Here is a 55,981-nt window from a genome sequence, read left to right on the forward strand (position 1 = left end):
CGTCTGCTATCAGAAGGCGTTCATGGTCAGCAGTTCGTATTCCGCGACCAGTTCGTCGTCCTGATTGGTCAGGGTCACGTGCCAGCGTACCTCGCCGTATTCTTCGTTGCGGGGAGTCTTCTTCTTGACGGTCAGGCGCACCTTGATGCTGTCGCCGGCTGACACCGGTTTCATGAAGCGCAGACCATCAAGGCCGGTGTTGGCCAGCACCGGGCCTTCGTCTGGCTGCACAAAGAGACCCGCGGCAAAGGACAGGAGCAGATAGCCATGCGCGACGCGGCCCGGGAAGAAGGGATTCCGCTTCGCTGCGGCGTCATCCATATGGGCATAGAAGGTATCGCCGGTGAAATGAGCGAAATGTTCGATATCATTAATTGTAACGGTGCGCGGGGCTGTATGGAGGGTCTCTCCAATTGATAATTCACTATACTTCCGGGTGAAGGGATGCGCCGGAGCCGCGATTTCAGTGCCGCCCGGCACCCATTTGTCACCGATGGCGGAGAGGATATCGGGGCTGCCCTGGATGGCGGTGCGCTGCATGTAATGTTTGACGCCGCGCACGCCGCCCAGCTCCTCGCCGCCGCCAGCGCGACCCGGACCGCCGTGCACCATATGGGGCAGCGGAGAGCCGTGGCCGGTGGATTCCTTCATCGAGTCGCGGTTGTTGAAATAGAGGCGCCCGTGGAAGGCGCCGGAGCCAAGCGCGACAGCGCGCGCGACTGCCGGATCATGGGTGATGACCGAGGCAACAAGCGAGCCCTGGCCGCGATTGGCCAGCGCGATGGCGTGGTCCAGATCACGATAGCCCATGACGGTCGAGACCGGGCCGAAGGCTTCGGTATCATGCACATGCACAGCCGTGTCGGGGTCTTCGCAGTGGAACAGCATCGGCGGCACAAAGGCGCCCTGTTCGGCGTCGGCGCCTTCGACGGCAAAATTTTCGGGGTCGCCAAAGACGCGTTTGGCTTCGGTGCCGATCAGGGCTGCTTTTTCCAACACGTCGCGTTTCTGGCTGCCAGACACCAGCGCGCCCATCCGGGTGGTTTCCAGGCGCGGATCGCCGATCACCACTTTCGCGAGGCGTGCGGACAGGGCCTCGATCACCGCCTGAACCTGCGCTTCGGGGGCGATGATGCGGCGCACGGCGGTACATTTCTGACCTGCCTTGGCGGTCATCTCGCGACTGACTTCCTTGATGAACAGGTCAAATTCCGGCGTGCCAGGCGCTGCGTCAGGCCCCAGGATCGAGGCGTTGAGGCTGTCCTGTTCGGCCACGAACCGCACTGAGTTCTCAACAATGGCCGGGGTGTTGCGCAGTTTCAGCGCGGTGTTGGCGGAGCCGGTGAAGCTGACCACGTCCTGGCAATCCAGACGGTCCAGCATGTCGCCGATACCGCCCGAGACAAGCTGCAGCGCGCCCTCGGGCAAGATGCCGCTATCGAGCATGATCTTTACCGCCAGTTCAGTGACATAGCAGGTCGCGGTCGCTGGTTTCACGATGGCAGGAACACCCGCCAGCAGGGTGGGCGCCAGTTTCTCCAGCATGCCCCAGACCGGGAAGTTGAAGGCGTTGATATGCACCGCAACCCCTTGCAGTGGGGTGCAGATATGCTGGCCGAGGAAGCTGCCTGTGCGGGAAAGCTGTTCGACATCGCCGTCCAGATAGACATGGCCATCGGGCATTTCGCGGCGCCCCTTGGAGGCAAAGACGAACATGGTGCCGATGCCGCCGTCGATGTCGATCATGTGATCCGATTGCGTGGCGCCAGTGTGGAAGGACAGATCGTAGAGCGCGTCCTTATGCTTGCCGAGTTCGGTGGCCAGCGCCTTCAGCATGCGTGCGCGGTCGTGGAAGGTCAGTTTGCGCAAGGCAGGGCCACCCACCTTGCGGGCATGATCCAGCATTGCCTGCACATCAAGGTCATCATTGCCGGCACTGGCGATAGTGGCGCCGGTCACCGCACTGGCGATATTGCGGGCGCCTGCGCCGGGTTTCACCCAGTCTCCGGCGGCGTAGCTGGAAATCTCAAGAAGGCTCATTGCTGTCTCCCTAGGTTGCCCGCGCCAGCTTTGTTCGCCCCGGAAACGGGGCAGGATCAGATGCCGCATGGCGGGCAGGATTGATTTGCGATATATATTGACCGTCCGGTCGGTTTATGCAAGAAAATTGTCCAGACGCCGCCCGAGCTGGTGATTTCGGAAAGAAAACAGCCTTCTGGCGGATCAAGTGATATTGGGGGTGAGGGGAATGACAGATTCGATTCTGGTCGCGGATCACGGGCAGTGGGTGGAAATTACCCTGAATCGCCCGGACCGGCTGAACAGCTTCAACGATGAGATGCACAATGCCTTGCGCGCCGCGCTGGAGGCTGCCCGCGATGGTGGCGCCCGGGCGGTTCTGCTGACCGGTGCTGGCCGGGGCTTTTGCGCCGGGCAGGATCTGGGCGATCGCGATCCGCGCAAGATGGACGGCCCGCCGGATCTTGGGAATACCGTGCGGACCTTCTATGCGCCGCTGGTACGGTTGATCCGCTCGCTGAACTTCCCGGTGATCTGCGCCGTCAATGGCGTTGCTGCCGGGGCTGGGGCAAATATCGCACTCGCCTGTGATGTGGTTCTGGCGGCCGAAAGCGCCAAGTTCATCCAATCCTTCTCCAAAGTCGGTCTGATCCCCGATACTGGCGGCAGCTGGCATCTGCCGCGCCTGCTGGGCGAAGCCCGCGCCAAGGGGCTGGCCTTCACCGCCGAGCCGCTGCCCGCCAAAAAGGCCGAGGACTGGGGGCTGATCTGGAAGGCGTTGCCGGATGAAGAGCTTATGACCGAAGCCCGCGCCATGGCCGAGAAATTCGGAAATGGTCCGACGCTGGGTCTGGGGCTGACCAAACAATGTATTCAAGCTGCCGCCGTCGACACGCTGACTGACCATCTGGAGATGGAAGCGGACGCCATGAAAACCTGCGGTGAAAGCGCAGACTATGCCGAAGGCGTTGCCTCTTTCCTGGAAAAGCGCAGCCCGGAGTTCAAAGGCAAATGACCATGACCCCGAAAGAACGCGCGGAAAAATCCAGCGCCGCCATGTGGTCCAGCGACAATGCGTCGAAATGGGCCGGAATGGAGATCGCCGAGGTCGACGCCGGGCGCGCGGTACTGCAGCTGACGGTCGAAGCGCACCATTGCAACGGCCACGGTATCTGCCATGGCGGCGTGACCTTTATGCTGGCCGACAGCGCCTTTGCCTTTGCCTGCAACAGCCGCAATCAGGCCACCGTGGCGCAAAGCAACAGCATTACCTATACCGCGCCGGGACGCCTTGGCGACCGGCTGACCGCCGATGCGCGAGAGGTCTCCTTGACCGGGCGCAGCGGCATCTACGACGTGACCGTCAAAAATCAGGATGATCTGGTGATCGCAGAGTTCCGGGGCCTGTCCCGTGCGATCAAAGGCCATCTTTTCGAAGAATAGGTGAGGAGGACGCCATGAAAGACCTGACCCCCAACAAGGCTGAGCTCGACCCGATCGAAATCGCCTCCATCGACGAAATCCGCAGCCTGCAGCTGGAGCGCCTGAAATGGTCGCTGCGCCATGCCTATGACAACGTGCCGATGTACAAGCAGCGGTTCGATGAGGCGGGCGTGCATCCTGACGATCTGCAGCAGCTTTCGGATCTTTCGAAGTTCCCCTTCACCTACAAGAATGACCTGCGCGACAACTACCCGTTCGGTCTCTTTGCCGTGCCGCGCGAGGAAATCATCCGCCTGCACGCGTCCTCGGGCACCACGGGCAAGCCGACCGTCGTGGGCTATACCAAGGGTGACATCGACAACTGGGCCGATCTGGTCGCGCGGAGCTTGCGCGCCGCCGGTCTGCGCAAGGGCAACATGGTGCATAACGCCTATGGCTATGGGCTCTTCACCGGCGGTCTGGGCGCGCATTACGGGATCGAACGCCTTGGCGCCACGGTGGTGCCGATGTCCGGCGGCCAGACCGAGAAACAGGTGGGCCTGATCACCGATTTCCAGCCTGATGGGATCATGGTGACGCCTTCCTACATGCTGAATATCCTTGAGCAGTTCCACAAGGTGGGACTGGATCCGCGCGACAGCTCGCTGCAGGTGGGTGTCTTTGGCGCCGAGCCCTGGACAGATGCCATGCGCAAGGAGGTCGAAGACGCCTTTGACATGCACGCGGTGGATATCTACGGCCTGTCGGAAATCATGGGGCCGGGTGTGGCCAGCGAATGCGTGGAAACCAAGGACGGCCCGGTGATCTGGGAGGATCACTTCCTGCCCGAAATCATTGACCCCGTCACCGGTGAAGTGCTGCCCGACGGCGAAATGGGCGAGCTGGTCTTTACCACGCTGACCAAGGAAGGTCTGCCGATGGTGCGCTATCGCACCCGCGATCTGACCCGCCTGCTGCCGGGCACCGCCCGCACCATGCGGCGGATGGAAAAGATCACTGGCCGCAGCGACGACATGATCATCCTGCGCGGCGTCAACGTCTTCCCCAGCCAGATCGAAGAGCAGTTGATGGCCACCGGTGGTCTGGCGCCGCATTACCAGATCGAGCTTTATAAATCCGGCCGCATGGATGCGATGCGGGTCTTTGTCGAAGCCAACCCGGATGCCACCGACGAAATGTCGAAAACCGCTGCAGCGCGGATGCTGACCAAACGGATCAAGGATATGGTCGGGGTCTCGACCGAGATCATTGTTGGCGAGCCGGGCGAGGTGGAGCGCAGCCAGGGCAAGGCCAAGCGCGTCGTCGACAACCGCGACAAAGGATAACCAGAGCAGTGGCCCGCACGATCGCAAAAGACCATGACCTGAAACGGGCGCAGATCCTCAAATCTGCGGCCAAGGTCTTCGCTGACGCCGGTTATGACCGCGCGTCGATGACCCAGCTGGCGCGGGAGTGCGGGATCTCCAAGGCCAATATCTATCACTACTATGACAGCAAGGATGCCGTTCTCTTCGGCCTCCTTGAAACCTATCTGAGCGATTTGCGGGATCGGGTCTGCGAGCTGGACCTGTCGGGCCTTGAGGCAGAGGCCCGCTTGCGCCGCATCGTGGCGGAGATACTGCTCGCCTATCAGGGGGCCGATGACGAGCATCAGGTGCAGATCAGCGCCATGTCAGCCCTCCCCGAAGAACAGCAGACATTGCTGCGTGGCTATCAGCGCGAGCTGGTGACCTTCATGAGCGACGCGATCAGCGCCGTCGCGCCCGAGGTTTTTGCCGGGGATGCGGCGAAGCTGCGCGCAGCGACCATGTCGGTCTTTGGCATGCTGAACTGGTATTACATGTGGAATTCCGGTGCCGGATCCGACGCCCGCGAGGGCTATGCCGATATTGTCACCACCCTGACGCTGAACGGGGTAAAGGGCCTCTGAGAGAAGGGGACTGACATTAGGGCTTTTCCTAGAAAGCGAAAAAGCCGCCCGAAAGGGCGGCCTTTGGTGATTCGGGAAGCAAAAGCACCGTCATCATTTTTAATGTGGTTTGCGCAGAGGGTTACTCTGCCAACAACCTTAGAGCAGTTCCAGCGAACCTGCGGACTGCTTGCCGTCACGGCCGGTTTCCAGTTCATAGGAAACTTTTTGGTTGTCGTTCAAACCGTTGAGGCCCGAGCGTTCAACCGCCGAGATGTGCACGAACACATCTTTTCCGCCAGCTTCGGGCTCGATAAAGCCGTAGCCTTTAGTTGCGTTGAACCATTTTACGGTGCCATTGGCCATCCGATATCTCCAGTATAGACTTCCTCCGCAACGTGCGAAGGTATTCAAACGCCTATCACAGGCTGACCGGTCCGACCATGCCAATAATGTCATAGGTCTTGCGCAGGATTGGCGCTGTGATTTCGCGGGCACGTTCAGAGCCGCGCGACAGGATGCGGTCGATTTCGTCCTGCTCACCCATCAGCCGGGCCATTTCGGTCGAGATCGGCGCCATCTTGGACACGGCCAGATCTGCCAGCATCGGCTTGAACTCCGAGAACTGCCGCCCGCCAACATCGGCCAGCACTTGGTCCACGGTCTGCTCGGCCAGGGCCGCGTAGATGTTCACCAGATTGCGCGCTTCGGGGCGCTCTTCCAGGCCCTTGGCTTCCGACGGCAGGGCCTCCGGGTCGGTCTTGGCCTTGCGGATCTTCTTGGCGATTGTGTCGGCATCGTCAGTCAGGTTGATGCGGCTTGCATCTGAAGGATCCGATTTCGACATCTTCTTGGACCCATCGCGCAGGCTCATCACCCGCGTGGCGGCACCCTCGATCACCGGCTCGGTCAGCGGGAAGAAATCAACACCATAGTCGTGGTTGAACTTGGCCGCGATGTCGCGCGTGAGTTCAAGGTGCTGTTTCTGGTCCTCGCCCACCGGCACATGCGTGGCGTGGTAGATCAGGATGTCCGCCGCCATCAGCGACGGATAGGCCAGAAGACCCAGCGAGGCGTTCTGCTGGTTCTTGCCCGCCTTGTCTTTCCACTGGGTCATCCGCTGCATCCAGCCCATGCGGGCGACACAGTTGAAAACCCAGGCCAGTTGCGCATGTTCAGGCACCTGGCTCTGGTTGATGAGAATGGATTTCTCCGGATCAAGCCCGGCGGCAATGAACCCGGCGCAAAGTTCGCGGGTGGCTTTCTTCAGATCGTTGGGATCTTGCCAGACGGTGATCGCGTGCAGGTCGACCATGCAATAGATGGTCTCCATGTCCTTGTCCTGCCAGTCGACAAACCGTTTGAGAGCGCCAAGGTAGTTGCCAAGGTGCAGGTTGCCCGAGGGCTGGATGCCGGAAAAGACACGCGGCGTGAAAGTGGTCTCGGTCATCGAGAAACTCCCGTCTGGAAATAGGGCCTGCGGTGGCTTAACCATGGGCGCAACGGTCGTCAACAGCCCGTCCAGGTGGCGGGTCCACAAGGGCGCGTCAAAAGGCCGGGACAGGCAAGAAGGGCAGGAAAGATATGAGCAGCAGTGAAAACCCATCACCCGTGAACCCGCTGCCGCCCGTGGTGGTGGCGCTGGTGCTGGTGATCATGGGGATCGAGGCGGCGTTTTCGCTTGGCGCGCGCGGCATCGTCGGCGGCCCGTCCGCCGTGGGCTGGCGGCTGGAGGCTTTCCAGTCTTACGCGTTTTCGGCCGAGATCTTCTGGTGGATGTGGGAGACCGGACAATGGCCCGCGCAGCATCTGCTGCGGTTTGTCTCCTTTGCCTTTGTGCACGGCAGTTTCACCCATGCGCTGTTTGTCTGCGTCTTCGTGCTGGCCATGGGCAAGATGGTCGGAGAGGTCTTCGGCGATATTGCCATGATCCTGATCTTTATCCTTTCTGCCATCGGTGGCGCCCTGGGCTATGCGATCTTCTCCGGCAGTCCGGTGCCCCTGATTGGCGGATTTCCGGCGGTTTACGGGTTGATCGGGGCCTTTACCTATATCCTGTGGCGCCAATTGTCGCTGGTGGGCGCGCAGCAGAGCCGGGCGTTTTCGCTGATCGCCTTTCTGATGGGGATCCAGCTGCTGTTTGCGCTGCTGTTTGGCGGCCAACCCGACTGGATCGCGGATCTGACGGGTTTTGCCACCGGGTTCTTCCTGTCGTTTTTCCTGGCGCCAGGCGGCTGGGCGCGGTTCCGCAACAAGATCCGTCACGACTGAACGCGGGCAGGGGGCTCCCGCCCGGATTGCGGCAGGACACCATGCCTGATCCCGTTGGGCCGGGCGCCGTGCCAGGGCGCGGCGCGGTCAGCCCCGGTTGCGGCGGAGTGCCTTTTTGAATTCTGCGAGCCGGAAGGCGCCAACGGCCTGTCCGACGCCAAAGTAGATCACCGCCCCGGTCAGGATCAGTCCCAGAAGGGCCAGATAGCGCCAGCTTGGCAGGTAGAAGAGCCAGGCCAGCTGCAGTGTGCCGATATGAAGCACCGCGCCCATCAGCAGCGAGACCGCAAGAATGCGCCAGCCGCGTCGGAAGAAACGCGCATCAAAGCGGGCGACATCCCCCATGCGGCGCCCGGCCCCCATCCACAGCAGAGCGACCATCGCCCAGCCCGCCGTCGATGCGGCGATGGCGGGAGAGACCCAGCCCACAAGTGGCTTCAACCCGATGGCCAGCACCGCGTTGAGGATCATCGCCACCAGCGCGTAGTAGAACGGCGTGCGGGTGTCCTGCCGTGCAAAATAGAGCGGTTGCAGGACCTTCTGCAGCACGAAGGCAGGCAGCCCGGCGCCGTAGATCGCCACAGCCAGGGCAATGGCCGCCACGTCCTCGGGGCCTGTTGCGCCGCGTTCGTAGAGCACCGAAACCAGCGGCACCGGCACCGCGATGAAAGCGGCAGCCGAGGGCAGTGTCAGCAGCAGTGAGAACTCCCCGGCGCGCGAAAGCCCCTCGCGCGCGCCTGTATCATCACCTGCCCGCAGGCGCCGGGTCAGATCCGGCAGCAGTACGATGCCAACAGCAATCCCGACCACGCCAAGCGGCAGTTGATACAGACGGTCGGCAATGAACAGCCAGCTGACCGCGTTCTCAATATCCGAGGCGACCAGCTGCCCCACCACCAGATTGACCTGGGTGACGCCCATGGCCAGCGCGGCCGGAACCGCCACCCGCACGAGGCGGCGCATGGCGGGGGTGACGCGCGGCAGGCCGGGGCGCAGGCGGATGCCCGCACGCTCGGTCGCGCGCCAGACCAGCGCCAGTTGCGCAACGCCAGCAACCGGGATGGTCCAGACCAGCCAGGTGATGACCTCATGGCCAAGCGCGGCCCCAGTGATCATCGCGCTGCAGGCAAAGATGTTCAGCAGCACAGGCGCCGCCGCAGCAGCAGCAAACCGCCCCGTAGCGTTCAAGACACCGGAAAACAGCGCCGCCAGCGACATGAACAGGATGTAGGGAAAGACGATATGACCATATCCGACAGCCAGATCAAAACGCGCATCCCCGACAAAACCTTCGGCCGTTGCCCAGACAAGGGCGGGCATGAAGACCATGCCAAGGCCGGTCAGGGCCAGTACCGCAGCGGCGAGTAGGTTGAACGCCTGTTGGGCGAAGCCTTCTGCGTCTTCATTGGCCTCCAGCCGGTCGGCGAACTGGGGTACAAAGGCCGCGTTGAAGGCACCTTCGGCAAAGAAGCGGCGGAACAGGTTGGGCAGGCGGAAGGCAGCGACAAAGGCATCAAGCACCGGGCCGGGGCCGATATAGGCGGCGATCAGGATTTCACGCACAAATCCCAGGATCCGGCTGGCCAGTGTCCAGAAACCAACCGTGACAAAGCCGGACAGCAGTTTGATCGGCTTCATGAACCGGCTCGCTTGGCCCCGGCGGAAATGGCCTCGCGCAGCTTGCGCTCAAGGGTCTTCTGCTTGGATTCCGAGTGGTATTTCAGACCGAACATGTCTTTGACATAGAAGGAATCGACCACCTGTTCGCCGTAGGTCGCGATCACTGCATTGGCGATATAGACATTGGCATCTGCAAGGGTGCGCGCCAGATCATACAGCAGGCCAGCCCGGTCACGGGTATCCACCTCGATGATGGTGTAGATCTCTGACCCTTCGTTATCAAAGGTGATGTGGGTCGGCACGTTGAAGGCCTTTTCACGCTTCTTGATCTTGTCGCGCGACACCAGCGCCTCGCGGGCGATGACCTCACCCTTCAGGGTTTTCAGGATCATCTGGGTCAGGCGGGGCAGGCGCGAGGCCTCATAGGGGTGGCCTTCGGCGTCCTGAATCCAGAAGGCATCGGTCACATAGCCGTCCTTGGTCGTATAAGAGCGTGCATCGACGACATTGGCCCCGACCAGTGCCAGGGCGCCCACCATACGGGCAAAGATGCCGGGATGGTCAGCCATGGCAAAACAGGCGCGGGTGGCATCGCGGTCTTCATCGGGATGCATGCGGATGATGACTTCACCCGGATCACCGATCTCTTCCAGCTCGCGCAGCATTTCGGCAAAATCCACATGCGCGGTCACATGCAGGCCTTGCCAATAGGGCGGATAATGGCGCGAGGTTTCGCGTTTGAGATCGGATTTGGTCCAGTCTGGCAGCGCCGCGCGCAGGCGCTTCTTGGCGGCTGTGCCCCGGTGCTCGCGGTTCAGTGCCTCCATGCCGTCTTCCAGCGCGCGGCGGGTCTGGTTGTAAAGCGAGCGCAGCAGGGCGGCTTTCCAGTTGTTCCAGGTGTGCGGTCCGACGCCGCGGATATCGCAGACGGTCAGCAACAGAAGCAGATCCAGCCGTTTCACCGATTGCACCGCCTTGGCAAATCCGCGCACGGTGCGCGGATCGGCAATATCGCGTTTCTGCGCCATGTCCGACATCAGAAGGTGATAGCGCACCAGCCATTCGACGGTCTCGCTGTCGGATTTGTTGAGCCCCAGCCGCGGCGCCACCTTGCGGGCGATCTGGGCGCCAAGGATCGAATGGTCCTGTTCGCGCCCCTTGCCGATGTCGTGCAGCAGCATGGCCACCATCAGAACCTTGCGGTTGACCCCTTTGCGCAGAACTTCGGAGGAAACCGGCAGTTCGTCTTCCAGCTCGCCACGTTCAATGGATGCAAAGTTCGAGATCACCTGAATGGTGTGCTCGTCCACCGTGTAGGAATGATACATGTTGAACTGCATCATCGCCACGATCGGTTCGAATTCCGGCAGGAAGGCAGAGAGGACGCCAAGCTCGTTCATGCGGCGCAGCGCGCGTTCGGGATTGCCGTGTTTCAGCAGCAGATCCAGAAAGATGCGGCAGGCTTCCTTGTTGGCGCGCATTTCATCATCGATCAGGTCCAGATTGGCCGTGACCAGACGCATCGCATCAGGGTGGATCAGCATGCCTGTGCGCAGACCTTCTTCGAAGATCCTGAGCAGGTTCAGCTTGTCCGCCAGAAACTCTTCGGGATCGACGATATCCAGCCGGTTGTGCACCACCTTGTAGCCGGGTTTGATTTTTGGGCGGCGGCGGAAAATCCGTTCCAGCAGCGGTTCGCCCTTTTGCTGGCTTGCCTCAAGCTTAGTCAGGAAAATGCGGGTGATATCCCCGACCTGGGTGGCCTTGCGGAAATAGTCCTGCATGAAGACTTCGACGCCGCGCCGCCCGGCGCGGTCCTGATAGCCCATGCGCTCGGCGACCTCGACCTGCAAATCGAATGTCAGCTGCTCGGTTGCGCGCCCGGTTGCCAGATGCATGTGCGAGCGCACCGCCCATAGAAAATTTTCTGCCTCGGCGAAGAATTCGAACTCTTCCCGGCTGAACAGGCCCAGCGGCACCAGTTCGGCGACGTCCTGCACCTGATAAAGATACTTGGAGATCCAGAACAGCGATTGCAGGTCGCGCAACCCGCCTTTGCCTTCCTTTACATTGGGTTCGACCATGTAACGCTCACCCTGTTTCAGGTGGCGTTCATCCCGTTCGGCCAGCTTGGCCTCGACGAATTCGCGGGCATCCTTGGAAAAGAGATCGCTGCGCAGCCGGTTGTCCAGCTCTTGGGCAAGGTCGGCGTCACCGGATAGGAAGCGGTGTTCCAGCATGGCGGTGCGGATGGTGTAATCCTCGGCGCCAAGGCGGATGCAATCCTTGATCGTGCGGCTGGAGTGGCCGACCTTCAGCCGCAGGTCCCACAGCATATAAAGCATCGATTCAATGACGCTCTCGGCCCAGGCGGTGATCTTGTAGGGGGTCAGAAACAGCAGGTCTACGTCCGAAAACGGTGCCATTTCGGCCCGGCCGTATCCGCCCACGGCCATTACGGCGATACGTTCGCCCTGGGTCGGGTTGGCCAGCGGATGCAGGAACTGGGTGGCGGCCCGAAAGGCGGTGGTGACCAGCCCGTCGGTCAGGTGGCTGTAGGACTGGGTCAGCGCACGGGCGGCAAAGGGCGCCGCAGTAAAGGCTTCGGCAATCGCCGCGCGGCCTTCCTTGTTGGCCTCACGCAGCAGACGGACCACCTCTGCGCGCAGCGCTGCCGCCTCCATGTCCTTGGCTGCGGCAGCAATCTGCTGGTGTATCGCCGCAGCGTCAAAAATCTTGTCTGCGGCGCAGATCAGCGGGCCTTTGACCGGGGCGAGGGGCGGGGTGCCTTGATGGGCCGGATCAGAATCCTGTGCCGGAGAAGCTGCTGGGAGCTGGGTCAATGACGACCACCTTCTGTTCTTGGATTGTTGCGACCGCAAGGCCGCGTTCATTGGTTCCATCGGCGCGCAGGCGGAAGATTCCGCCAGTACCCTGGAAGCCTGCGCCCTGGGTTAGGGCGGCGCCGGTTAGGGCGTCGGATTTCCCGGCACTGACCAGAGCCCCGATCGCGGCGATACCGTCATAGGCAAGCCCGCCGATGGAATGCGGAGCGCCCCCGTAGGCAGAGCTGTAGCGGGTAATGAACTGCTGCGATTTGCTCGGGTCGGGCAGGGCAAACCAGCCGCCCTGCACACCGGGCAGGGACAGGGTTGGCGAGGGGATGTCCCAGCGAGTCAGACCGATGTACTGGGTGCTTTCCTTATCCAGGCCCGCTTCGGGCAGAAGCTGGGTCAGCAGCGGCAGGGCGCCTGCGGTGGTCGCGGTCATGAAGACGGCGTTGGCATTGTTGGCACGCGCGGTGTCGCGGATCGGGCCGACGGCGTCGATCACGCCTTTCTGGGACAGCTCATATCCGACCGACCCAGCGATGGTTGCACCAGTGCGCCCGGCTGCGGCCTGAATGGCGGCGCTTCCTGCACGGCCCGCAGCGTCATTGCCGCTGACGATCACGATATTGCCGCGCCCCTGGCGTACAGCGTATTCGGTCAGGCGCTGGGCGGTATTGGCAAAGGTCGCCCCCAGGATAAAGACATTGCCGCCGGCGATTGCGGTGTTGTTGGAAAAGGCCAGCACGTTGACGTTGCGCTTGGCCGCGGCGACGCCTGCAGCATTTGCGGCCTCGGCATAGACCGGGCCAAGGATGATGCGTGCGCCGTCGTTGATGGCCTGGGTGGCCGCATTCGCCGCTGTCGCCGGATCGCCTGCTGTGTCATAGACCTTAAGGTCCACCTGCACGCCCTTCAAATCGCCGATCGCCAGCCGCGCTGCGTTTTCTAGGCTTTGTGCCAGAACGCTGTCGCCGGATTTGGCCGATCCGCGCGGCACCAACAGCGCCACGGGAACCGGTTTCGAGGTGTTGATGCTCGGGCCGCTTCCGATGCTGGTCGGGTTGCAGGCGCTCAGAGCAAAGGCGGAAATTGCGGTAATCGCGGCGAATGCCGCCTTGCGGGCCTGTTTGAAAACGGCGAACATGATGGACCTGAAACTCCCCTTTTCCGGCGCTGGGCGCCGTGTTGGTGGCCGTATTGGTTTAAGGGGATCATAAACGACCAAAAAGGCGGGTCCAGCGTGAATCATCAGATCGTCAAATTGTTGCCGGGGCTGCACTTTGTGGCCACGCCCATCGGCACCGCGCGCGACATCACCCTCAGGGCGCTGGATGTGCTGGCGTCGGCTGATGTGATCGCCGCCGAGGACACCCGGTCGCTGCGCAAGCTGATGGAAATTCATGGTGTGCCGCTGAACGGACGCCAGATCATCGCCTACCATGATCACAGCGGCGCAGGCGCCCGGGCAAGGCTGATGCAGGCGATGGAGGCGGGGCAGTCGGTTGCCTATGCGTCTGAGGCAGGCATGCCGCTGATCGCCGATCCGGGCTATGATCTGAGCCGCGCGGCAGCTGAAGCCGGGCATAAGGTTACCGTAGCGCCGGGTGCCTCGGCGGCGCTGGCAGCGCTGACACTGGCGGGCTTGCCGACCGATGCGTTCTTTTTCGCCGGATTCCTGCCCAACGCCAGCGGCGCCCGACGCAAGCGGCTGGAAGAGCTGCGAAACGTGCCCGGAACCCTGATTTTCTACGAATCGCCCAAACGCATCGCTGCCTCGGTGGCGGATATGGCGGCAGTTCTCGGGGACCGGCCTGCCGCCCTTTGCCGCGAGTTGACCAAGAAATTCGAAGAGATCCGGCGCGGCAGCCTGAGTGATCTGGCTGCGGGACTAGAGGAGAAACCGGTGAAAGGCGAGATTGTCATGCTGGTGGATCGCGCCCATGGCGAAGAGGTAAGCGAAGCCAGCCTTGAGGAAGACCTGCGCGCGGCGCTGAAGGACAATTCAGTAAAGGATGCCGCATCTATCGTGGCGGAAACCCACGAATTGCCGCGCCGCAAGGTCTACCAGCTTGCCCTGCAACTGGCCAAGGACGCAGGCTGAGCGGATGGAGGGGCGACACCATCAAGGTCAGCGCGCCCATCTGGCTGGAAAGGCTGCCGAAGACGCAGCCGCGCGCGCCTATGAGGCAAGGGGCTACCGCGTGGAAGCCCGGCGCTGGCGCGGCCCCGGGGGTGAGATCGACCTGATCCTGCGCAAGGGGGACATGCTGGTCTTTGCCGAGGTCAAGCACAGCGTCACATTCGCATCCGCCGCCGCCCGCATCACGCCCACACAGATGCAGCGGATCCAAGCCAGCGCCGCGCATTTTCTGGAAGGAGAACCTCGGGGGCAGCTAACCGAGGCGCGGCTTGATGCCGTGTTTGTGAACGGCAAAGGGCAGGTCGAGATCCTCGAAAACGCCTTTGGTCAGGGCTGACAGCGTTCTGCTCTATTGAACCTTTGTGCCCGCTGGGCCATCTATTTGCCGAAACAAGAGGGATGCACTTCATGAAAATCGCCTTCCAGATGGACCCGGTCATGGGCGTCGACATCGATGCCGACAGCAGCTTCCGCCTTGCTGAAGAGGCGCAGGCGCGCGGGCACGAACTGTTTTACTACAGCCCCGATCACCTCGCCTATCAGGAAGGGCGCATCACCGCCCGCGGCTATGACATGACCGTGCAGCGCGTCGCCGGGACCCCGGCGGTGCTGGGCGAAGAGCGCGAGGTGGATCTTGCGGATTTCGACGTGGTCTGGCTGCGGCAGGACCCGCCGTTCGACATGCATTACATCACCTCGACGCATCTGCTAGACCGCCTCAAGGGGCAGACGCTGGTGGTGAATGATCCCTTCTGGGTGCGCAACTACCCTGAAAAGCTGCTGGTGCTGGATTTCCCTGATCTGACACCGCCCACCGCGATTGCCCGTGATCTGGACACCATCAAGGCCTTCAAGGCCAAGCATGGCGACATCATCCTGAAGCCGCTTTATGGCAATGGCGGCGCCGGGGTGTTCCGTCTGGATGCCAACGATCGCAACCTGACCTCGCTGCACGAACTGTTCACCGGTTTCAGCCGCGAGCCGCTGATCGTGCAGAAATTCCTGCCCGATGTCAGCAATGGCGACAAACGCGTCATTCTGGTGGACGGCGAACCCGTCGGCGCCATCAACCGCGTGCCCGCCGCCGGTGAGACACGGTCTAACATGCATGTGGGCGGACGCCCGGAAAAGATCGGCCTGACCGAGCGCGACCGTGAGATCTGCGCCGCCATTGGCCCGCTTCTGAAGGAAAAGGGCCAGATTTTTGTCGGCATCGACGTGATCGGTGATTACCTGACAGAGATCAACGTGACCTCGCCCACCGGCATTCAGGAACTGGAACGCTTTGATGGCGTGAATATCGCCGAAAAGGTCTGGCAGGCGATCGAATCCAAACTGTAAGACGCATCCGGCTGGCCGGACTTCAGCCCGCCAGCCGGAACCCCAGCGCCTCAGCCACATGGGGACGCAGGATTTCCGGCTCCCCTTCCAGATCGGCAATCGTGCGCGCCACCCGCAGCACCCGGTGATAGCCGCGCGCGGTCAGGGCGAAACGATCGGCGGCGCGTTGCATCATCTCGCGGCTTTCCGTATCCAATACGGCAATGTCTTCCAGCAGCGCCCCTTCGGCATCGGCGTTCTGCTGCGCACCGGGATGGTCTGAGAACCGCCGCTCCTGCCGCGCGCGCGCGGTTTCCACCCTTTGTAGGATTTCGGCGGACCCTTCGGCGGCAGCGGGTAGGGTAAGATCGTCATAAGACACTGGCGGCACGTCGATGCGCAGATCGAAGCGGTCCATCAGCGGGCCGGAAATGCGCCCCATGTAATCCTCGGCGCAGAGCGGCGCACGAGAGCACGCGCGGGCCGGATCCGCCAGATGGCCGCATTTGCATGGGTTGGCCGCAGCCACCAGCATGAAGCGGCTCGGGTATTTCACATGGGCATTGGCGCGGGCGACCATGACCTCGCCGGTTTCAAGGGGCTGGCGCAGGGTTTCCAGCACCGGGCGGGCAAATTCGGGCAGCTCGTCCAGAAACAACACGCCATTGTGCGCGAGGCTGATCTCGCCTGGCTGTGCCCGCCGCCCGCCGCCGACGATGGCGGCCATGGATGCGGTGTGATGCGGTTCGCGAAAGGGGCGGCTGCGGTTGATGCCACCATCCTCGATCAAGCCGCACAGGGACTGGATCATCGAGGTCTCCAGCGCCTCAGCCGCCGTCAGGGGCGGCAGGATCGTCGGCAGCCGCGCTGCCAGCATGGATTTGCCGGACCCGGGTGGGCCGACCATCAGGATGTGATGGCGACCGGCGGCGGCGATCTCCAATGCGCGTTTGGCCCGTTCCTGCCCCTTCACGTCGCGCAGATCGCGTGTGCCGATGTCGTCATGGACTTCCCCCGCGATGGCCTGCGCCAGAGGCATCTTGCCGGTGAAATGGCGCACCACGTCGATCAGGCTGGCGGCGCCGATTACGCGAGCCGCATCGACCCAGGCGGCCTCTGCCCCCGATGCCTTAGGGCAGAGCAGCAACCGGTCCTCGCTGGCCGCGGTCATCGCAGCGGGCAGGGCGCCCACCACCGGGATCAACGTCCCGTCGAGCGACAATTCCCCCAGCGCGATGGTCTCGCTTGCGGCCTCGCTTGGGATTACCTCGATCGCAGCGAGAAGCGCCAGCGCGATGGGCAGGTCGAAATGGCTGCCTTCCTTGGGCAGATCCGCGGGTGACAGGTTCACCGTGATCCGTTTTGACGGCAGCGCAATCGACATGGCGGCAAAGGCCGAGCGCACCCTCTCGCGCGCTTCGCTCACCGCCTTGTCCGGCAGGCCGACGATGGAAAAGGCCGGAAGGCCCGGTGCCACGGCGCATTGCACCTCGACCGGGCGGGCCTCCACCCCTTGAAAGGCGACAGTGTAGGCCCGTGAAATCATGCTGCGCTATCCCTCTGAAGATACCAGAGAAAATCATAGCGAACGGTGGACCGGAGTCGCCCTTAAAGCACGTTATGCGTGTATTTTTGTCGTTGGCTTTGCGGGCCGACGACGCGGCACGTCAGTCAAGGCTCCAGGGGCGGCGCTCCAGATCCATCGCATAAGGCTCGGGATCGTAAGTCACTTCATGCGCCTGTTCCTGCCAGCGCAGCACCGCCGGATCGGACAAGAGCGCGCGGCAATAGGCGCGGGTTTCAGGCGACACCGGCAGGTTATATCCGATGATGCGGGCCGCAACCGGCGTGTAGAACACATCGGCGAGGCAGTAGTCGCCAAAAAGCCAGCCCTCCGCAGCGCCAGACACCTTGCGGGCATGCGCAAACAGGGTCTCGATCCGGGCAAGATCCTTTTGCACCGCTTCGGAGGGGGGAAAGCCCTGCCAGATATGGCTCAGCTGCATCGGGCAATCACCGCGCAGGGCGGAAAACCCGCAGGCCATTTCGGCCACCACCCAGCGCGCAGTCGCCCGCGCCGCCGGATCACTGGGCCACAGGCCTGCCTCCGAATGTCGTTCGGCCAGGGTTTCCGCCATGGCCAGGCTTTCGCCGATCACCGTACCTTCGGGCGTGCGCAGGGTGGGAACCAGCCGGGCGGGTGCCAGATCTGCCAGATCCGCCGCCATGGTTCCGGAATAAAGCCCCACCATATGCACCACATGGGGGAGCGAGAATTTTTCAAGCATGAGCCAGCCGCGCAAGGACCAGCTGGAATACATGCGGTCACCGATAAAAAGATCATATGTCATGGAAAGCAGGCTAGCGCAGCTTCACGGGTTGCCAAATCGCTGTTTTGTGCGCGGTGCCATCACGGAAGGTGATTGATCTTTCCGGCGCGCCAGCCATCGGTTCCGTCTCCCGGAACGTGGTGGATTTCGGTCACCGACAGGTTGTCGATCCGGTGCGAAAACGCCTCTTCTGCGGTCAGCCGTTCGGCGCGCTGGATCTGGGTCAGGATCTGGCCGAAATGGCCGACCACGATCAGATTGCGGCCTCGGTGGGCTTCGATCAGATCGTCGATGACCCGGTCCACGCGGGCGCAGACCTCATTCCAGCTTTCTCCGCCGGGGGGGCGGACATCGCCGGGGGTTTCCCAATAAGCGCGGATGCGTTCGGGATCTTCGGCGTCGATGTCTTTCCAGGTGCGCAGCTCCCATTCCCCGAAATGGATTTCTCTGAGGTCGGGCAGGTGGGGCAGGCGCGCACGGTCGCCTTGGATGGCGCTGGCGGTATCTGCTGCGCGGGACAGGTCCGACGACACCACCAGGGCATCTTCGGGTAGGGCAGCGGACAGGCGGCGCAGTGCGGCGCTGTCGGACAGGTCCGCCGGAAGATCCGACCAGCCGACCATGGATTTGGCGTGGGTCGGGCCGTGGCGGACAAGGAAGAGGCGGGTCATGGAAGGCTTCCTTTCAGCACCAGCGGCAGGCCTGCGGTGACCTGCACCACAGTCCGCGCGCGGGCGGCGATTGCGATGTTGAGCCGCCCCTGCGCCTCGCGGAACCTCCGGGCCAGGGCGTTCTCAGGCACGATGCCAAGTCCGGTTTCGTTCGACACGATCACGATTTCTGCGCGGCAGGCATCAATCGCCTGCAACAGGGTCTCGGTTTCGGCCTCCAGATCATGGTCCGCCAGCAGGTGATTGCTCAGCCACATGGTGGCGCAATCGATCAGGCAGATCTGTCCCTCCACAAGGTCGCCAAGCGCCTTGGCGGCATCGAATGGTTCTTCATGTGTGGTCCAGTCCGCGCCGCGCTGGGCCAGGTGTTTTGCAACTTTTTCGCGCATTTCATCATCAAATATCTGTGAAGTTGCCCAGTAAGCTTTTGGCTTGCCTGAGGAAAAGCATAGACTTTCAGCAAAGGCAGACTTTCCCGATGCGGCCCCGCCAAGAATGAATGTGACAGCTGCGGACACGTCTTCTACCCTGAGTTCGGTGATGGTTGCAGAAGTTTGGGTATCTGCTGATCCGGCCTGAAACAAGCCCGAACCTGCCATGTCCGATGACGCCCCGCAGATGCGGACCGGGATCTGCAGCAGGGACACGACCAAGGGCGGACAGATTCCAAGGTGGGGAGCAAAGCGGCGCCCCCGATGGCCTTAAACGGTCTGATGCACCGGGGTAAGGCGCTGAAAACCGGGCCTGATCGGAGAAAAAATACAGCCAAAGTGATCCGATCCCGGCGCCACTGCGTAACATTAGTAATCAGTTTGGAGGGGAGTATCATGGCACTTGACACGACCAGTGAAAACCCGCTGCCAAAGCAGGCCATGAAGGCCGAGCTTCTGGACGCTGAAACGGAGCTGCGCCTGGCTTATGCCTGGCGCGACGACCGTGACGAAGAAGCACTGCACCGGCTGATCCACGCCTATATGCGGCTGGCGATCTCGATGGCCGCGAAATTCAAACGCTACGGCGCGCCGATGAATGATCTCATCCAAGAGGCCGGTGTCGGGCTGATGAAGGCGGCAGACAAATTCGACCCCGACCGGGGGGTGCGGTTTTCCACCTACGCGGTCTGGTGGATCAAGGCGTCGATCCAGGACTACGTGATGCGCAATTGGTCGATGGTGCGCACCGGCTCCACCTCCTCGCAAAAATCCCTGTTTTTCAATATGCGCAGGGTGCAGGCCCAGCTGGAGCGCGAGGCGCGCGCGGCAGGCGTCAAACTCGACAAGCATCAGCTGAACCAGCAGATCGCCACGGAAATCGGCGTGCCATTGCGCGATGTGGAGATGATGGACGGGCGGCTGTCCGGCTCTGACTTCTCGCTCAACGCCGTGCAATCTTCCGAGGACGAGGGCCGCGAATGGATCGAGGCGCTGGAGGATGACAGCGCGCAGGCCGCTGAACTGGTGGAAGAGCGGCACGACCGGCGCCAGCTGCGGGCCTGGCTGGTCGAGGCGCTGCAGGCGCTGAACGAGCGGGAGCGGTTCATCATCACCGAACGCAAACTGCGGGAAGAGGCGCGCACGCTGGAAAGCCTTGGTAACGAGCTGAACCTGTCCAAGGAACGCGTGCGCCAACTGGAGGCCGCGGCGTTTCAGAAGATGCGGAAAACGCTTGAAGGGTGCTCCCGGGAGGTGCACAACTTCCTCTCATGACAAAGTCGATTCTTTTTATCAGAAAAGCGGGTGCCGTCTGTGCGGCAGCCGCTTTCGTTATGTATGGGGCAAACTCCGCCGCCGTGGCCGAGCCTGCAGTGCTTCCCTCGGCCAAGGCTGCGGCCGAAGTCCTGCAGGAAGCCGATGTGGCTATTCTGGGTGAGGTGCATGACAACGCGGCCCACCACCAGAAGCAGGCCGAAATCCTGCGGCATCTGGCGCCGCGCGCCGTGGTTTGGGAAATGATCACGGAGGCGCAGGCAGAGAGGCTGAGCGAGCCAATGATGAGCGATGCGGAAGCGACTGCCGACGCGCTCGATTGGGAGGCCTCGGGCTGGCCGGAGTTTGCGCTCTACGCGCCGGTCTTTGCCGCTGCTGCGCCCGCGCGGCAGTACGGCGCGCTGGTACCGCGCTCGGTCGCGCGTCAGGCGCTGGATCAGGGGATCGCGGCCTATTTTGGCGCCCGGGCCGCAGGTTTCGGGCTGGATCAGCCCCTGCCGGAGGCGGAGCAGACGGAACGCGAGGCGGATCAGATGGCCAATCACTGCAATGCGATGCCTGCTGAAATGCTGCCGGTGCTGGTCGATTTCCAGCGGCTGCGTGATGCGGCACTTGCTGCAGCGGTGGATCAGGCGCTGGAAGAGACTGGCGGGCCGGTGGCGGTGATCACCGGCAATGGTCATGCACGGCTGGATCGGGGACTTGCGGTCTACCTGTCAAAGGCGCGGCCCGAGGTGCGGATCCAGAGCCTTGGCCAAAGCGAGGGCGGCGCGATATCCGGGGATTTCGATCTGCTGCTGGATAGCGCGGCGGCAGAGCGCCCGGACCCCTGTCTTGCCTTCGGCAAGGGTTGAGGGGAAAACCGTTTCACACTTTGGCCTGGGCCAAGTAAAGTCGGCGCTGACGCAGAACTCCAAGGTGGCGCAGGGGCGGATAATATGCTGGCAGGCAAACATATTCTACTGATCATCGGTGGCGGCATCGCGGCCTATAAGGCGCTGGAACTGATCCGCCGCCTGCAGGATCAGGGCGCCAGCGTGGCGCCGGTCCTGACCAAGGCCGGGGAAGAATTCGTGACCCCGCTGTCGGTCTCGGCCCTGGCCGGTGCGCCGGTGCACCGGGATCTGTTTGACCTCACAGCCGAGGCGGAGATGGGGCATATCCAACTGTCGCGCAGCGCCGATCTGGTTGTGGTGGCGCCTGCCACCGCGGATCTGGTGGCGAAGATGGCGCAGGGGCTGGCCAATGATCTGGCCTCGACCCTGCTCTTGGCCACCGACACGCCGGTTCTGGTGGCGCCCGCCATGAACGTGCGCATGTGGGAACACGCCGCCACGCAACGCAATATCGCCACGCTGAAAGCAGACGGCATCCGATTTGTCGGCCCCAACGCGGGCGGCATGGCCTGCGGCGAATTCGGCCCGGGCCGGATGGCCGAGCCGGATGAAATCGTCGCTGCCGTTGCCGCCGAGTTTCGTGATGGACCTCTCAGCGGCAAACGCATCGTCGTGACCTCCGGCCCGACACATGAGCCCATTGATCCGGTGCGCTATATCGCCAATAGCTCCTCCGGGGCGCAGGGCACAGCGGTGGCCCGTGCTCTGCGCGACCTGGGAGCGGAAGTGGTGTTCGTCACGGGCCCGGCAACGGTCCGGCCCCCGGAGGGGGTAGAGGTCGTTCCCGTCGAAAGCGCGCTGGAAATGCAGGCGGCAGTAGAGGCAGCCTTGCCCGCCGATGCGGCCGTATTCGCTGCTGCGGTGGCGGATTGGCGGGTTGCCAGCGCCTCGGACCGGAAACTGAAGAAATCCAAGGACGGTCTGCCGACGCTGGAATTCGCTGAAAACCCCGACATCCTGAAAACGGTCTCGCATATGACTGCAAACAGACCGGGACTGGTGGTGGGGTTCGCTGCAGAAACCAACGACGTGGTGGACAACGCCACCGCCAAACGGCTGCGCAAGGGGTGCGACTGGATCGTGGCCAATGACGTCTCACCCGCCACCGGTATCATGGGTGGCAGCGAAAACGCGGTGATCCTGATCACGGACACCGGCGCCGAGGAATGGCCGCGCATGGCGAAGCAGGAGGTTGCCGGGAAACTGGCCAACCGCATCGCTGCTGCCCTCGATAGCTAAGCCCGTCCCATCCAGCCACTGACACAGCACATCAAACCGCAGGTTCCGATATGGTGACAATCCGTATACGCCGTGATGCAGAGGCGGATCACGATCTGCCGCTGCCCTCGTATGAAACGCCGGGCGCCGCAGGCGCGGATCTGCGGGCCGACCTGACAGGGCGCGGCAGCATCCTGCTAACGCCGGGAGAGCGAGCGCTGGTGCCAACCGGGCTGCGGGTGGAAATCCCGGCGGGATATGAGATCCAGATTCGGCCTCGCTCCGGCCTGGCGCTGAAACACGGGATCACCCTGCCGAACACGCCGGGCACCATCGACAGCGATTATCGCGGACCGCTGGGCGTCATCGTGCTGAACGCGGGGCAGGAACCGTTCGAGATCCGCCACGGGGAGCGGATTGCGCAGATGGTGATCGCGCCGGTTTTGCAGGCGGTCTTCGTCGAGGTGCAGGAGCTGAGCGAGACAGAGCGCGGCAGCGGTGGTTTTGGCTCCACGGGGAGAGGCTAATGATACTGGTTCTGGGCCTTGCAGGGCTGATCTGGTGGGGCGGGCGCCTGATGGGCCTGCCGCGTGCGATGCGGGGAAGCCTGCTGGCGCTGCTGTTTGCAGCCGTCGTGATCCTGCAACTGACCCTGCCGAATGGCCATGGTTTGCGGGCCGCCACCGGTGGCTCTGCCTCCTCCTGGCTGATCCTTGGCGGGATCGTGCTGCTGATCGGTGTCTACAGCTGGGGCGTGTCCCGTCTGCGGGCCCGGGCGGAGGCTAATGAAGAAGCCGAAGATGGCGGGCAAGCACCCACGGCCGAGGCGAAAACGGCGGCCAAACCGGGCCGGTTTTCCGAGACAGAGCTGAACCGCTATGCGCGGCATATCGTGCTGCGGGAGCTGGGCGGTCCAGGGCAGAAGAAGCTGAAGAACGCCAAGGTGCTGGTGATCGGGGCCGGGGGGCTTGGCGCACCGGCGCTGCAATATCTGGCGGCGGCGGGCGTTGGCACCATCGGTGTCATCGACGACGATGTGGTTGAAAACGCCAACCTGCAGCGGCAGATTATTCACCGCGATCAGGATATCGGTTTGCCCAAGGTATTCTCGGCGCAAAAGGCGATGGAGGCGCAGAACCCCTTTGTCACCGTGCGCCCCTATCACCGCCGTCTGACGGATGAGATCGCCGCCGACCTGTTTGCGGAATATGACATCATTCTGGATGGCACCGATAATTTCGAAAGCCGCTATCTGTCGAACCGCACCGCCGTGGCGCTGGGCAAGCCGCTGATTTCCGGCGCCCTGTCGCAATGGGAGGGGCAGCTGTCCGTCTTTCATCCCAAGGCAGGCGGCCCCTGCTACCAGTGTATCTTCCCTGAGGCCCCGGCAGCGGGGCTGGCGCCCAGCTGTTCCGAAGCCGGCGTCATCGGTCCCTTGCCCGGGGTCGTCGGCGCGATGATGGCGGTGGAGGCGATCAAGCAGATCACCGGAGCGGGCGAAGTGCTGCGCGGCGCCATGCTGATCTACGATGCCCTTTACAGCGAAACCCGCCGCATCGGGTTGAAACAGCGGGTCGACTGCCCGATCTGCGGCGCGGGGGGCGATGGGAACGGGTCTGACGACAGCGGTGGCACAGCTGCCTCTGGCAACGAATAAGCGTCAAACGCCACGCATAGAGCGAAGTCCCCACGTGTCCGAAGCGCTATATATTTCCCTGTTGTGCGGTGCCCTGATGGGCGGTGAGCCGGAACAGGTGCATCAATTCGACTATCCCGAAGGCCGGGCCTCGATCCGGGTCGATTGCGAGAACAGCAATCGGGTGGTGGAGTTTGGCCTCGACAAGCGCAGCAGCCTTGACAGTCTGCAACAGGCGTTGTTCGCGGCCGAAATCACCGGCAAGGAGGCCGTCGTGGTGCTGATCGACACCGATGGGGTCATGGGCCGGTTCGAGTGGCGCATTGCCCGAGCCGCGAATATTGCAGGCGTTCCGATCCGCATCATTGCCGCCGATCTGGTCGAGGATTTGAGGCCGGGCGGCTAGTATTTGCGGAAAATCCGCGTGCGTCTCTGGACGCTGCCGGGGCGCGGGCATAGCTTCTGGGCAAAGGAGGCCTTGCCTATGACCAACCCCTTGTTGTCCCACTGGGATACCCCGTTTGAAATCGCGCCATTCGACCAGATTTCCGACGAAGATTTCGCCCCCGCGCTGGATCAGGCCCTTGCGGCCCATAACGCCCAGATCGACGCTATCGCGTCAAATCGCGATGCGCCGACCTTTGACAATGTGATTGGTGCGCTGGAAACACCTTGCCAGGCGCTGGAGCAGGTCCTGTCGGTGTTCTACACGGTGGCAGGCGCCGACAGTAATCCCAAGCGGCAGGAGTTGCAGCGTGCATTCTCACCGAAACTGGCGGCGCATTCTTCGGCCATTACTGCGAACAAGGCGCTTTATGCGCGGATCAAGGCGGTCTGGGATCAGCGCGATGAACTGGACCTGACCGAGGAACAGCAGCGCGTGTTGATGCTGACCCACCGCAGTTTCGTGCGCGGTGGTGCAGCACTGGAAGGGGCGGAGGATGCCCGGATGCAGGAGATCAAGGGACGGCTTGCCACCCTTGGCACCGAATTCACTCAGAACCTGCTGGCGGATGAGAGCAACTGGTTCATGGAGCTCTCTGAAGAGGATCTGGAAGGCCTGCCCGACTTCGCCATCGCGGCTGCCCGGGCTGCGGGCAAGGAAAAGGGCGTGGACGGGCCTGTCGTAACGACCTCGCGCTCCATCATCACGCCGTTCCTGCAATTCTCTCCGCGCCGGGATCTGCGGGAAAAGGCGTTCCAGGCCTGGGCGGCGCGCGGAGCCAATGGCGGCAAGACGGACAACCGGGAGATTGCGGCAGAGATCCTTGCCCTGCGCGAGGAACGAGCCAAGCTCTTGGGGTATGAGAATTTCGCGGCTTACAAGCTGGAAACTGAAATGGCCAAGACGCCCGAAGCCGTGCGGGGCCTGCTAATGGATGTCTGGGGCCCGGCCAAGGCGCGGGCGGATGCGGATGCGGTCATCCTGACCGATATAATGCAGGCCGATGGTATCAACGGTGATCTGGAGCCTTGGGACTGGCGCTATTACTCGGAAAAGCGCCGCAAGATCGAACATGACCTCGATGAGGCCGAGCTGAAGCCCTATCTGCAGCTCGACAAGATGATCGAGGCGGCCTTCTCCTGTGCGAACCGCCTGTTCGGGCTGGAGTTCGCGCCGCTTGATATCCCGCTTTACCACCCCGATTGCCGCGCCTGGGAGGTCACGCGCAACGGTGAGCATATGGCGGTCTTCATCGGCGACTATTTTGCCCGTGGATCGAAACGCTCGGGTGCCTGGTGTTCGGCCATGCGCGGTCAGGCGAAGTTTCCGGAAAAACAGGCGCCTGTCGTGATCAACGTCTGCAACTTTGCCAAGGGCGATCCGGCGCTGTTGTCCTATGATGATGCGCGCACACTGTTCCACGAATTCGGCCACGCGCTGCATCAAATGCTGTCGGATGTCACCTATGAAAGCATCTCGGGCACCTCGGTGGCGCGCGATTTCGTGGAGCTTCCTTCGCAGCTCTATGAACACTGGCTGGAAATGCCCGAGGTGCTGAGCGAGTTTGCTACCCATGCCGAGACTGGCGAGCCGATGCCCAAGGAAATGCTGGACAAGGTTCTGGGCGCTGCGACCTATGACATGGGCTTTCAGACGGTGGAATACGTTGCCTCGGCGCTTGTCGATCTGGCCTTCCACGATGGCGCCGCCCCGGCAGATCCGATGGCGCGTCAGGCCGAGGTTCTGGCCGAAATCGGCATGCCCCATGCCATCACCATGCGCCACGCGACGCCGCATTTCGCGCATGTCTTCTCCGGCGATGGCTACAGTTCCGGTTACTACAGCTACATGTGGTCCGAGGTGATGGACGCTGATGCCTTTGCCGCCTTTGAAGAGGCAGGCGGGGCCTTTGATCCCGAACGCGCCAAGGCGCTGGAGGAGCATATCCTGTCCACTGGCGGTTCCAAGGATCCGGCAGAGCTGTATACCGCCTTCCGCGGGCGTCTGCCCGGGGTGGATGCGCTGCTCAAGGGGCGGGGGCTGGCCGCAGAATAGGCTGCGGCAAAAAAACTGGCGCCGGGAAGATTGCTCTTCCCGGCGCCATTCGTTTCGGGGTTAGAAAATGGTCCCGTCAGTAACCAAGAGACCGGTCTACCAGATGCAGGAACGGCTCACCCGCCTCGCCGCGGCGGATGTTTTCCGCGATCACCTGCGATGCCGTGCTAGCCCGGGTTTCCGCCGCGATATGGGGCGTGACGGTGACATTGGGATGCGCCCAATAGGGATCGTCTGCGGGCAGGGGTTCCACCCGGAACACATCCAGCGTGGCATGGCCCACCTGACCGCTGTCCAGCGCTTCCAGCAGGGCGGCGTCGTCGATCAGCGGACCGCGGCCCGGATTGATGATCCGCGCGCCCTTGGGCAGCATCGCCAGAGTATCGGCGTTCAGGATGTTGTTGGTCGCGGGTGTATCCGGCAGTAACAGGATCACGATTTCCGCCTCTGACAGCGCCTGTTTCAGCCCGTCGTCTCCATGCAGGCAGGTGATCCCGTCGATTTCCTTGGCCGAGCGCGACCAGCCGGTGACCGGAAATCCGATACGGGCCAAGCTCTGCGCGCAGGCGCTGCCCAATGCGCCAAGGCCGAGCACAGTCACTGGGCGTTCAAAGGCTAGCGGTGGTACCACCGGCTCCCACCGGTCCTGCATGGCGATGGAGCGGTCAATGTCCAGATGATAGCGCAGCACGTGGCCGCTGACCCATTCCACCATGCCGGCTGTCAGCCCCGGATCCACCATCCGGCACAGCGGCATGGTCAGGGTCTGGTTGCCGACGATCTTTTCCACCCCGGCCCAGAGGTTCAGCACCGCCTTGCAGCGGGTATAGGGGGTGAAATCCTGCAGGTCGGAATTCGGCGCATAGACCACGTAATCCACCTGATCGGCGGGATGATCCTGCCGCATATCGACCGTCAGCCCGGCCTCGGCAAAGGCGCGTTTCAGCGGCTCGCGGTAGGTGTCCCAGCGGGCGGGCAGGGCGGCGAACTGAACGTTGATCATGTGGCAAATACTCCTGCCATGTCCCGGAAGCCTTTGATCTCGATCGGGTTGCCTGCGGGATCGTGAAAAAACATCGTGCTTTGCTCACCCGGTTCTCCGGCAAAACGGGTGGTGGGGGGGATGGTGAAGTCGATCCCCTCGGCCTCCAGCCGGTCGGCCAGAGCGCGCCATTCTTCCTGTGGCAGGATCACACCCAGATGCGGCATCGGCACCATGTGCTCACCCACCTTGCCCGTATTGGCGGTGGCAAAGACTGGCCCGAGATGCAGCGAAATCTGATGGCCGAAGAAATTGAAATCGACCCAGGTGTCGGTGCTGCGCCCCTCGTTGCAGCCCAGAACACCGCCATAAAAGGCGCGGGCTGCTTCCAGATCGTCAACATGATAGGCAAGGTGAAATATGCTCATATTCCGGAATTCCTGTTGTTGGTTGGGCCGCCCGTTCTAGCGCGGGCGGTGGACGTTTGCGCTTTGCACCAGGCCAAAGGCGGCGAGCAGCACCAGCATGGCCGAACCCCCATAGGAAACCAGCGGCAGGGGCACGCCGACAACCGGTGCCAGCCCCATCACCATCGACATGTTCACGGCAAAGAACAGGAAGAAGGTGATGGCGATGCCAAGCGTCACCAGTGACGAGAACCGGTCTCGCGCCGCAAGCGCGGTGGCGACGCAGAAGACGATGATCAGCACGTAGATGCTGAGCAGGGTAAAGCCGCCGATAAAGCCGAATTCCTCTGCCAGGGTGGTAAAGATGAAATCGGTGTGTTTTTCCGGCAGGAAGTTCAATCGGGACTGGGTGCCCTGCATGAAACCGCGCCCTGACCAGCCGCCCGAGCCAAGGGCGATCTTGGACTGGGTGATGTGATAGCCCGCGCCGAGCGGATCCTGAGAGGGATCAAGAAAGGTATCGATGCGGCGGAACTGGTAGTCCTTGATCAGCTGCCAGTCGGTGCCGCGGCTGTAGAACACCGCCGTGACCAGACCAACGGCGCCAGCAATCACCGTCGCGAAATAGGCCCAGTGCACTCCTGCGAGAAACATGACGCCGCCACCGGCGGCCATAAGCAGGATCGAGGTGCCCAGATCCGGCTGCCGCAGTACCAGAAATGTGGGGAACAGGATCATGATCACCGGCACCAGCACCCAGAACAGGCGCGAGGTCTTTTCCGTTGGCAGCCAGTCGTAATAGGCAGCCAAGAGCATAACGAGGGTGATCTTCATCAGTTCAGAGGGTTGCAGCCGCATGAAACCAATGTCGATCCAGCGTTGCGCCCCCATGCCGACGGTGCCGAAGAACTCCACCGCCAGCAGCAGCACGATGGACATCAGATAGGCGAGGACGGAAATGTTGCGCCAGAACCAGATCGGCACCATGGCCACCATGATCATCACCGCCATGCCAAGGGCAAAGCGTTTTGCCTGCGGCTCGGCCCAGGGCGAGAACGACCCACCTGCCACGGAATAGAGCATCAGGAACCCCACCCCGGCGACCGAGGCCAGCAGCAAGGTCAGCGGCCAGTTCAGATACAGGATCTTGCGCAGGCCCGAGGGGACGGATTTGGCGCGGCTTTCAAGATAACTCATGCCCGGTCGCTGCCTCCGGTTTCTTCCCGTTTCAGACGTTCGCGTTCCAGCCGTTCCTGCTGCGCCTTGATGCGGCTGCGATCGCCTTTGGGGTAGGCGGACAGGGGCGGCGTTCCATCAAACAGCGCCTGCAACATAACATCGCGGGCAATGGGTGCGGCGGCGCGTGACCCGCCACCCCCGTGTTCGACCACCACAGCAACCGCAAAGCGGGGTTTGTCATAAGGCGCAAAGCAGACATAGAGCGCGTGGTCGCGCCGCTCCCAGGGCAGATCCTCGTTGCGGATCACCCCGGCGGCGCGTTCGGCCGCGGTGATATTGCGCACCTGGCTGGTGCCGCTTTTGCCGGCCATGCGGATGTCTTCGGCGATGATGCGTGAGCGGTAGCCAGTACCGCGCCGGTCGTTACTGACCGAGAACATGCCCCTGCGCACGGTCCGCAGGTTGTTTTCATTGAGCCCCAAAGGCTCGCCGCCGCCGCTGGGTTGCTCGATCCCGTCGATGGATTTCAGCAGACGCGGGGTGATACTGCGCCCCGAGGCGATCCGCGCGGTCATCACTGCCAGTTGCATTGGCGAGGCCAGCATATAGCCCTGCCCGATAGAGGCGTTTGCAGTGTCGCCGATCAGCCAGTCCTGCCCGTGCACCCGCTGCTTCCACTCGCGGTTGGGGGCCAGGCCGCTGGCCACGGCCGACATCGGCAGATCGTGACGCACACCCAGCCCTAGCTGGTTCGCCATGGCAGAAATCTTGTCGATCCCCACCTTCAGCGCCAGATCGTAGTAATAGACGTCGCAGGATTGTTTCAGCGAGGTGTTGAGATCCACATGCCCATGGCCCGCGCGTTTCCAGCAGTGGAACCTGCGGCCGGAGACCTCCAGATACCCGGGGCACCAGACGGTTTCCTCGGGGCCGATCAACCCTTCCTCCAGTGCAGCCAGCGCTGTCACCATTTTGAAGGTCGAACCTGGCGGATAGGTGCCCTGCACCGCCTTGTTCGCCAGCGGACGGTAGGGGTCGCCGGTCAGCAGGCTATAGTCGGCGACCGAGATGCCACGCACAAAGAGGTTGGGATCAAAGCTGGGCGAGGAGGCGATGGCGCGGGTGTCCCCATGTTCGCAATCGATGATCACCGCGGCGGCGCTTTCGTTGCCAAGGCGCGCCTGCACATAGCTTTGCAACTCGACATCGACGGTCAGTTGCATGTCGGCGCCGGCCTCACCTTCGCGCCGGTCCAGCTCGCGCATGACGCGGCCGGTAGCATTCACCTCGACGCGCTTGGCGCCGGCCTTGCCGCGCAGGGCGTCCTCACGCTTGGCCTCAAACCCAACCTTGCCGATCTGGAAACGAGGAATGCGCAGGATCGGTTCCGGCGATTCCATCTTGCTGAGGTCATAATCCGAGACCGGCCCGACATAGCCGACCACATGGGCAAAGGCGCCGCGTTGCGGATAGATCCGCGTCAGGCCGACCTCGGGGGTAATGCCGGGCAGGGCAGGGGCGTTGACCGCCACTTTCGAGATGTCCTCCCAGCCGATCTGATCGGCCAGCGTCACCGGCAGGAAGGGCGGAGAGCGGCGCATTTCGGCCATGGCGCGCTCGATATCTTCAGGGTCGATTTCGATCAGCCGCGACAGTTTGGCGATCACCTCGCCTACATCGCCGGCGTCCTCGGGGACGATGGTGATGCGATAGGAGGGCGAGTTCTGCGCCAGGGTGATGCCGTTGCGGTCGAAGATCTCACCGCGTGCTGGCGGTAGCAGGCGGATATTGATCCGGTTTTCCTCGGCCAGCAGCCGGAACTGATCGGCCTGATCTACCTGAAGATAGCGCATGCGTGCCGCCAACCCGCCCGCAAACCCCAGTTGCAAACCGCCCAGAAGCAGCGCCCGACGGGTCAGCTTGCGGTGGCTGAACTCTAGCTCTTTCGGATTGCGTTTCATCAGCGGCTTCCCAGGGCTTCGGCTTCGGCAGGTGACAGTTTGCGTACACCCAATAGGCTTTGACTGAAGATCACGACCAGAGGATAGGCGGCAATCGTCAGCAGGGCTTGAATCAGCGTGAGGCCCAAGGGTGCCTGCGCCACGGCCAGAATAGCAAGAATGGCTCGGTTGAGCACCACGATACCTGCGATCACAAAGGCGACGGCGAGCCATTCCGCGGCAAAGGCGGTTTCCCGGTGCGGCGGGATTCGCGACTTCAGGAATTCGCAGCCCAGTACCACCAGCAGCGAAAAAAGGCCGGGCGGGCGCTGGAACATCATGTCGGCGACCAGCATGGTTGCCCCCAGCAGCAGAACAGGCACGAAATCCGGCCGCCGCAGTGACCAGGCCATGGCAAGCGCCAGCAGCAGGTCTGGCGGCGCCCAACGGCGCGGCAGCGTGTCCAGCGGCAGCAGGTGAAAGAAGATCAGCACCAGTGCCAGAGCCGGAAAGGCCATCCGCATCATCCAGATCCGCGCGGGCGAGGTGCTAGCCATTGCTCTCCCCTTCGGACGCGGACAGAGCCTCGGGCGCCAGGTTTTGCGGCCGCGGGAGAGGCACAGTGGCATCCGGCGCCGGGACAACCAGTCCGCCGGGCTCCTTGATCACCTCAGAGCCCTGATGGCGCAGCACCCGCAGGAATTCCAGCCGTTCGTAGTCGGCAGACAGGCGCACCCGCTTACGGCCGGTGCGGTCCTCGGTCACCTGACCGATCAGCAGCCCGGGCGGAAAGACGGAGCCATCGCCAGAGGTGATGACCCGGTCGCCGGGGCGGATCAGATCGGGGTTTTCAAGGAAATCCAGCACTGGCGCAGCGCTGTTGTCACCGGTCACCAGAACGGTCTGCCCCGAAGGCTGGATGGTGGCGGGCACCGCGCTGGCGGCATCAGTCAGCAGAATGACCCGCGCGGTATCCTGTCCGGTGCCGGAAATACGTCCCACCAGACCGATCCCGTCCATGGCGGCCCAGCCATCCTGTATCCCGTCCCGGGCGCCGATGTTGAGGATCACAGACTGGCGAAAGGGCGATCCGCTGTCGGCCATCACCACACCGGTGATATAGGTCAGCTTGGGATCGAGCCGCACGTTGTTGAGATCCAGCAGGCGGGCGTTTTCCTGTTCCAGCTGCAGCGCAGCTTCTTTCCAGGCGCGCATTTGGCGCAGTTCGGAGCGCAACTCTTGGTTCTGTTCGGAAAGGCGCTGATAGCTTTGGAAGTCCCGGAACAGGTTGACCGTCGCGGTGACCGGCACCATGGCCCAGTCCATATTCGGCACAACGGTATTCACCAGCTGCGCGCGGAAGCGTTCCACCCTTGGGCTATCGATCCGCCAGACCAGAAAAATGGCGGCAAGGCACAGGCACACCAGCCCGATCAGCAAACGGCGCAGCGGGGCGGAATAATCTTCGCGCTGTGACCGGTCTTTGGCCAAGGGACTCCTTTCGGGTGTGGATCACCCCGGCAGGCGCGGGGCTGGGCGCCTCAGCTGTCGTAGTCGATGGCGTGGCGCAGCTGTTTTTCGAATTCCAGCGCCTTGCCGGTGCCAAGGGCCACGCAGTTCAGGCTTTCGTCGGCGATGGAAACCGCAAGGCCGGTCTGCTCGCGCAGGGCCAGATCCAGATCGCCCAGCAGCGCGCCGCCGCCGGTCAACATGACGCCACGGTCGACGATATCGGCGGCCAGATCCGGCGGGGTGGTTTCCAGCGCGGTCATCACGGAATCGCAGATCTGCTGCACCGGTTCGGCCAGCGCCTCGGCGACCTGCGCCTGGCTGATCTCAATTTCCTTGGGCACGCCGTTCAACAGGTCACGGCCGCGGATCTGCATCGACTGGCCTCGGCCATCGTCGGGCATGCGGGCGGTGCCGATGGAGGTCTTGATACGCTCGGCGGTGGCTTCACCGATCAAAAGGTTCTGCTGGCGGCGCAGGTAGGAGATGATTGCCTCGTCCATGCGGTCGCCGCCGACGCGGACCGAGCGTGCGTATACGATATCCCCAAGGGACAGAACCGCCACCTCGGTGGTACCGCCGCCGATGTCCACGACCATGTTGCCGGTGGGGTCGGTGATCGGCATGCCCGCGCCGATGGCGGCGGCGATGGGCTCTGCGATCAGCCCGGCGCGGCGGGCACCTGCGGAGAGCACCGACTGACGGATCGCGCGTTTTTCAACCGGGGTCGCGCCATGGGGTACGCAGACGATGATCTTGGGCTTGGAGAAGGTCGAGCGTTTGTGCACCTTGCGGATGAAATGCTTGATCATTTCCTCGGCGGTGTCGAAGTCCGCAATCACGCCTTCGCGCATCGGGCGGATCGCCTCGATCGAGCCGGGGGTGCGGCCCAGCATCAGCTTGGCGTCCTCGCCCACGGCCAGTACCTTTTTGACGCCGTCCTTGACGTGATAGGCAACAACCGACGGCTCGGACAGGATCACGCCGCGGCCCTTGACATAGACCAGAGTGTTCGCAGTGCCGAGATCGATGGCCATGTCCGAAGTGAACAGACCGCCTAAATTTCCAAAGAGCGCCATAAATGAGGGATCCTGTAAGTTCTGCCGTTCGTGCCCGCGACTCTGCTGCCAACGCGCATTGTAGATCTTATAAGCAGCGCAGCGCTGCCGCGAAAGGGCCGATTACCTCCAACTAGCGCCTTTCCGCCTGTGAAACATGGGGGTTGGCCACGCCTTGGGCATGTTGAACACTGTGGTTCGGGTGGTTCTTGGACGATGCCGGGCAGGGCGTTTTGCGGCGCAGCATCGGCGAAAGGATCTTTCTATGGCGCGCCAACCGGGGTAGGGGCTGTGTCATGCTGTCCTATCAACATATCTACCACGCCGGAAATCTGGCGGATGTCCAGAAACACGCGCTTCTGGCCTGGATGCTGGCCTATCTGACTCGCAAGGACAAACCGCTCAGCTATATCGAAACCCACGCCGGGCGGGGCGTCTATGAGCTGCAGGCACCCGAGGCGCTTAAGACGGGGGAGGCGGCCGCGGGGATTTCCCGGGTGCTGGAAAATCACGGACTGGGGGAGGATCATCCGCTGAGCCGCGCCATTGATGCCTGCCGCGAGCGGTTTGGCGAGACCAGCTATCCCGGATCGCCGCTGGTGGCGGCGGCCCTGCTGCGCGAGATGGACAGCCTGCATTTTGCCGAATTGCACCCGCAGGAATACGCTGCCCTGCGGCAGGCACTGCGGCCCTGGCATGCCAAGGTGCATCAGCAGGATGGGTTCGAGCTGGCCCTGTCGCTGGCACCGCCGACGCCGCGCCGAGGGCTCATGCTGATCGATCCGTCTTTTGAAATAAAATCCGATTACGCACGTATCCCCGGCATCATCGGCAAGCTGCACCGGAAATGGAACGTCGGCGTCATCGCGCTGTGGTATCCGATCCTGACAGATGGGGCGCATCAAAAGATGCTGAGCGCGCTGGAGACGCAGGCGCTGCCGGGCGCCCTGCGCCACGAGGTGCGCTTTCCGCCGGTGCGCGCCGGTCACCGGATGGTTGGATCGGGTATGTTCGTAGTGAATGCGCCCTTCGGCGCCGAAGAGGAAGCCGCGCGTATTTCTGCCCTGTTCGAGAGGCTCAATCAGGACTGAGGCGAAGACCCGTAGAGGAGGGGGGATCTCCCGCCCCCTTGGCCGCCCATCATAGATGGGCGACAAGGCGTTGGGCCTGGCGCCGCGCCTGCGGCACGGCGCCGAATCTTTCAGACGCTCAGGTCGCGTCCTTGTAGGAGATTTCGCGGGTATCGGCGCCTTCGCCGACCTTGCCGCGGCGCACGATCAGCCGGTTCAGCGCGTTGATATAGGCCTTGGCCGAGGCAACCACAGTATCTGTGTTGGCCGACTGGCCGGTGGCGATATTGCCGTCTTCCTCCAGCCGGACGGAAACCGTTGCCTGTGCATCGGTGCCTTCGGTCACGGCGTGAACCTGATAAAGCTGCAGATGCGCCGAGTTCGGATAGAGCTCGCGCACCGCCTTGAAGGCGGCATCCACCGGGCCATCGCCCTGTGCCGTGGCGCTCAGATCCTTGCCGTCGATCTCCATTTCCAGCGTCGCTTCGGCCGGGCCGCCGGTGCCGCAGATCACTTTCATCGACACCAGTTGCAGATGATCGTTCTCGGCATCCTCGCCAGAACGCATGAGGGCGATGATGTCGTCGTCAAAGACTTCCTTCTTGCGGTCGGCAAGCTCCTTGAAGCGGACAAAGATATCCTTGAGCTGGTTGTCGCCGACCTCATAGCCGAGGTTATTCAGCTTGTCGCGCAGCGCCGCGCGGCCCGAGTGCTTACCAAGCGGCAGCGAGGTTCCTGAAAGACCTACGTCCTCGGGGCGCATGATCTCGAAAGTTTCTTTGTTCTTCAGCATCCCGTCCTGGTGGATGCCGCTTTCGTGGGCAAACGCGTTCTTGCCGACAATGGCCTTGTTGAACTGCACCGGGAAGCCAGAGACGGTGGAGACCCGGCGGGAGATATGCATGATCTTGGTGGTGTCGATCTGCGTGTGCCAAGGCATGATGTCATTGCGCACCTTCAGCGCCATCACCACCTCTTCGAGCGCGGTGTTGCCGGCTCGCTCGCCCAGACCGTTGATGGTGCATTCGATCTGACGCGCGCCGCCCTCGACGGCGGCCAGAGCGTTGGCCGTGGCAAGACCCAGGTCGTTGTGGCAGTGGGTGGCAAAGATCACCTCGTCCGCGCCCGGTACGGTTTCGATCAGGCGGCGGATCAGATCAGCCGATTCCAGCGGCGCGGTATAGCCGACGGTGTCGGGGATGTTGATGGTGGTGGCGCCGGCCTTGATGGCGATCTCGATCACCCGGCAGAGATAATCCCATTCGGTGCGTGTCGCATCCATGGGCGACCATTGCACGTCATCGACGAGATTGCGCGCATGGGTCACCGTGTCGTGAATCCGCTCGGCCATCTCATCCATGGTGAGATTCGGAATGGCGCGGTGCAGGGGCGATGTCCCGATAAAGGTATGAATGCGGGGTTTCGCAGCCTTGCGCACGGCCTCGGCGCAGCGGTCAATATCCTTGAAATTGGCGCGCGCCAGACCGCAGATCACCGCGTTCTTGGAGCGTTCGGCGATCTCGCTCACCGCTTTGAAATCGCCTTCGGAGGCGATGGGGAAACCGGCCTCGATGATGTCGACGCCCATCTCGTCCAGAAGGCCCGCGATTTCCAGCTTTTCATCGTGGGTCATGGTGGCGCCGGGGCTCTGCTCGCCGTCGCGCAAAGTGGTGTCGAAGATCAATACGCGATCTTTTTCAAGTGCAGTCGTCATGTCGGTAGCTTTCTTAAAACTCTGTCCTGGATCCATTCTCGTGGCGCGCAAGCCTCCTCCTCTGAGCGGGCGCGCCGAATGGCACGCTCAGAGGCGGGTTAGGATCAGTAGGTCGCGCAGAGCCGCACCGCAAATGGCGGTGGCCGGGCCGAAGATATGTGCGCGAGCTGTCATGCGGCAAAGTTATACAGAGCGCGCCGCGAATGGAAAGAGCGAAAATAGCTCAGTGATCCTGACCATTTGGCGGTCGGCAGAGCGCTTTGGTGCGGGCAGATTTGATTTGTGGGAAATTCCTCCTAGCTGCGCCAGAGCCTTGGCGATGAGCCATAGGCAAAAGGTGCGGCAGAGGCAGGACACATGGCAAAACTCATCCTAATTCTTGGCGATCAACTGAGCCTGTCGCTGTCGGCGCTGCAGGTCGCGGACAAGGACACCGACATCATCGTCATGGCCGAGGTTGCCGAGGAAGGTACCTATGTGCGTCACCACCCCAAGAAGATCGCGCTGATTCTCGCGGCGATGCGGAAGTTTGCGGAGCAGTTGCGGGCAGAGGGCTGGACTGTCGCCTATACCCGGCTTGACGATGCGGAAAACACCGGCTCCATCGCGGAGGAAATCCTGCGCCGGGCGGCCCAGAGCGGCGCTGATGAGGTGATCGCCACAACGCCGGGGGAATGGCGGCTGATCCGGCATCTGCAGTCTCTGCCTTTGAAGGTTAGCCTCAGGCCGGATACGCGGTTCATTGCCACGCGGGCTGATTTCAACGACTGGGCCGAGGGGCGCAAGCAACTGCGCATGGAGTATTTCTATCGCAAGATGCGGCGCAAGACCGGATTGCTGATGGAGGGTGACAACCCCGCCGGGGGCAAATGGAACTACGATCAGGAGAACCGCAAGGCACCGCCCAAGGACATCAGGGCCCCGGGGCCCATGCAGTTCACCCCGGATGACGAGACGGAAGAGGTTCTGGACCTTGTCGAGCGGCGGTTTGGGGACCACTTCGGCGATCTGCGTCCGTTCCATTTCGCGGTCACCCGTGCCGATGCCCTGAGGGCAATGGCGCATTTCATCCGGCATGGCCTGCCGCTGTTCGGGGACTATCAGGATGCGATGATGACAGGGCAGAAATGGCTCTACCATTCGGTTCTGTCGCCATATCTCAATATCGGCCTGTTGCAGCCGATGGAGCTGTGCGTCGCGGCCGAAGAGGCGTGGAAAGCAGGTGATGTGCCGCTCAACGCCGCCGAAGGGTTCATCCGGCAGGTCCTTGGCTGGCGCGAATTCGTGCGTGGGATCTATTTCCTCGAAGGAGAGGACTATCCGCAGCGCAATGTGCTGGGCCATGATCGCGCGCTGCCGCCGCTTTACTGGGGCGCTGAGACGGGCATGCACTGCCTGTCACAGGCGGTATCGCAGACCCGGGAAGAGGCCTATGCTCATCATATCCAGCGGCTGATGGTGACCGGCAATTTCGCGCTTCTGGCCGGGATTGATCCGCAGGAGGTGCACGAATGGTATCTGGCTGTCTATGCCGATGCTTTTGAGTGGGTCGAGGCGCCTAATACCGTCGGGATGAGCCAGTTTGCTGATGGCGGTATCGTGGGTTCCAAACCCTATGTCTCAAGCGGGGCCTATATCAACCGCATGTCGGATTACTGCAAATCCTGCGCCTATTCCGTCAGCCGCAAGGTGGGGGAGGGCGCCTGTCCGTTCAACCTGCTCTACTGGCATTTCCTCGACCGCCACCGGGAGCGGTTCTCGGCAAATCCGCGCATGGGCAACATGTACCGCAGCTGGGACCGGATGGATGCGGAGAAGCGCGCGCAGATTCTGGAAGAGGCTGACGCCTTTTTGGCCGGGCTTGAGGCGGGCGGTACGGTCTGACCCGAAGGGCGGACCGCCGCTGGATCAGTTGTCGGTGCTGGCGGCGTTGTCGTCCGCAGCGGCGTCCGTTTCAGTAGTTTCGGTCACCAAGGCGCCGTTCTGCCAGTCACCGTCGGTTTCCTGACCAGTGGCATAACGCATCTTGCCGGGGCCCTGCCGCTTGCCGTTGACGAAGCTGCCTTCGTAGACGTCGCCATTGGCATAGGTGGCAACACCTTCGCCAGTGATCTTACCTTCCTGCCAGTCGCCTTCGTAGACAAAGCCACCGGGCATCTCGATCCGGCCCTTGCCGTGGCGTTGGCTGTTGGCAAATTGCCCGGTGTAGACCGATCCATCCGCATAGGTGACCTTGGCCTGACCGTGGCGCTGCCCGTCCTGCCATTCACCTTCATAGCGGTATCCGCTGGCATAGGTCATCACGCCCTGACCATGGTTGCGGGCGTTCTTGAAACCGCCGGTGTAGGTCACGCCGTTGGGGTAGGTGGCGGTGCCGGTGCCTTCGATGACACCGGCGATCCAGTCGCCTTCATAGGTCGAGCCATCGGGATAGGTGATCTTACCTGTGCCATCAGCCAGATCATCGCGGAATTCCCCCACGTAGACCGAGCCGTCAGGATAGGTCACCTTGCCCGTGCCCTCGATCTGGCCCGCCAGCCATTCGCCCTCGTAGACGTAGCCATCGGTCTTGGTGAAGGTGCCGGTGCCGTGGCGCAGGTCATCCTGGAATTCGCCGACATAAACGTCGCCATTGGCGTGGGTCTGTTTGCCGATGCCCTGCCTGCGGCCGTTTTCCAGCGGTCCTTCGTAGACGTCGCCGTTGGGCTGGGTCAGCTTGCCGGTGCCGTGCATCTGGTTGTTGGCCCAGTCGCCTTCGTAGATCAGCCCGTCGGGCATGGTCAGCGTGCCGGTGCCATGCAACAGACCGTCTGCGATCCCACCTTCGTAGGTTGCACCGTCAGGATAGACGATCTTGCCTTCGCCTTCCTTGCGGCCCTCCACCCAGTCGCCAGCGTATTCATAACCGCCGGGATTGCGCATCACGCCCTTGCCATGGTGCTGGCCATTGACAAAGCTGCCTTCGTAGCGCGCGCCATTGGCGTAGACCGCGATGCCCTGACCACTGATCAGACCATCGGTCCATTCGCCTTCATAGGTGCCGCCATCGGCAAAGGTGATCTTGCCGAGCCCCTCGGGTTTGCCCTTGGCGAACTCGCCTTCATAGACGGCGCCGTTCGGGTAGCGCGCCACGCCCTGACCGCGGATTTCGCCATCGACCCAGTTGCCGGAATACTCATAACCATTGGGCAGCCGGTAGGTGCCGGTGCCATGCTGCAGGCCGCCGCGAAAGGTGCCTTCGTATTCGCCGCCGATTTCATCCTGCGTGGTGAGGACCTGACCGTCCTGCGCCTGCAGGGGAGAGGCCAGCGCCATAGCTGCTGAAATCACGAATACGGAGCCGAAACGGGTCATGAAACTTCTGCCTGCCCTTTAGTTCTGCGCCGGACCAATGGGCCGGGCGCGGTGCCAGTCTGCGGATGGAACACCGCCTGATGTTGCATCTCAGCTGCGAAACTATGCGACAGGGCGGCCTGTCGCAATGTCTTTTGCGGCCTGCACTCTTTCCCTTGGCCGGGGATCTGGTAAACGGCTGAGAAGAAGTTTTGCGAAGGGCACGACCACCATGGCAGACCGTTTCCGTATCTCTCTGGCGCAGCTGAACCCGACGGTCGGCGATATTGCGGGCAATGCGGCCAAGGCCCACGCGGCCTGGGAGGAAGGTCGCAAGGCCGGTGCGCAGCTTGTGGCGCTGCCCGAAATGTTCCTGACCGGCTATAACACTCAGGATCTGGTGATGAAGCCGGTGTTCCACCGCGCCGCCATGGCGGCTGCCGAACAGCTTGCGCAGGATTGTGCCGACGGGCCCGCGCTGGCCATCGGCGCGCCCTGGGCCGAGGGTGGCAAGCTCTATAATGCCTATCTGATCCTCAAGGACGGGCGGATCGCATCGCGCATCCTGAAACACCACTTGCCCAATGAAACCGTCTTTGACGAGGTTCGTGTCTTTGATGCCGGGCCGCTGGGCGGGCCTTATGCGATTGACGATACCCGCATCGGCAGTCCGATCTGCGAGGATGGCTGGCACGAAGACGTGGCCGAGACGCTTGCAGAGACCGGCGCCGAGTTCCTGCTGATCCCGAACGGTTCGCCCTATTTCCGCGGCAAGATGGAGGTGCGCTATAACATGATGGTGGCGCGCTGCATCGAAACCCATCTGCCGGTCATCTACCTCAATATGGTTGGCGGGCAGGACGATCAGATCTTTGACGGTGGCAGTTTCGTGCTGAACCCTGGCGGCTCGCTGGCGCTGCAGATGCCGCTTTATGACGAGGCGGTGACCCAGCTGGATCTTGAACGCACCGACGAAGGCTGGCGCGCGGTCGAGGGCGAGAAGGCGCATTTCCCCGATGAATGGGAGCAGGACTACCGCGCCATGGTCGAATCCCTGCGCGATTACATGGCCAAGACCGGGTTCAAAAAGGCGCTTCTGGGTCTGTCCGGTGGGGTGGATTCGGCCATTGTCGCCGCCATTGCCGTCGATGCCATCGGGGCCGAAAATGTGCGCTGCGTGATGCTGCCCTCGGAATATACCAGCGCGGAATCCCTGGAAGATGCCGAAGCCGTCGCCAAGGCGCTGGGCGTGCACTACGACTATGTGCCGATCAGCGAAGGGCGGGCCGCCATCACCAACACGCTGGCGCCGCTGTTCGAAGGGCGCGACGCCGACATTACCGAGGAAAACATCCAGTCCCGCCTACGCGGTCTTCTGCTGATGGCCATGTCGAACAAGTTTGGTGAGATGCTGCTGACCACCGGCAACAAGTCCGAGGTCGCAGTGGGGTATGCCACGATCTATGGCGATATGAACGGCGGCTACAACCCGATCAAGGATCTCTACAAAACCCGCGTCTTTGAAACCTGCCGCTGGCGCAATGCCAATCACCGGCCCTGGATGATGGGCCCGGCGGGCGAGGTGATCCGCCCCAATGTAATCGACAAACCCCCCAGCGCCGAACTGCGTGAGGATCAGAAAGACAGCGATAGTCTGCCCGATTATCCCGAGCTGGATGCGCTGCTCACCATCTTGGTGGACGAGGAAGGCTCGATTGCAGATTGCGTTGCTGCCGGGTTTGACCGCGATGTGGCGAAACGGGTGGAGCACCTGATTTATATCAGTGAATACAAGCGCTTCCAGTCTGCGCCAGGCACCCGTCTGACGCCGCGGGCCTTCTGGCTGGACCGGCGCTACCCGATTGCAAACCGCTGGCGCGATCCGGGCTGAAAAGGCGTTTTGGGCAGCAAGCGTGCGCGTCCGGGGGCAGGAAAACCATACCCCCGCGTGCCTGGGCTGACGCGAAAAAGCCACAGCTTGCCCGGGGTGGATGAAAGAGCGCTCTTGCCCCATGGACCAGGGGCGCGGGGCACGGCATAGACCTCTTATGCCTGGACCTAAGCTGCCACATTTCCAAGCTGATCTTGCCCTGCCCAAACGTGTCGATGCGGTTGTCATCGGCGGGGGAATCATCGGCTCTACGACCGCTCTCGAATTGGCCGAGCGGGGATATTCCGTTCTTCTTTGTGAAAAGGGCCAGATTGGCGCCGAGCAAAGCTCGCGCAACTGGGGCTGGGTGCGTATCTCGCAGCGCGATCCACGCGAATTGCCCCTGATGGCCAAGGCGATGGAGATCTGGCCGGGGCTGGAAGCCCGTACCGGGCATCCCACCGGCTATACCCGCTCCGGCATTCTGTTCACTGCCGAACGGGCGCGGGCCGAGGCCGAACTGGCCACCTGGGCAGAGCATCTGACCCCCTATGACATTCCGGCACAGATGGTGCGTGGAGAGCAACTGGCGGAGCTGATGCCGGGGCATCAAACCGGCACCATCGCGGCGCTGCATACGCCCGAAGACGGGCGGGCCGAGCCGCAACTGGCCACCCATTCTATTGCCAGCGCCGCGCGGGCAGCCGGGGCCAAGGTGATGACCGAATGCGCTGTGCGCAGCGTCGAAACCGAGGCGGGGCGTATCAGCGGCGTGATGACCGAACGCGGCCGCGTCGGCTGTTCGGCCGTGGTGGTTGCGGGCGGGGCTTGGTCGCGGCTGTTCCTTGGCAATGCGGGCGTGGCGCTGCCGCAGCTCAAGGTGCTGAATTCGGTGCTTAGAACCTCGGCGGTGCAGGGCGGTCCCGAGGCGGCAATGTGGGCCGCTGGATTTGCCATGCGCAAGCGCGCCGATGGTGGCTATTCCATCGCGGATGGCACCGAGAATGTTGTCGATATCGTGCCGGACAGCCTGCGGCTGGCGCTAAAGTTTTTCCCGACCTTCTTGGAGGAGTGGCGATCCCTTCGGTTCCGCCTGTCCGACCGTTGGCGGATCGAGGCGGGGCAGGACCGGCGCTGGGCACCGGATCAGCGCACGCCGTTCGAAACCTGCCGGGTGCTGGATCCTGCGCCCTCGCAAAAGGCGATCCGCAACAGCTGGGCCGCGGCGCAAAAGGCCTTTCCTATCCTGCAGTCCGCTGATGTGGTGCAAAGCTGGGGCGGCATGATTGACGTGACCCCGGATGCCATTCCGGTAATTTCGCAGGTGGACGATCTGCCGGGGCTGTTCGTCTCGACCGGTTATTCCGGCCATGGGTTTGGCATTGGCCCTGCTGCTGGACGGCTGACCGCAGATCTGGTGACCGGCGATGCGCCCATCGTGGACCCGCGCGCCTTTGCGCTGAGCCGGTTCACGAAAAAGGCGCGGACAGCCGTGCCCGCGCCCGAAGTCATTGGCACCGCCCGCTAAGGCGCGCGGCGCAATTCTTAGCCCATCATCTGATAGCTGACTGGCACAAATCGGAACCCCTCGCCACGGGTTTCGACAAAACCCGCTGCCGGGAAGGGCATGTGATAGCCGATCATCGGCGTGCGCGTGGCGGACAGCATATCCAGAACCCGGCGGCGCGATGCCGTGGCAGCAGCCTTGTCCATGTCAAAACGGACCTCCCATTCCGGGTGGGCGAAGGACCAGACATAGTGGTTGGCCAGATCCGCCGTCAGCAGCAGCTGCTGATCGCCGCTGTCCAGCATATAGGTCATGTGACCGGGGGTATGGCCAAAGGCGGCCATCGCCGTGATACCAGAGGCTACTTCGCCGCCGTCCTCGACAAAGGTCATCTTTTCGGCCATCGGGGTCACCTTTTTGGAAACCAGATCGGCAACGCGGTTTTCGGCGTCCATCTTGGCCCAGAAATCATACTCGGTGCGCCCCGTCACATAGCGCGCATTGGCAAAGGTCGCGGCGCCGCTGGTGGTCATGCCGCCGATGTGGTCAGGGTGCATATGGGTGATGACGACCACATCAATCTGATCCGGGGTGACGCCTGCCTCTGCCAGGGCTTTCTGGATGCCGCCCTGACCAAGCCCGGTATCGAAGAGGATCTTCTCTTTGCCGGTATCGACAAGCGTGGGGGTGAAAAAGAACTGCGCCATCTCGGCGGGGATAAAGTTCTGGGCCGAGACTTCGGCGAATTCCTCGTCCGTTGCACCGCCGCCGAAAATTGCCTTGGCGCCGTCGCGGGGCAGGCTGCCGTCCAGCAGGGTCGTCACGGTGAAATCGCCCAGCTTGAAACTGCGAGCGTGGGTGGCCGGTGCCATGGCCGCGTGGCCCTCTGCCAAGGCGGGTGTGACGGTCGCGGCCAGGGGGAGGGCGGTTGCGCCAGTCAGCACGCTGCGGCGGGACATCTTTACGGTCATATTCTGGTCTCCTCTGTGTTGGTTGGCACTTGTTATGCGGTCTTTGGAATCGAGATAGGGCTTTTTGGCGGGGGACAAGGTACGCGCAGCGCGCGGTCACGGGATCGTGTCGCTTTACGATGGGGGCAGCGGGTAAATTTCCTCTGGGCCCCAGCAAAGACACCAATCCGAAAGGAGGGGGGGGCTATGGGTGCCGAAACTGGACAAAACCCGTTCCATGTGAGATGGGGCACAGCAACAGGAGACCATTCATGACCACCACCCGTTTTGCTCCGTCGCCCACCGGCTATATCCATGTGGGTAACCTGCGCACCGCGCTGATGAATTACCTGATCGCCCGCAAGGCTGGCGGCACGTTCATCCTGCGCATCGACGACACCGACCCCGAGCGGTCGAAGGAAGAATATGTCGATGCGATCAAGCAGGATCTGGAGTGGCTGGGTCTTGGCTGGGACCGGATCGAACGCCAGTCCGAGCGGTTGGACCGCTACCATGAAGCGGCTGACAAGCTGCGCGAGATGGGCCGGTTCTACGAGGCCTTCGAGACGCCGACCGAATTGGACCTGAAGCGCAAGAAGCAACTGAACATGGGCAAGCCGCCGGTCTATGACCGCGCTGCGCTGGAGCTGTCTGAAGATGAAAAAGCCGCCCTGCGCGCCGAGCGCGGCGATGGTGTGTGGCGGTTCAAGCTGGACCACCAGCGTATCGAATGGAACGATGGTATCCTTGGCGATATTTCGATCGACGCGGCCTCGGTTTCGGATCCGGTTCTGATCCGTGGCGACGGGCAGTTCCTGTATACGCTGGCCTCGGTCGTGGATGACACGGAATTTGGCGTCACCCACGTGGTGCGTGGATCGGATCACGTGACCAATACCGCGACCCAGATCCAGATCATCGAGGCCCTGGGCGGCAAGGTGCCGGAATTTGCCCATCACTCGCTGCTGACCGGCCCGCAGGGCGAGGCGCTGTCCAAACGTCTTGGCACGCTGGCGCTGCGCGATCTGCGAGAACAGGGCGTGCAGCCGATGGCGCTGCTGAGCCTGATGGCGCGGCTGGGCTCCTCTGACCCGGTCGAGTTGCGCAGCGAGATGGCCGAGCTGATCGAGGGCTTCGACATCAACCGTTTTGGCGCCGCGCCGACGAAATTCGACGTTGAGGATTTGTTCCCTCTCACCGGTCGTTATCTGCAGAGCCTGCCGCTGGAAGCCGTCCAGGAGCAGGTCGAGGCGCTGGGTGTTCCGGCGGAAAAACAGGCCGCCTTCTGGGATATGGCCAAGGAAAACATCACCACGCTGAAAGACCTTGAAGGCTGGTGGACGCTGTGCCGCGACGGGGCTGAGCCGCTGATCGCGGATGAAGACAAGGAGTTCATTGCCGAGGCGATGGCGCTGCTTCCTGATGGCCCCTACGACTCAACCACCTGGGGCAGCTGGACCGCTGCAGTGAAAGAGGCGACTGGCCGCAAGGGCAAATCCCTCTTCATGCCGCTGCGCCACGCAGTCACGGGCATGGAACGCGGCCCCGACATGAGTGCCCTTCTGGCGCTGATGGAGAAGGTCCGCGCCAAGGGCTGAGAGGCCGGGGTGCGACCTGCGCCTGATTGACCAGATAAAAAAGACGGTCCGGTTTCCGGGCCGTCTTTTTTCTTTGAAGGCCGGTCGTTCCAGCAGACCTAGGGCGCTGCTTTCAGCTCTTTGCCCATGTCGGTAGCGGAATTCGCCAGCTGCTTGTTCGGATGCGAGGAGAGGGCCGTCAGCGCCTGTTGCATCCACTTCATCACGAAAGGGTCTTCCTTGCCGCAATGGGCAATCGGGGCAAAGCTGCTGTCCAGCAACAGCTTGGGCGACACCGGCACCATGCTGACATGTTCAAACATGCAGTCCGCCTCGGTCGGATCTCCGGACACGGTTTCCCACAGCAGGCGTTCCAGTCGCCCCATCACCTCGACCGCGGTGCCGGGGTCGTTGACGCCGGGCGACAGGGCCTTTTGTGCCGTCTCAGCCAGCAGCGTCAGGCCAAAAACCGGATCCTGATCGAAACTGCGTACATCGCCGATTTCAATGGCCTTTGCGGCTTCCTTGCAGAGGCTCTCATCGCCGCTTTCTGCCCAAGCGACAGGGCGGCCGCGCAGGACAAAATCACCCGGTGCGCGGTGCATGGTGATATGCGCGCCTGCCTCGGCGGCGATCTCGTTCAGACGCGCCATATCGGCAAAACGCACGAAACCACTGCGCCGGGCCGGAATGGGCAGGGCGCCCTCCGGCTGTTCATCGCTGTCAGCGGGTTTGCCCCCCAGGCAGGGGCGTTTTGCCTGCTGTTTCAGGCTGGTACGGCTACGGGTTTCAATGAGACGCAGGGTGTGGTCCATGCTGCCAAGTCCCGACAGGTGGTCGATCCACCGCAGGATGGCGATGACAATCAGCGCAACGACAAAGATGGTCATGGCAAAGACGACAATGGCGGATTCAGGCGCGTAGACCTTGGCCCGGAACAGGATGATCGCGCACAGCGAATAGACGAACCCGCCGACAAAAGTGGCAAGAACGCTTTGCGTTACCGTGTCTTCGAGCAGCAGTCGGTAGACCCGCGGCGTAGACATCGAAGAGGCGGTCCGGTAGGCGCTGACCATGACGTTGAGCGAAAAGGTCGTTACCGCCAGCATGCCAGAGGCAAGAATGGTCAGGATCGGCAGGACTGCGTCACGCCCGAACCGGTGGCTCAGCCCCTCAGGCAGCATGGGGGTCAGAAGCGGCGCCAATGCCAGAGCGAGCACGGAGCAGAGCGAGATCAGAACCACCCTCAGCCACAGCTGGCGCGTCAGGCGCTGGAAATAGAGCAGTGTTTTCGAGATCATGACGCAGGGCGCAGTCTGCGGGCGCCGGTTGATGCGATCAGATCGTCAAACAGGCTGCGTTCCTGCGCGGTGGTGGGTTGGTGGCGCGGATAACGGGGCGCGTCGCGGTCATCCAGAATAGGCGCGTCCCAGCCATCGGTGGTCGCAACAAAGTCGATCACGCCTTCGCGGCCAAAGACCTGCATGTATCCCTGAAGCACCACGTCAAGATAGCTCAGCAGGATCGGATGGCGGTTCGACCCCGGTGCTTGGCGCTCAGCCGGAACCGCGTAGACCGAGATTTCCGGCGCGCCGGGCAGGTCGTGGCCCACCGCTTGCGAAGCGAGAACCCGGTCATAGGCGTACTCGCGTTCATCAAGCGCCGCCCAATCCGCGCCGGGAACAGCAGCGATCAGCCCGTCGATGGTATCGCCCGGCGCCGGTTTGGCGGTCAGAAAGGCCACGTCGCGCAGATCAGTATGTGCCCAGGTGCGGCGCCAGCCACTCAGTCGGGCAGGGCGCGGATCGCTGTAATCGTGGGTCGCCGTGTTCACGAGGCTGCCATATCCGAAGAAATACGGAGCGGTCTGGGTCATCTCGGGTCCTCCTTGCCATTTGATCTATGTCAAATCGGGCGCTGAAAAAATATATACTGTAATCTGCATGTTTTGAGGGGTGCAGAACGATGCGAATTACAAAGAGGACGAATATTGCCGTCCGGTTGCTGATGTACTGTGCGGCCAATGCTGACCGGTTGGTGACCAAATCAGAGATCGCAGAGTCCTGCAATATATCAGAAAATCATTTGGCGCAGGTGATCAATCAGCTGAGCCAGCTTGGCTACCTGCACACCCAGCGGGGCCGCAATGGCGGTATGAGCCTGGGGCGAACCGCCACTGAGATCCGGATCGGTGACGTGTTTCGTCATATCGAAGGCGATCTGCCGATGGTGGAATGTTTTGCTGACGCCGATAACACCTGTCCCTTGGTCGATGCCTGCCGGCTGCGGCTGGCCCTTTCGGATGCGGCGCAGGCTTTTTACGAATCCCTCGACAACGTCTCATTGGATTCTCTGATCTGCGACAATCCGGATCTGATGCGCTTGCTGCAACCAGCTACCTGCACCCGGTGATCGCAGTTGCCGCCCCGTTGTCGGGGCAGCTGATCAATCTCGGGCGCGCAGAATGCGGGCCGGGCGTGCCGCCAGCGGACGCAAGGCGAAGGCAAGACCGGCCAGCAGTGTCGTCAGGATTCCGCCGCCGACCACGGCCAGCGCATTCGGCCAGATGATGCTGTAGCTGGTTTCAAACACATAGGAATTCACTGCCCAGGCTCCGGCGATACCTGCCGCCAGCGCCACCATGCCCGCGCCTGCGCCCAGAATGATGGAGCGCAACGCAAAGCTTTTCAGGATCTGCGCGCGTGGTGCCCCGAGTGTTTTCAGCAAAGCAGCCTCGTAGCGGCGGGCGGGTTCTCCGGCGGCTGCGGTGCCAAGCAGCACCAGGAACCCGGTCAGCAGAGTTGCCGCCGCCCCGTATGAAGTCGCCGCTGCCAGCTGGCGCAGGATGTCGGACACCCGGTCCACCGCATCGCGCACCCGGATCGCGGTGATATTCGGCATTTCCTGGGCCAGATCCCGCAGGATCTGCGCCTCGGCCTGCTCTTCGGCATAGACGGTGGCGATATAGCTGTGCGGCGCAGCGGCTAGCGCGGATTCGTTCATGGCAATCACGAAACCCATCCCGGCGGTGGAAAAATCGACCGAGCGGAAACTGGTGACTGTGGCGGTGATGTCGCGGCCCAGTACATTCACCGTCATGGTGTCGCCAATGGCAATGCCGAGCTCTCCGGCCTCTTCTTCGGCCAGGCTGATCTGTGGCGGACCGTTGTAGTCTTCGCCCCACCATTCCCCTGCAGTGACTTGGGTATTTTCGGGCTTGGCGCCTGCGTAGGTGAGGCCACGGTCGCCGCGCACCACCCAGTGATCTCCAGCGACTTCGCTGGCGGGCTGACCGTTGATGCCAGTCACGACCCCGCGCAGCATCGGCGCGCTTTCGATACGGCTGACGGCGGGGTCACCTTCGACCCGATCCAGAAAGGCGGGCATCTGATCGCGCTGGATGTCGACGAAGAAATAGGAGGGCGCGACATCTGGCAGGGTGCCGGTGATGGCGCGGCGCATATTGCCGTCGATCTGTCCGATGGCGGCCAGAACAGTCAGGCCAAGACCCAGCGCCAGAACGGCTGGAACCGCGCCATCGCGGGAGGTGCCAATCGCCGCTAGCGCCCATCGCAGGGCCGGGCGTCCACGGGCAATGCGCGCGGCGCGCCGGGCCAGACCGCCAAGGATCAGCGCGGCCACCATCAGGACGGCCAGCGCCCCGCCCAGGCCGCCAGCAGTCCAGAGCGTCAGCCGCACCGATCCGCTGAACAGGGCCGCCGCGGCCACCAGCAGCGCCAGTGCCAGCGCGGTTGCGAGCACATAACGGGGCGCGGGCAGGCTGCTGCCACCGGCAAAGGCATCGCGGAACAGCGCCGCTGCGCGGATCCGCTCAGCCCGGGCCAGCGGCCAGAGCGCAAAGATGAAGGCGGTCAGCAGACCATAAAGCGCCGCCTCGGCCAGCGCGCCGGGGTAGACGGAGAAGACCGCGGGAAATGGCAATTGCGCGGCGATCAGCGGCCCCACCAGAACCGGTCCAAGCCCGCCGATCGCCATGCCCATGGCAATGCCCAAGAGCGCCAGCACCCCGATTTGCAGGAAATAGGTGAGAAAGATCACCTGCCGCCCGGCGCCAAGGGTGCGCAGGGTGGCAATGGTTTCGGTCTTGCCCGCCAGAAAGGCACGCACGGCGGCCGAAACGCCGACACCGCCCACCGCGAGACCGGAGAGGCCGACCAGAACCAGGAACCCGCCCAGACGCTCCACAAAGGAAGTGATGCCCGGGGCGCCGTTGCGGGCATCGCGCCAGCGCATGCCGGAATTGGCAAACCGCTCCTCGGCGGCAGCTTGCAGCTGTTCAAGGTTTGCGCCGGGGGGCAGATCAAGCCGGTATTTTGAGGAATATAGCGTTCCCGGCTCTAGCAAGCCCGACTGCGCCAGCGCGTCAGTGGCAACAATGGTGCGCGGGCCAAGGGTGAAGCCGGATGCCGCCGCATCCGGCTCGTTTTCGATAATGGCCGCGAGGCGCAGATCCTGGGTACCAAGACGGAAGACATCCCCGGGCGCAAGGCCCAGACGATCCGCCAGAACCCGTTCCATCAGACCGCCGGGCACCCCGTTCGATCCCGCCAGCGCGTCTTCCAGCGGAATGTCGGGCGAAAGGCGCAGGGTCCCCGTCAGCGGGTAAAGCCCATCGACCGCCTTCACCTGTGTCAGCGCGCGTTCCTCGCCCACTACTGCCATTGAGCGGAAGTCGGCAATTTCCGAACTGCGCTCGGCGATGGAGGCCATCCAGTCGCGCTCTTCCTCGTTGGCAAAGCGGTAGGTAAAGGACATCTCCGCATCGCCGCCCAGCATGGTGGCACCCTCGCGGGTTAGCCCGGCCTCGATCGAGGCGCGTATCGAACCGATGGCGGCGATCACCCCGACGCCCAGCGCAAGGCAGGCCAGGAAAATGCGAAAGCCCTTCAGCCCGCTGCGCAACTCACGCAGGGCAAAACGCCAGGCGAGGCGAAGATCTGGAAAACTCATTCCGCGGCCTCATGCGCGGCCCGATCATCCAGCAGATGCCCATCGCGCAGCCGCACGACCCGGTCGCAGCGGGCGGCGAGTTCCGGCGCATGGGTGACCATGATCAGCGTGGCGCCGTAACGGTCGCGCAGGCCAAATAGCAGATCCATCACGGCGGCGCCGTTGGCCTCGTCCAGATTGCCGGTGGGTTCATCCGCCAGCAGGATCGCCGGGCGCGGCGCCAGCGCGCGGGCCAGCGCCACCCGCTGTTGTTCGCCGCCGGACAGCTGCGCCGGGTAGTGGCCTGAACGGTGGCCAAGACCGACAGCGTCGAGCTCCGCCTGCGCGCGTTCAAAGGCATCCGTAACCCCGGCCAGCTCAAGCGGGGTCGCCACGTTTTCCAGCGCTGTCATCGCTGGGATCAGGTGAAAGTTCTGAAAGACCACCCCCATGTGATCGCGGCGGAAATGGGCCAGCGCGTCTTCGTTCATCGCGGTCAGATCCTGCCCCAGTGCCGTAATGGTACCACCGGTGGCTTGTTCAAGCCCGCCCATCAGCATCAAGAGCGAGGATTTCCCCGATCCCGAGGCGCCGATCATGCCCAGTGTCTCGCCCTTGTGCACATCCAGGGTGATGTCCTGCAAAATACGGACGGGACCGGTATTGCCATTCAGGGTCAAAGACGCATCTTTGAGGTGAAGAACGGGGCGGTTTTGATCTGTCATAAAGGCGGCCTGTTGAATGTGTTCTTTCGGATATGGAGCGATTGTGACAATGCGCAAGGTATGGGTGATAATCGGATTTCTGATCAGTGTCTCTGCGGCCTGGGCAGAACCGGTGCGGATCACGGCGTTTGGCGACAGTCTGGTGCAGGGATATGGCCTGCCACAGGGGGATGGATTCGTGCCCCAGCTGGAACACTGGCTGCAGGAGCACGGCGCCGAGGTCGAGATCACCAACGCGGGCGTCTCGGGGGACACGAGCGCGGGCGGGGCGGCGCGGATCGACTGGACGCTGGCGGATGACCCCGACGCTCTGATCGTCCTTCTGGGCGGCAACGATCTGCTGCGCGGCCTGTCGGCCGAGGAAATGCGCGCCAATTTGAGCAAGATCCTGAGCGCCGCAGAACAGGCCGACACCGAGGTCCTGCTGGTCGGCATGCGGGCGCCCAATAACTATGGACCCGATTATCGGGCCGCGTTCAACGCTGTGTACCCGGATCTGGCCAAGGAGTTCGGTGCCCTGCTGCACCCGGATGCCTTCGCCGGGATTTTTGAACGTGTCGGAGGGGATCCCGCCAAGGCGCAAGAATTCATGCAGGACGACGATATCCACCCAAATGCCGAAGGCGTTCGGGAAAATATCGAGGCGCTAGGTCCGGTCGCGCTGCAACTCGTGGCACGGGTTTCGGGCTGAGCCGCCCCTTAACACTGCGGCAAGAACGACCGAGAAAGCAGCCCCCAAGCAGGGAGCTGCAGCATCGTAGCGCTGGTCCGGAGGAATTACCCGGCAGTCAGAGCAGTTGAAGATCCACGGCCGACTCGCGGCCATCACGGCCCGGTTGCAGCTCGTAGGATACTTTTTGGTTGTCTGCGAGGCCGGTCAGGCCCGAGCGTTCAACCGCTGAAATGTGAACAAATACGTCTTTGCCGCCCGCATCGGGGGCAATAAATCCATAGCCTTTGGTTGTGTTGAACCATTTGACGGTGCCTGTGGCCATCGTCTGTACTCCTAAAGTCTAGTCTCAGTCTAACCGCCGGTGCGGTCAGGCGGCCGCATCAGCAGATGGTCACGACCGTGCCTGTAAGGCGTACAGTAATGTCATTCGCGTAACGTCGCAGTAACAGCATTGGCCATCCTGCCCCCATCACGCAAGAAAAACGCGCGCCTTATCTTGGTGGGGATTTTTGCTGTGTGGCTAAAATGCGCCTGTTGCGATGCGCGCGGCGCCTAAAGAACGGTCACGACGGTGCCCAGCGGAACCCGTTCATAAAGGTCCACCACATGTTCGTTCAGCATGCGAATGCAGCCGTTGGAAACCGAATGCCCGATGGTGTCCGGCTGGTTGGTGCCATGGATGCGGAAATAGGTGTCGATGCCGTTCTGAAACAGGTAAAGAGCCCGCGCGCCCAATGGGTTATCGGGGCCGCCCGGCTGAATATACTTGTTGCCTGCAAACCGGCTGTAGGTGCGCGGGCTGCGCTCGATCATTTCCTGAGTCGGCCGCCAGGTGGGCCATTCCTTCTTGGCCTCGATCACCGCGCTGCCGGTGAATTCCAGGCCCGCCCGGCCGACCCCGACCCCATAACGGATCGCCTTGCGGGGCTCTGTCACGAAATAGAGGTAATAGGACCGGGGCAGGACCAGAATTTGCCCGGGGGCGAATTCTTTCTTGATTCTCACGACCTGAGGAGTCGGATCGAAAGCACCCTCAGCAGCGGCAAAACCAGGAAGGGTCGCGGCGAGGGCGGAACTGGCGAGAAACAGGCGGCGTGAAATCATATCGGCCTCATTTACTATGGAACGTTACAGATCAATATTTTGATCTGGTGCTGAATTTGCGTCAATGGGGCGGGAAGCATGCAGTCAGAGGTGTGATCACAATGACCTGAGGCGGTGATTGACTGTGCATGTGCGCCTCTTGCTGGAGCCGGTTTCATTCCTATATGGAATTTTGAATATTTCAGCAGAGGCGCAGCGCCCTCTGCACCAGACCCGTTTGAGTAGGATCCTGCCATGGGAGCCAAAACCCTGACCTGCCTGTCCTGCGCCCAGCTGAATCGGGTGCCCGAGGAGAAACTGACCGCAGGCGCCAAGTGCGGCACCTGTGGCGCGGCTTTGATCCCGGATGCGCCGCTGGATATCGATCCGGCCATTCTGCAAAAGGCAGCCAAGAATGATGACCTGCCGCTGGTGGTGGATTTCTGGGCACCCTGGTGCGGCCCCTGCCGGATGATGGCGCCGGAGTTCTCCAAGGCGTCGAAGAAGCTGGCGGGCAAGGCGCGGCTGGTGAAGCTCAACACCCAGGATCACCAGTCCACCGGGACGCGTTATCGGATTCGCGGTATTCCGACCATGGTCGCTTTTGAGCGCGGCCGCGAGAGCAAGCGCCAGTCAGGCGCGCTGAGCGAAGGTCAGATTGTGGGATGGGTGCAAAGCCCGGCGTAACGGTCGCCTAAACGGGCTGCGTTCGAGGCTGGACGCAGCGTTCAGGCCTCGGCCGTCGCCTCGTCAGTCAGGTGCGGTGCATCAGCAAGATTGCGCAACAGCACCGCAATCGTCAGCACCAGCGCTGTTGCAATGCCGACGCCGGAGTAGACCAGAAGGCTGGTCCAGACGGAATGGCCCAGTACAACAAGGCTGAACAGCGCCGAGAAGAAACCGGTCAGCGTTCCCATCATGATGCCTGCAAGTGCCATGTCTTCTCCTGTTTCCGGACAGATCGGCGTAAGGAAGATACCTCAGCCCGTGTCTCTCACTACAGACAATAGTCCTTAAGATTTTGTTTAAATCTGGATGGGTCTGCGGCGAAGCTGTGGAAAATCCACGGCAGGGAGTGGGGCGGTTGGGGTGTGCTGCCCTGTGGCTTGGCGGACCCTGGCATCGGCACTGGCGATCTTCCTCTATGGGGCGTGTAGCCAAGTCGAACCTGATCTTGCCTTCTCGCAAAAAGCGTGCTCCGGCAAGACAACAGGACACAGGTGCATCTACTTAAGGCTAGTGCGAGCCGGAGTGGTCTGCGATGAATAATAAGTCCGGCTAACCGTGCCGTTGAGCATACATGAGCAACCTACGAAACACGTCGAAATCATGAACACACTCTGCAGCTTTCCCACGCATTGACAGCGCGTGAAACTCAGCGACTGCCCGACCCTGACAGTTTACCGACTTGCTAGGAGTGAACTCGATATCCGAATAAGCAGCAAAGTGAAGGTTCGCTCGAATCCATTTCTCATGCGGAACGATTGCCCTGATATACAGCCAGTCGTAGAAGGCATTGACAGGCTCGGTCGGGAACTCTTGACCTAGAAAGCGAAAGCAAATGATGCGGCCCTGTCCGAGACGCCTGATTTCCTTTTTTGCTTTGAACGGATCGAGGTCCATTAGAATTTCATGTTGGCCGGAATGCTCGAACACTTTCGAACTCTGGTACACGCTCTCAAGGCTCTTCATGGCCCCGCCTACTTCAATTTTCAGATTGAACGCACTTAGGCGCTTTCCCACTTCTAAAGGAGATTTGGTTGAGATCTCCAAGACGGGATATATCCCTAGTTCCCTAGCCTTACTATGCAGCTCTGCAATATTTTTCTGCTTTTGTGATACAGAAAAGCCACCATGCCAGTTGATGCTAACTGGCAGCTCCTCTACTAAAGGCCCTCTTTCAGCTCGAGGTATGAATATGGGTCTTACGGCCAATGCTTTAACTAGAGCTCCGGCACGATAGTAGTTTATTGCGAGGCACCTGCGTACACACCAGTACTTCAACCCGGCTCATTTTATCAACTCGTTCTTTGATATCCGCAAACTTTAGGCCATGGTCCTTGAGCCACACTTCGTAGTCTAGATCTTCGAGGGCTTCACTGACAGGGTGAAAACGGGCGCCTGTAGTGTTGGCCATTTCACTACAGATCAAGGTGTTAGGAAGAAGTAAAACGCTTGGGCACACTGATATCATAACTTGGTTCGGATGCCTTCCGTCTTGTCTGCAAGTGTATGCCATGGGGTTTCTGGGAGTGAAGCTTAGGCTGACAAAGTTGTAAATACCATGTTCACGGTCAGAATTTCGACTTTGTTCGTCACCCCCGGGATTGAGGGGGGAGATGCCTAGTTCATCCAATCGCGCTTTGGATAGCAACCCAAACTCCTTGATACTTTCCAAGTTGGATCGATCTGTAAAGTGATACAAATCTTTAAAGTAAAATCTACTTCTGATCAAATCTACAAATTCAACGGCGTCCATAATTCCCCCTAAGTCATGAAGGCTGACTTTCACAAAGTAGGGGGAAGTTACGGTTATTCAACCCTTGCGCGCGTAGGTTTACCGCACAAACTTCTTGTGCTTCAGGCGCTTGGGTTCCAGCGCGTCGGCACCAAGGCGGCGTTTCTTGTCTTCTTCGTAATCTTCGAAGTTGCCCTCGAACCACTCCACATGCGCATCGCCTTCAAAGGCCAGGATGTGCGTACAGATCCGGTCAAGGAAAAAACGGTCGTGCGAGATGACAACCGCGCAGCCCGCGAAATCCACCAGTGCGTCTTCGAGGGCACGCAGGGTTTCCACGTCCAGATCGTTGGTCGGTTCGTCAAGCAGCAGCACGTTGCCGCCTTCTTTCAGCAGCCGGGCCATGTGTACGCGGTTGCGCTCACCACCGGATAGCAGGTTCAGCTTCTTCTGCTGATCGCCGCCCTTGAAGTTGAAGGAAGAGCA

General features: G+C 62.1%; 53 protein-coding genes (1 of these 53 cut by a window edge). 23 read left to right on the top strand and 30 right to left on the bottom strand.

Annotation, left to right across the window (positions count from 1 at the left end; all coding sequences use genetic code 11):
• Positions 1–9 precede the first annotated feature (9 nt).
• Positions 10–2,040 carry a phenylacetic acid degradation bifunctional protein PaaZ gene (gene paaZ, locus JL2886_RS14960; protein ID WP_065272737.1) on the bottom strand — a complete coding sequence of 677 codons (2,031 nt, stop codon included), beginning with the start codon at positions 2,038–2,040 and terminating at the stop codon, positions 10–12.
• 208 nt (positions 2,041–2,248) lie between these two features.
• Between paaZ and paaG the strand changes: the two genes are divergently transcribed.
• Genes paaG through JL2886_RS14980 form a run of 4 tightly spaced genes read left to right on the top strand, consistent with a single transcriptional unit; the run spans position 2,249 to position 5,392 of the window.
• Positions 2,249–3,034, top strand: coding sequence for a 2-(1,2-epoxy-1,2-dihydrophenyl)acetyl-CoA isomerase PaaG (gene paaG, locus JL2886_RS14965; RefSeq protein ID WP_065272738.1), 786 nt, complete (start codon positions 2,249–2,251; stop codon positions 3,032–3,034).
• Between the two features lie 2 nt (positions 3,035–3,036).
• The gene (paaI, locus tag JL2886_RS14970; RefSeq protein WP_065273739.1) at positions 3,037–3,462 is read left to right on the top strand and encodes a hydroxyphenylacetyl-CoA thioesterase PaaI; all 426 of its coding nucleotides are present in this window, start codon (positions 3,037–3,039) and stop codon (positions 3,460–3,462) included.
• Positions 3,463–3,476: 14 nt separating this feature from the next.
• Positions 3,477–4,787 (top strand): phenylacetate--CoA ligase PaaK, encoded by a 1,311-nt coding sequence (gene paaK, locus JL2886_RS14975; protein WP_065272739.1) that lies wholly within the window; start codon positions 3,477–3,479, stop codon positions 4,785–4,787.
• An 8-nt stretch (positions 4,788–4,795) separates the two neighbouring features.
• Positions 4,796–5,392: a TetR/AcrR family transcriptional regulator gene (locus tag JL2886_RS14980; protein WP_065272740.1), complete on the top strand. Its 597-nt coding sequence runs from the start codon at positions 4,796–4,798 to the stop codon at positions 5,390–5,392.
• Between the two features lie 138 nt (positions 5,393–5,530).
• On the opposite strand, the gene JL2886_RS14985 is transcribed toward JL2886_RS14980, so the two are convergent.
• A complete protein-coding gene (locus JL2886_RS14985) occupies positions 5,531–5,737 on the bottom strand; it encodes a cold-shock protein (protein ID WP_065272741.1) in 207 nt (68 codons plus the stop codon).
• Between the two features lie 55 nt (positions 5,738–5,792).
• A complete protein-coding gene (gene trpS, locus JL2886_RS14990; protein WP_065272742.1) occupies positions 5,793–6,821 on the bottom strand; it encodes a tryptophan--tRNA ligase in 1,029 nt (342 codons plus the stop codon).
• Between the two features lie 134 nt (positions 6,822–6,955).
• Here trpS and JL2886_RS14995 point away from each other — a divergent pair, with 134 nt between their 5' ends.
• A complete protein-coding gene (locus tag JL2886_RS14995; protein ID WP_065272743.1) occupies positions 6,956–7,642 on the top strand; it encodes a rhomboid family intramembrane serine protease in 687 nt (228 codons plus the stop codon).
• A gap of 87 nt (positions 7,643–7,729) precedes the next feature.
• Here the strand turns inward: JL2886_RS14995 and murJ are convergent, their stop codons facing one another.
• Genes murJ through JL2886_RS15010 form a run of 3 tightly spaced genes read right to left on the bottom strand, consistent with a single transcriptional unit; the run spans position 7,730 to position 13,237 of the window.
• On the bottom strand, positions 7,730–9,280 hold the full coding sequence (murJ, locus tag JL2886_RS15000) for a murein biosynthesis integral membrane protein MurJ (protein ID WP_065272744.1): 1,551 nt from the start codon (positions 9,278–9,280) through the stop codon (positions 7,730–7,732).
• Positions 9,277–12,105, bottom strand: a complete 2,829-nt coding sequence (locus tag JL2886_RS15005; protein WP_065272745.1) for a [protein-PII] uridylyltransferase — start codon at positions 12,103–12,105, stop codon at positions 9,277–9,279. The genes murJ and JL2886_RS15005 overlap by 4 nt, the downstream gene beginning before the upstream one ends.
• Positions 12,065–13,237 (bottom strand): penicillin-binding protein activator, encoded by a 1,173-nt coding sequence (locus tag JL2886_RS15010; RefSeq protein ID WP_065272746.1) that lies wholly within the window; start codon positions 13,235–13,237, stop codon positions 12,065–12,067. The genes JL2886_RS15005 and JL2886_RS15010 overlap by 41 nt, the downstream gene beginning before the upstream one ends.
• A gap of 96 nt (positions 13,238–13,333) precedes the next feature.
• Here JL2886_RS15010 and rsmI point away from each other — a divergent pair, with 96 nt between their 5' ends.
• From rsmI to gshB, 3 genes are all read left to right on the top strand, one after another.
• Complete coding sequence (rsmI, locus tag JL2886_RS15015) at positions 13,334–14,194, top strand: 16S rRNA (cytidine(1402)-2'-O)-methyltransferase (protein ID WP_065272747.1); 861 nt, start codon at positions 13,334–13,336, stop codon at positions 14,192–14,194.
• A 4-nt stretch (positions 14,195–14,198) separates the two neighbouring features.
• Positions 14,199–14,570: a YraN family protein gene (locus tag JL2886_RS15020; protein WP_065272748.1), complete on the top strand. Its 372-nt coding sequence runs from the start codon at positions 14,199–14,201 to the stop codon at positions 14,568–14,570.
• 71 nt (positions 14,571–14,641) lie between these two features.
• The gene (gene gshB, locus JL2886_RS15025; RefSeq protein WP_065273740.1) at positions 14,642–15,574 is read left to right on the top strand and encodes a glutathione synthase; all 933 of its coding nucleotides are present in this window, start codon (positions 14,642–14,644) and stop codon (positions 15,572–15,574) included.
• A gap of 22 nt (positions 15,575–15,596) precedes the next feature.
• On the opposite strand, the gene JL2886_RS15030 is transcribed toward gshB, so the two are convergent.
• The 4 genes from JL2886_RS15030 to cobU all read right to left on the bottom strand — a co-directional run bounded on the left by JL2886_RS15030 (position 15,597) and on the right by cobU (position 19,153).
• Positions 15,597–17,099 carry a YifB family Mg chelatase-like AAA ATPase gene (locus tag JL2886_RS15030; RefSeq protein ID WP_065272749.1) on the bottom strand — a complete coding sequence of 501 codons (1,503 nt, stop codon included), beginning with the start codon at positions 17,097–17,099 and terminating at the stop codon, positions 15,597–15,599.
• Between the two features lie 121 nt (positions 17,100–17,220).
• Positions 17,221–17,904, bottom strand: coding sequence for a glutathione S-transferase (locus JL2886_RS15035; RefSeq protein ID WP_065272750.1), 684 nt, complete (start codon positions 17,902–17,904; stop codon positions 17,221–17,223).
• 59 nt (positions 17,905–17,963) lie between these two features.
• A complete protein-coding gene (locus tag JL2886_RS15040) occupies positions 17,964–18,554 on the bottom strand; it encodes a histidine phosphatase family protein (protein ID WP_065272751.1) in 591 nt (196 codons plus the stop codon).
• Positions 18,551–19,153, bottom strand: coding sequence for a bifunctional adenosylcobinamide kinase/adenosylcobinamide-phosphate guanylyltransferase (cobU, locus tag JL2886_RS15045; RefSeq protein ID WP_082996171.1), 603 nt, complete (start codon positions 19,151–19,153; stop codon positions 18,551–18,553). Before cobU ends, JL2886_RS15040 begins: the two co-directional genes overlap by 4 nt.
• 228 nt (positions 19,154–19,381) lie before the next feature.
• Between cobU and JL2886_RS15050 the strand changes: the two genes are divergently transcribed.
• The 7 genes from JL2886_RS15050 (at position 19,382) to JL2886_RS15080 (ending at position 26,510) form a co-directional block, all read left to right on the top strand.
• Positions 19,382–20,260, top strand: a complete 879-nt coding sequence (locus tag JL2886_RS15050; RefSeq protein WP_065272752.1) for an RNA polymerase factor sigma-32 — start codon at positions 19,382–19,384, stop codon at positions 20,258–20,260.
• Between the two features lie 59 nt (positions 20,261–20,319).
• A complete protein-coding gene (locus JL2886_RS15055; protein WP_065273742.1) occupies positions 20,320–21,114 on the top strand; it encodes a ChaN family lipoprotein in 795 nt (264 codons plus the stop codon).
• A gap of 84 nt (positions 21,115–21,198) precedes the next feature.
• Positions 21,199–22,395 (top strand): bifunctional phosphopantothenoylcysteine decarboxylase/phosphopantothenate--cysteine ligase CoaBC, encoded by a 1,197-nt coding sequence (gene coaBC / locus JL2886_RS15060; protein WP_065272753.1) that lies wholly within the window; start codon positions 21,199–21,201, stop codon positions 22,393–22,395.
• Positions 22,396–22,445: 50 nt separating this feature from the next.
• Entirely contained in the window at positions 22,446–22,901 is a 456-nt protein-coding gene (gene dut, locus JL2886_RS15065) for a dUTP diphosphatase (protein ID WP_065272754.1), read from the top strand.
• A complete protein-coding gene (locus JL2886_RS15070; RefSeq protein ID WP_065272755.1) occupies positions 22,901–24,031 on the top strand; it encodes a HesA/MoeB/ThiF family protein in 1,131 nt (376 codons plus the stop codon). The genes dut and JL2886_RS15070 overlap by 1 nt, the downstream gene beginning before the upstream one ends.
• 34 nt (positions 24,032–24,065) lie before the next feature.
• Positions 24,066–24,416 carry a hypothetical protein gene (locus JL2886_RS15075; protein ID WP_065272756.1) on the top strand — a complete coding sequence of 117 codons (351 nt, stop codon included), beginning with the start codon at positions 24,066–24,068 and terminating at the stop codon, positions 24,414–24,416.
• A gap of 78 nt (positions 24,417–24,494) precedes the next feature.
• Positions 24,495–26,510 carry a M3 family metallopeptidase gene (locus JL2886_RS15080; protein ID WP_065273743.1) on the top strand — a complete coding sequence of 672 codons (2,016 nt, stop codon included), beginning with the start codon at positions 24,495–24,497 and terminating at the stop codon, positions 26,508–26,510.
• A gap of 76 nt (positions 26,511–26,586) precedes the next feature.
• Here the strand turns inward: JL2886_RS15080 and JL2886_RS15085 are convergent, their stop codons facing one another.
• From JL2886_RS15085 to JL2886_RS15115, 7 genes are read right to left on the bottom strand one after another with little or no spacing between them, the layout of a single operon-like run.
• Positions 26,587–27,513 (bottom strand): 2-hydroxyacid dehydrogenase, encoded by a 927-nt coding sequence (locus tag JL2886_RS15085; RefSeq protein ID WP_065272757.1) that lies wholly within the window; start codon positions 27,511–27,513, stop codon positions 26,587–26,589.
• Entirely contained in the window at positions 27,510–27,920 is a 411-nt protein-coding gene (locus tag JL2886_RS15090) for a VOC family protein (protein WP_065272758.1), read from the bottom strand. The genes JL2886_RS15085 and JL2886_RS15090 overlap by 4 nt, the downstream gene beginning before the upstream one ends.
• 36 nt (positions 27,921–27,956) lie before the next feature.
• Positions 27,957–29,096 (bottom strand): rod shape-determining protein RodA, encoded by a 1,140-nt coding sequence (rodA, locus tag JL2886_RS15095; RefSeq protein WP_065272759.1) that lies wholly within the window; start codon positions 29,094–29,096, stop codon positions 27,957–27,959.
• The gene (mrdA, locus tag JL2886_RS15100) at positions 29,093–31,039 is read right to left on the bottom strand and encodes a penicillin-binding protein 2 (protein ID WP_065272760.1); all 1,947 of its coding nucleotides are present in this window, start codon (positions 31,037–31,039) and stop codon (positions 29,093–29,095) included. Before mrdA ends, rodA begins: the two co-directional genes overlap by 4 nt.
• The gene (locus JL2886_RS15105; RefSeq protein ID WP_065272761.1) at positions 31,039–31,575 is read right to left on the bottom strand and encodes a rod shape-determining protein MreD; all 537 of its coding nucleotides are present in this window, start codon (positions 31,573–31,575) and stop codon (positions 31,039–31,041) included. Before JL2886_RS15105 ends, mrdA begins: the two co-directional genes overlap by 1 nt.
• Entirely contained in the window at positions 31,568–32,509 is a 942-nt protein-coding gene (mreC, locus tag JL2886_RS15110) for a rod shape-determining protein MreC (protein WP_065272762.1), read from the bottom strand. Before mreC ends, JL2886_RS15105 begins: the two co-directional genes overlap by 8 nt.
• Positions 32,510–32,559: 50 nt before the next feature.
• Positions 32,560–33,606: a rod shape-determining protein gene (locus JL2886_RS15115; protein WP_065272763.1), complete on the bottom strand. Its 1,047-nt coding sequence runs from the start codon at positions 33,604–33,606 to the stop codon at positions 32,560–32,562.
• 275 nt (positions 33,607–33,881) lie between these two features.
• Between JL2886_RS15115 and JL2886_RS15120 the strand changes: the two genes are divergently transcribed.
• Positions 33,882–34,676, top strand: coding sequence for a 23S rRNA (adenine(2030)-N(6))-methyltransferase RlmJ (locus JL2886_RS15120; RefSeq protein ID WP_065272764.1), 795 nt, complete (start codon positions 33,882–33,884; stop codon positions 34,674–34,676).
• Between the two features lie 118 nt (positions 34,677–34,794).
• Here the strand turns inward: JL2886_RS15120 and JL2886_RS15125 are convergent, their stop codons facing one another.
• Positions 34,795–36,369: a 2-isopropylmalate synthase gene (locus tag JL2886_RS15125; RefSeq protein ID WP_065272765.1), complete on the bottom strand. Its 1,575-nt coding sequence runs from the start codon at positions 36,367–36,369 to the stop codon at positions 34,795–34,797.
• Positions 36,370–36,726: 357 nt separating this feature from the next.
• Here JL2886_RS15125 and JL2886_RS15130 point away from each other — a divergent pair, with 357 nt between their 5' ends.
• Complete coding sequence (locus tag JL2886_RS15130; RefSeq protein ID WP_065272766.1) at positions 36,727–38,253, top strand: cryptochrome/photolyase family protein; 1,527 nt, start codon at positions 36,727–36,729, stop codon at positions 38,251–38,253.
• A 24-nt stretch (positions 38,254–38,277) separates the two neighbouring features.
• Here the strand turns inward: JL2886_RS15130 and JL2886_RS15135 are convergent, their stop codons facing one another.
• Positions 38,278–39,723 (bottom strand): 2-isopropylmalate synthase, encoded by a 1,446-nt coding sequence (locus tag JL2886_RS15135; RefSeq protein WP_065272767.1) that lies wholly within the window; start codon positions 39,721–39,723, stop codon positions 38,278–38,280.
• Positions 39,724–39,934: 211 nt separating this feature from the next.
• Between JL2886_RS15135 and JL2886_RS15140 the strand changes: the two genes are divergently transcribed.
• Together JL2886_RS15140 and JL2886_RS15145 are read left to right on the top strand one after the other, a co-directional pair.
• A complete protein-coding gene (locus tag JL2886_RS15140) occupies positions 39,935–41,593 on the top strand; it encodes an NAD+ synthase (RefSeq protein WP_065272768.1) in 1,659 nt (552 codons plus the stop codon).
• A 157-nt stretch (positions 41,594–41,750) separates the two neighbouring features.
• The gene (locus JL2886_RS15145; protein WP_065272769.1) at positions 41,751–43,100 is read left to right on the top strand and encodes an NAD(P)/FAD-dependent oxidoreductase; all 1,350 of its coding nucleotides are present in this window, start codon (positions 41,751–41,753) and stop codon (positions 43,098–43,100) included.
• Between the two features lie 17 nt (positions 43,101–43,117).
• Here the strand turns inward: JL2886_RS15145 and JL2886_RS15150 are convergent, their stop codons facing one another.
• The gene (locus JL2886_RS15150; RefSeq protein ID WP_065272770.1) at positions 43,118–44,050 is read right to left on the bottom strand and encodes an MBL fold metallo-hydrolase; all 933 of its coding nucleotides are present in this window, start codon (positions 44,048–44,050) and stop codon (positions 43,118–43,120) included.
• 251 nt (positions 44,051–44,301) lie between these two features.
• Between JL2886_RS15150 and gltX the strand changes: the two genes are divergently transcribed.
• Positions 44,302–45,627 (top strand): glutamate--tRNA ligase, encoded by a 1,326-nt coding sequence (gene gltX / locus JL2886_RS15155; RefSeq protein WP_065272771.1) that lies wholly within the window; start codon positions 44,302–44,304, stop codon positions 45,625–45,627.
• Between the two features lie 98 nt (positions 45,628–45,725).
• On the opposite strand, the gene JL2886_RS15160 is transcribed toward gltX, so the two are convergent.
• Entirely contained in the window at positions 45,726–46,907 is a 1,182-nt protein-coding gene (locus JL2886_RS15160) for a DUF2254 domain-containing protein (RefSeq protein WP_065272772.1), read from the bottom strand.
• On the bottom strand, positions 46,904–47,482 hold the full coding sequence (locus JL2886_RS15165) for a gamma-glutamylcyclotransferase family protein (RefSeq protein WP_065272773.1): 579 nt from the start codon (positions 47,480–47,482) through the stop codon (positions 46,904–46,906). The genes JL2886_RS15160 and JL2886_RS15165 overlap by 4 nt, the downstream gene beginning before the upstream one ends.
• Before the next feature lie 89 nt (positions 47,483–47,571).
• On the opposite strand from JL2886_RS15165, the gene JL2886_RS15170 reads away from it, so the two are divergent.
• The gene (locus JL2886_RS15170) at positions 47,572–48,018 is read left to right on the top strand and encodes an RrF2 family transcriptional regulator (protein ID WP_065272774.1); all 447 of its coding nucleotides are present in this window, start codon (positions 47,572–47,574) and stop codon (positions 48,016–48,018) included.
• A 33-nt stretch (positions 48,019–48,051) separates the two neighbouring features.
• Here JL2886_RS15170 and JL2886_RS15175 read toward each other — a convergent pair whose 3' ends face one another.
• Together JL2886_RS15175 and JL2886_RS15180 are read right to left on the bottom strand one after the other, a co-directional pair.
• On the bottom strand, positions 48,052–50,577 hold the full coding sequence (locus JL2886_RS15175) for an ABC transporter permease (RefSeq protein WP_065272775.1): 2,526 nt from the start codon (positions 50,575–50,577) through the stop codon (positions 48,052–48,054).
• Positions 50,574–51,281: an ABC transporter ATP-binding protein gene (locus JL2886_RS15180; RefSeq protein ID WP_065272776.1), complete on the bottom strand. Its 708-nt coding sequence runs from the start codon at positions 51,279–51,281 to the stop codon at positions 50,574–50,576. The genes JL2886_RS15175 and JL2886_RS15180 overlap by 4 nt, the downstream gene beginning before the upstream one ends.
• 49 nt (positions 51,282–51,330) lie before the next feature.
• Here JL2886_RS15180 and JL2886_RS15185 point away from each other — a divergent pair, with 49 nt between their 5' ends.
• Positions 51,331–51,972 (top strand): arylesterase, encoded by a 642-nt coding sequence (locus tag JL2886_RS15185; RefSeq protein WP_065273744.1) that lies wholly within the window; start codon positions 51,331–51,333, stop codon positions 51,970–51,972.
• A gap of 97 nt (positions 51,973–52,069) precedes the next feature.
• On the opposite strand, the gene JL2886_RS15190 is transcribed toward JL2886_RS15185, so the two are convergent.
• Both JL2886_RS15190 and JL2886_RS15195 read right to left on the bottom strand, forming a co-directional pair.
• A complete protein-coding gene (locus JL2886_RS15190) occupies positions 52,070–52,276 on the bottom strand; it encodes a cold-shock protein (RefSeq protein ID WP_065272777.1) in 207 nt (68 codons plus the stop codon).
• Between the two features lie 230 nt (positions 52,277–52,506).
• On the bottom strand, positions 52,507–53,058 hold the full coding sequence (locus tag JL2886_RS15195; RefSeq protein ID WP_065272778.1) for a L,D-transpeptidase: 552 nt from the start codon (positions 53,056–53,058) through the stop codon (positions 52,507–52,509).
• A 234-nt stretch (positions 53,059–53,292) separates the two neighbouring features.
• On the opposite strand from JL2886_RS15195, the gene trxC reads away from it, so the two are divergent.
• Positions 53,293–53,724, top strand: a complete 432-nt coding sequence (gene trxC / locus JL2886_RS15200) for a thioredoxin TrxC (RefSeq protein WP_065272779.1) — start codon at positions 53,293–53,295, stop codon at positions 53,722–53,724.
• 41 nt (positions 53,725–53,765) lie between these two features.
• On the opposite strand, the gene JL2886_RS15205 is transcribed toward trxC, so the two are convergent.
• From JL2886_RS15205 to ettA, 4 genes are all read right to left on the bottom strand, one after another.
• Positions 53,766–53,975 carry a hypothetical protein gene (locus tag JL2886_RS15205; RefSeq protein WP_065272780.1) on the bottom strand — a complete coding sequence of 70 codons (210 nt, stop codon included), beginning with the start codon at positions 53,973–53,975 and terminating at the stop codon, positions 53,766–53,768.
• A gap of 340 nt (positions 53,976–54,315) precedes the next feature.
• Positions 54,316–55,041 (bottom strand): DarT1-associated NADAR antitoxin family protein, encoded by a 726-nt coding sequence (locus JL2886_RS19260; RefSeq protein ID WP_420480630.1) that lies wholly within the window; start codon positions 55,039–55,041, stop codon positions 54,316–54,318.
• Positions 54,977–55,516, bottom strand: coding sequence for a DarT ssDNA thymidine ADP-ribosyltransferase family protein (locus JL2886_RS19860; protein WP_082996100.1), 540 nt, complete (start codon positions 55,514–55,516; stop codon positions 54,977–54,979). Before JL2886_RS19860 ends, JL2886_RS19260 begins: the two co-directional genes overlap by 65 nt.
• Before the next feature lie 78 nt (positions 55,517–55,594).
• Positions 55,595–55,981 carry the 3' portion of an energy-dependent translational throttle protein EttA gene (ettA, locus tag JL2886_RS15215; protein WP_065272781.1) on the bottom strand. It continues 1,269 nt past the right edge of the window, so 387 of the gene's 1,656 nt are visible here — the last part of the coding sequence; the start codon falls outside the window, past its right edge; its stop codon occupies positions 55,595–55,597.

It is taken from the genome of Phaeobacter gallaeciensis, assembly GCF_001678945.1.
GTDB lineage: Bacteria > Pseudomonadota > Alphaproteobacteria > Rhodobacterales > Rhodobacteraceae > Phycobacter > Phycobacter gallaeciensis_A.

Excerpts from the sequence above, each read along its gene's own strand:
- JL2886_RS15120 (WP_065272764.1), top strand. The coding sequence starts at position 33,882 with ATGCTGTCCTATCAACATATCTACCACGCCGGAAATCTGGCGGATGTC.
- JL2886_RS15020 (WP_065272748.1), top strand. The coding sequence starts at position 14,199 with ATGGAGGGGCGACACCATCAAGGTCAGCGCGCCCATCTGGCTGGAAAG.
- trpS (WP_065272742.1), bottom strand. The coding sequence starts at position 6,821 with ATGACCGAGACCACTTTCACGCCGCGTGTCTTTTCCGGCATCCAGCCC.
- JL2886_RS15190 (WP_065272777.1), bottom strand. The coding sequence starts at position 52,276 with ATGGCCACAGGCACCGTCAAATGGTTCAACACAACCAAAGGCTATGGA.
- rodA (WP_065272759.1), bottom strand. The coding sequence starts at position 29,096 with ATGAGTTATCTTGAAAGCCGCGCCAAATCCGTCCCCTCGGGCCTGCGC.
- JL2886_RS15085 (WP_065272757.1), bottom strand. The coding sequence starts at position 27,513 with ATGATCAACGTTCAGTTCGCCGCCCTGCCCGCCCGCTGGGACACCTAC.
- JL2886_RS15105 (WP_065272761.1), bottom strand. The coding sequence starts at position 31,575 with ATGGCTAGCACCTCGCCCGCGCGGATCTGGATGATGCGGATGGCCTTT.
- paaI (WP_065273739.1), top strand. The coding sequence starts at position 3,037 with ATGACCCCGAAAGAACGCGCGGAAAAATCCAGCGCCGCCATGTGGTCC.
- JL2886_RS15070 (WP_065272755.1), top strand. The coding sequence starts at position 22,901 with ATGATACTGGTTCTGGGCCTTGCAGGGCTGATCTGGTGGGGCGGGCGC.
- JL2886_RS15175 (WP_065272775.1), bottom strand. The coding sequence starts at position 50,577 with ATGAGTTTTCCAGATCTTCGCCTCGCCTGGCGTTTTGCCCTGCGTGAG.
- paaK (WP_065272739.1), top strand. The coding sequence starts at position 3,477 with ATGAAAGACCTGACCCCCAACAAGGCTGAGCTCGACCCGATCGAAATC.
- gltX (WP_065272771.1), top strand. The coding sequence starts at position 44,302 with ATGACCACCACCCGTTTTGCTCCGTCGCCCACCGGCTATATCCATGTG.
- JL2886_RS15035 (WP_065272750.1), bottom strand. The coding sequence starts at position 17,904 with ATGACATATGATCTTTTTATCGGTGACCGCATGTATTCCAGCTGGTCC.
- JL2886_RS15050 (WP_065272752.1), top strand. The coding sequence starts at position 19,382 with ATGGCACTTGACACGACCAGTGAAAACCCGCTGCCAAAGCAGGCCATG.
- gshB (WP_065273740.1), top strand. The coding sequence starts at position 14,642 with ATGAAAATCGCCTTCCAGATGGACCCGGTCATGGGCGTCGACATCGAT.
- JL2886_RS15030 (WP_065272749.1), bottom strand. The coding sequence starts at position 17,099 with ATGATTTCACGGGCCTACACTGTCGCCTTTCAAGGGGTGGAGGCCCGC.
- JL2886_RS15115 (WP_065272763.1), bottom strand. The coding sequence starts at position 33,606 with ATGGCGCTCTTTGGAAATTTAGGCGGTCTGTTCACTTCGGACATGGCC.
- JL2886_RS15145 (WP_065272769.1), top strand. The coding sequence starts at position 41,751 with ATGCCTGGACCTAAGCTGCCACATTTCCAAGCTGATCTTGCCCTGCCC.
- JL2886_RS15080 (WP_065273743.1), top strand. The coding sequence starts at position 24,495 with ATGACCAACCCCTTGTTGTCCCACTGGGATACCCCGTTTGAAATCGCG.
- JL2886_RS15010 (WP_065272746.1), bottom strand. The coding sequence starts at position 13,237 with ATGTTCGCCGTTTTCAAACAGGCCCGCAAGGCGGCATTCGCCGCGATT.
- JL2886_RS15140 (WP_065272768.1), top strand. The coding sequence starts at position 39,935 with ATGGCAGACCGTTTCCGTATCTCTCTGGCGCAGCTGAACCCGACGGTC.
- JL2886_RS15150 (WP_065272770.1), bottom strand. The coding sequence starts at position 44,050 with ATGACCGTAAAGATGTCCCGCCGCAGCGTGCTGACTGGCGCAACCGCC.
- JL2886_RS15195 (WP_065272778.1), bottom strand. The coding sequence starts at position 53,058 with ATGATTTCACGCCGCCTGTTTCTCGCCAGTTCCGCCCTCGCCGCGACC.
- JL2886_RS15205 (WP_065272780.1), bottom strand. The coding sequence starts at position 53,975 with ATGGCACTTGCAGGCATCATGATGGGAACGCTGACCGGTTTCTTCTCG.
- JL2886_RS15185 (WP_065273744.1), top strand. The coding sequence starts at position 51,331 with ATGCGCAAGGTATGGGTGATAATCGGATTTCTGATCAGTGTCTCTGCG.
- dut (WP_065272754.1), top strand. The coding sequence starts at position 22,446 with ATGGTGACAATCCGTATACGCCGTGATGCAGAGGCGGATCACGATCTG.
- JL2886_RS15180 (WP_065272776.1), bottom strand. The coding sequence starts at position 51,281 with ATGACAGATCAAAACCGCCCCGTTCTTCACCTCAAAGATGCGTCTTTG.
- JL2886_RS15055 (WP_065273742.1), top strand. The coding sequence starts at position 20,320 with ATGTATGGGGCAAACTCCGCCGCCGTGGCCGAGCCTGCAGTGCTTCCC.
- JL2886_RS15160 (WP_065272772.1), bottom strand. The coding sequence starts at position 46,907 with ATGATCTCGAAAACACTGCTCTATTTCCAGCGCCTGACGCGCCAGCTG.
- paaZ (WP_065272737.1), bottom strand. The coding sequence starts at position 2,040 with ATGAGCCTTCTTGAGATTTCCAGCTACGCCGCCGGAGACTGGGTGAAA.
- JL2886_RS15170 (WP_065272774.1), top strand. The coding sequence starts at position 47,572 with ATGCGAATTACAAAGAGGACGAATATTGCCGTCCGGTTGCTGATGTAC.
- JL2886_RS15130 (WP_065272766.1), top strand. The coding sequence starts at position 36,727 with ATGGCAAAACTCATCCTAATTCTTGGCGATCAACTGAGCCTGTCGCTG.
- murJ (WP_065272744.1), bottom strand. The coding sequence starts at position 9,280 with ATGAAGCCGATCAAACTGCTGTCCGGCTTTGTCACGGTTGGTTTCTGG.
- JL2886_RS14985 (WP_065272741.1), bottom strand. The coding sequence starts at position 5,737 with ATGGCCAATGGCACCGTAAAATGGTTCAACGCAACTAAAGGCTACGGC.
- JL2886_RS15165 (WP_065272773.1), bottom strand. The coding sequence starts at position 47,482 with ATGACCCAGACCGCTCCGTATTTCTTCGGATATGGCAGCCTCGTGAAC.
- JL2886_RS15125 (WP_065272765.1), bottom strand. The coding sequence starts at position 36,369 with ATGACGACTGCACTTGAAAAAGATCGCGTATTGATCTTCGACACCACT.
- JL2886_RS19860 (WP_082996100.1), bottom strand. The coding sequence starts at position 55,516 with ATGGACGCCGTTGAATTTGTAGATTTGATCAGAAGTAGATTTTACTTT.
- JL2886_RS15040 (WP_065272751.1), bottom strand. The coding sequence starts at position 18,554 with ATGACCCGCCTCTTCCTTGTCCGCCACGGCCCGACCCACGCCAAATCC.
- JL2886_RS14995 (WP_065272743.1), top strand. The coding sequence starts at position 6,956 with ATGAGCAGCAGTGAAAACCCATCACCCGTGAACCCGCTGCCGCCCGTG.
- JL2886_RS15090 (WP_065272758.1), bottom strand. The coding sequence starts at position 27,920 with ATGAGCATATTTCACCTTGCCTATCATGTTGACGATCTGGAAGCAGCC.
- trxC (WP_065272779.1), top strand. The coding sequence starts at position 53,293 with ATGGGAGCCAAAACCCTGACCTGCCTGTCCTGCGCCCAGCTGAATCGG.
- cobU (WP_082996171.1), bottom strand. The coding sequence starts at position 19,153 with ATGGCAGGTTCGGGCTTGTTTCAGGCCGGATCAGCAGATACCCAAACT.
- JL2886_RS15135 (WP_065272767.1), bottom strand. The coding sequence starts at position 39,723 with ATGACCCGTTTCGGCTCCGTATTCGTGATTTCAGCAGCTATGGCGCTG.
- paaG (WP_065272738.1), top strand. The coding sequence starts at position 2,249 with ATGACAGATTCGATTCTGGTCGCGGATCACGGGCAGTGGGTGGAAATT.
- mrdA (WP_065272760.1), bottom strand. The coding sequence starts at position 31,039 with ATGAAACGCAATCCGAAAGAGCTAGAGTTCAGCCACCGCAAGCTGACC.
- coaBC (WP_065272753.1), top strand. The coding sequence starts at position 21,199 with ATGCTGGCAGGCAAACATATTCTACTGATCATCGGTGGCGGCATCGCG.